Origin of the sequence: Butyrivibrio sp. MC2013 (assembly GCF_000424585.1) — a bacterium.
GTDB lineage: Bacteria > Bacillota > Clostridia > Lachnospirales > Lachnospiraceae > Butyrivibrio.
On the sequence record NZ_AUKE01000010.1, the window covers coordinates 1 to 57,671 of the forward strand.

Annotated in this window: 61 protein-coding genes and 3 tRNA genes (1 of these 64 running past the window's edge); 9 read left to right on the forward strand and 55 right to left on the reverse strand. The window is 45.1% G+C overall.

What is annotated here, in order from left to right; translation table 11 throughout:
• Window positions 1-282 precede the first annotated feature (282 nt).
• The 11 genes from G636_RS17705 to G636_RS20830 form a co-directional block, all read right to left on the reverse strand.
• Window positions 283-1,728: a radical SAM/SPASM domain-containing protein gene (locus tag G636_RS17705; RefSeq protein ID WP_051226679.1), complete on the reverse strand. Its 1,446-nt coding sequence runs from the start codon at window positions 1,726-1,728 to the stop codon at window positions 283-285.
• A gap of 88 nt (window positions 1,729-1,816) precedes the next feature.
• On the reverse strand, window positions 1,817-2,089 hold the full coding sequence (locus G636_RS0107135; RefSeq protein WP_026507482.1) for a Nif11-like leader peptide family RiPP precursor: 273 nt from the start codon (window positions 2,087-2,089) through the stop codon (window positions 1,817-1,819).
• A gap of 99 nt (window positions 2,090-2,188) precedes the next feature.
• Window positions 2,189-2,455, reverse strand: a complete 267-nt coding sequence (locus G636_RS17710; protein WP_035779153.1) for a Nif11-like leader peptide family RiPP precursor — start codon at window positions 2,453-2,455, stop codon at window positions 2,189-2,191.
• 82 nt (window positions 2,456-2,537) lie between these two features.
• A complete protein-coding gene (locus tag G636_RS0107145; protein ID WP_026507483.1) occupies window positions 2,538-2,726 on the reverse strand; it encodes a hypothetical protein in 189 nt (62 codons plus the stop codon).
• Window positions 2,727-2,738: 12 nt separating this feature from the next.
• On the reverse strand, window positions 2,739-3,605 hold the full coding sequence (locus G636_RS0107150; protein ID WP_026507484.1) for a DUF7005 family protein: 867 nt from the start codon (window positions 3,603-3,605) through the stop codon (window positions 2,739-2,741).
• A 29-nt stretch (window positions 3,606-3,634) separates the two neighbouring features.
• Entirely contained in the window at window positions 3,635-4,144 is a 510-nt protein-coding gene (locus tag G636_RS19460; protein WP_051226681.1) for an RNA polymerase sigma factor, read from the reverse strand.
• Window positions 4,137-6,332 carry an ATP-binding cassette domain-containing protein gene (locus tag G636_RS0107160; RefSeq protein WP_026507485.1) on the reverse strand — a complete coding sequence of 732 codons (2,196 nt, stop codon included), beginning with the start codon at window positions 6,330-6,332 and terminating at the stop codon, window positions 4,137-4,139. Before G636_RS0107160 ends, G636_RS19460 begins: the two co-directional genes overlap by 8 nt.
• An 18-nt stretch (window positions 6,333-6,350) precedes the next feature.
• Window positions 6,351-8,549 carry an NHLP family bacteriocin export ABC transporter peptidase/permease/ATPase subunit gene (locus G636_RS0107165; protein ID WP_051226683.1) on the reverse strand — a complete coding sequence of 733 codons (2,199 nt, stop codon included), beginning with the start codon at window positions 8,547-8,549 and terminating at the stop codon, window positions 6,351-6,353.
• Window positions 8,536-8,760 carry a hypothetical protein gene (locus tag G636_RS0107170; protein WP_026507487.1) on the reverse strand — a complete coding sequence of 75 codons (225 nt, stop codon included), beginning with the start codon at window positions 8,758-8,760 and terminating at the stop codon, window positions 8,536-8,538. The genes G636_RS0107165 and G636_RS0107170 overlap by 14 nt, the downstream gene beginning before the upstream one ends.
• A gap of 139 nt (window positions 8,761-8,899) precedes the next feature.
• Entirely contained in the window at window positions 8,900-9,088 is a 189-nt protein-coding gene (locus G636_RS17720) for a hypothetical protein (RefSeq protein WP_155832338.1), read from the reverse strand.
• An 8-nt stretch (window positions 9,089-9,096) separates the two neighbouring features.
• The gene (locus G636_RS20830) at window positions 9,097-9,672 is read right to left on the reverse strand and encodes a GNAT family N-acetyltransferase (protein ID WP_051226685.1); all 576 of its coding nucleotides are present in this window, start codon (window positions 9,670-9,672) and stop codon (window positions 9,097-9,099) included.
• 287 nt (window positions 9,673-9,959) lie between these two features.
• On the opposite strand from G636_RS20830, the gene G636_RS0107185 reads away from it, so the two are divergent.
• The 3 genes from G636_RS0107185 to G636_RS0107195 are packed head-to-tail and all read left to right on the forward strand — an operon-like array spanning window position 9,960 to window position 11,342.
• Window positions 9,960-10,181, forward strand: coding sequence for a hypothetical protein (locus tag G636_RS0107185; protein WP_026507488.1), 222 nt, complete (start codon window positions 9,960-9,962; stop codon window positions 10,179-10,181).
• A gap of 22 nt (window positions 10,182-10,203) precedes the next feature.
• Window positions 10,204-10,347: a hypothetical protein gene (locus tag G636_RS20265; protein WP_155832339.1), complete on the forward strand. Its 144-nt coding sequence runs from the start codon at window positions 10,204-10,206 to the stop codon at window positions 10,345-10,347.
• Window positions 10,344-11,342, forward strand: coding sequence for a PstS family phosphate ABC transporter substrate-binding protein (locus tag G636_RS0107195; RefSeq protein ID WP_026507489.1), 999 nt, complete (start codon window positions 10,344-10,346; stop codon window positions 11,340-11,342). The genes G636_RS20265 and G636_RS0107195 overlap by 4 nt, the downstream gene beginning before the upstream one ends.
• Window positions 11,343-11,486: 144 nt before the next feature.
• On the opposite strand, the gene G636_RS19465 is transcribed toward G636_RS0107195, so the two are convergent.
• The 9 genes from G636_RS19465 to G636_RS0107240 all read right to left on the reverse strand — a co-directional run bounded on the left by G636_RS19465 (window position 11,487) and on the right by G636_RS0107240 (window position 18,777).
• Complete coding sequence (locus G636_RS19465; RefSeq protein WP_081668312.1) at window positions 11,487-13,907, reverse strand: starch-binding protein; 2,421 nt, start codon at window positions 13,905-13,907, stop codon at window positions 11,487-11,489.
• A gap of 448 nt (window positions 13,908-14,355) precedes the next feature.
• Window positions 14,356-14,676 carry a putative quinol monooxygenase gene (locus G636_RS0107205; RefSeq protein WP_026507490.1) on the reverse strand — a complete coding sequence of 107 codons (321 nt, stop codon included), beginning with the start codon at window positions 14,674-14,676 and terminating at the stop codon, window positions 14,356-14,358.
• A 138-nt stretch (window positions 14,677-14,814) separates the two neighbouring features.
• Window positions 14,815-15,012: a hypothetical protein gene (locus G636_RS0107210; RefSeq protein ID WP_026507491.1), complete on the reverse strand. Its 198-nt coding sequence runs from the start codon at window positions 15,010-15,012 to the stop codon at window positions 14,815-14,817.
• A gap of 13 nt (window positions 15,013-15,025) precedes the next feature.
• A complete protein-coding gene (locus G636_RS0107215) occupies window positions 15,026-15,247 on the reverse strand; it encodes a hypothetical protein (protein ID WP_026488945.1) in 222 nt (73 codons plus the stop codon).
• A gap of 117 nt (window positions 15,248-15,364) precedes the next feature.
• Window positions 15,365-16,132: a nucleoside phosphorylase gene (locus G636_RS0107220; RefSeq protein ID WP_026507492.1), complete on the reverse strand. Its 768-nt coding sequence runs from the start codon at window positions 16,130-16,132 to the stop codon at window positions 15,365-15,367.
• 331 nt (window positions 16,133-16,463) lie between these two features.
• Window positions 16,464-16,646: a hypothetical protein gene (locus G636_RS0107225; protein WP_026507493.1), complete on the reverse strand. Its 183-nt coding sequence runs from the start codon at window positions 16,644-16,646 to the stop codon at window positions 16,464-16,466.
• A 7-nt stretch (window positions 16,647-16,653) separates the two neighbouring features.
• Window positions 16,654-17,061: a flavodoxin family protein gene (locus tag G636_RS0107230; RefSeq protein ID WP_026507494.1), complete on the reverse strand. Its 408-nt coding sequence runs from the start codon at window positions 17,059-17,061 to the stop codon at window positions 16,654-16,656.
• A 29-nt stretch (window positions 17,062-17,090) separates the two neighbouring features.
• Window positions 17,091-18,329: an immunoglobulin-like domain-containing protein gene (locus G636_RS19470; protein ID WP_051226691.1), complete on the reverse strand. Its 1,239-nt coding sequence runs from the start codon at window positions 18,327-18,329 to the stop codon at window positions 17,091-17,093.
• Window positions 18,330-18,459: 130 nt separating this feature from the next.
• Window positions 18,460-18,777, reverse strand: a complete 318-nt coding sequence (locus tag G636_RS0107240) for an SCP2 sterol-binding domain-containing protein (RefSeq protein ID WP_026507495.1) — start codon at window positions 18,775-18,777, stop codon at window positions 18,460-18,462.
• A 178-nt stretch (window positions 18,778-18,955) separates the two neighbouring features.
• Between G636_RS0107240 and G636_RS0107245 the strand changes: the two genes are divergently transcribed.
• From G636_RS0107245 to G636_RS0107255, 3 genes are all read left to right on the forward strand, one after another.
• Window positions 18,956-19,213 (forward strand): hypothetical protein, encoded by a 258-nt coding sequence (locus tag G636_RS0107245; RefSeq protein ID WP_026507496.1) that lies wholly within the window; start codon window positions 18,956-18,958, stop codon window positions 19,211-19,213.
• 264 nt (window positions 19,214-19,477) lie between these two features.
• Window positions 19,478-19,939, forward strand: coding sequence for a hypothetical protein (locus tag G636_RS0107250; protein ID WP_026507497.1), 462 nt, complete (start codon window positions 19,478-19,480; stop codon window positions 19,937-19,939).
• A gap of 36 nt (window positions 19,940-19,975) precedes the next feature.
• Window positions 19,976-20,383, forward strand: a complete 408-nt coding sequence (locus G636_RS0107255; protein WP_155832340.1) for a hypothetical protein — start codon at window positions 19,976-19,978, stop codon at window positions 20,381-20,383.
• Here the strand turns inward: G636_RS0107255 and G636_RS21045 are convergent.
• Both G636_RS21045 and G636_RS0107260 read right to left on the reverse strand, forming a co-directional pair.
• The gene (locus G636_RS21045; protein WP_330363927.1) at window positions 20,364-20,591 is read right to left on the reverse strand and encodes a BrnT family toxin; all 228 of its coding nucleotides are present in this window, start codon (window positions 20,589-20,591) and stop codon (window positions 20,364-20,366) included. The two genes, G636_RS0107255 and G636_RS21045, sit on opposite strands and share 20 nt — an antisense overlap.
• Before the next feature lie 114 nt (window positions 20,592-20,705).
• Complete coding sequence (locus G636_RS0107260) at window positions 20,706-21,611, reverse strand: DUF4261 domain-containing protein (protein WP_026507499.1); 906 nt, start codon at window positions 21,609-21,611, stop codon at window positions 20,706-20,708.
• A gap of 300 nt (window positions 21,612-21,911) precedes the next feature.
• On the opposite strand from G636_RS0107260, the gene G636_RS19475 reads away from it, so the two are divergent.
• A complete protein-coding gene (locus tag G636_RS19475) occupies window positions 21,912-22,949 on the forward strand; it encodes a hypothetical protein (protein WP_051226693.1) in 1,038 nt (345 codons plus the stop codon).
• Between the two features lie 253 nt (window positions 22,950-23,202).
• On the opposite strand, the gene G636_RS20490 is transcribed toward G636_RS19475, so the two are convergent.
• The 16 genes from G636_RS20490 to G636_RS0107345 all read right to left on the reverse strand — a co-directional run bounded on the left by G636_RS20490 (window position 23,203) and on the right by G636_RS0107345 (window position 39,202).
• Entirely contained in the window at window positions 23,203-23,343 is a 141-nt protein-coding gene (locus G636_RS20490) for a hypothetical protein (protein WP_196803054.1), read from the reverse strand.
• A 94-nt stretch (window positions 23,344-23,437) separates the two neighbouring features.
• A complete protein-coding gene (locus tag G636_RS17745; RefSeq protein WP_035779160.1) occupies window positions 23,438-23,740 on the reverse strand; it encodes a hypothetical protein in 303 nt (100 codons plus the stop codon).
• 129 nt (window positions 23,741-23,869) lie between these two features.
• Window positions 23,870-24,364 (reverse strand): type II secretion system protein, encoded by a 495-nt coding sequence (locus tag G636_RS17750; protein ID WP_051226695.1) that lies wholly within the window; start codon window positions 24,362-24,364, stop codon window positions 23,870-23,872.
• 308 nt (window positions 24,365-24,672) lie between these two features.
• Window positions 24,673-25,884 (reverse strand): type II secretion system F family protein, encoded by a 1,212-nt coding sequence (locus G636_RS0107285; RefSeq protein ID WP_026507500.1) that lies wholly within the window; start codon window positions 25,882-25,884, stop codon window positions 24,673-24,675.
• 90 nt (window positions 25,885-25,974) lie between these two features.
• Window positions 25,975-27,666, reverse strand: coding sequence for a GspE/PulE family protein (locus tag G636_RS0107290; RefSeq protein ID WP_026507501.1), 1,692 nt, complete (start codon window positions 27,664-27,666; stop codon window positions 25,975-25,977).
• Between the two features lie 121 nt (window positions 27,667-27,787).
• Window positions 27,788-28,582, reverse strand: a complete 795-nt coding sequence (locus G636_RS0107295) for a hypothetical protein (protein ID WP_026507502.1) — start codon at window positions 28,580-28,582, stop codon at window positions 27,788-27,790.
• 1,115 nt (window positions 28,583-29,697) lie between these two features.
• Window positions 29,698-30,942 (reverse strand): RNA polymerase sigma factor RpoD, encoded by a 1,245-nt coding sequence (rpoD, locus tag G636_RS0107300; RefSeq protein ID WP_026507503.1) that lies wholly within the window; start codon window positions 30,940-30,942, stop codon window positions 29,698-29,700.
• Between the two features lie 469 nt (window positions 30,943-31,411).
• A complete protein-coding gene (dnaG, locus tag G636_RS0107305) occupies window positions 31,412-33,199 on the reverse strand; it encodes a DNA primase (RefSeq protein WP_026507504.1) in 1,788 nt (595 codons plus the stop codon).
• Window positions 33,200-33,221: 22 nt separating this feature from the next.
• Complete coding sequence (locus tag G636_RS0107310) at window positions 33,222-34,229, reverse strand: deoxyguanosinetriphosphate triphosphohydrolase (protein WP_026507505.1); 1,008 nt, start codon at window positions 34,227-34,229, stop codon at window positions 33,222-33,224.
• Window positions 34,230-34,253: 24 nt separating this feature from the next.
• Complete coding sequence (locus G636_RS0107315; RefSeq protein WP_026507506.1) at window positions 34,254-34,613, reverse strand: hypothetical protein; 360 nt, start codon at window positions 34,611-34,613, stop codon at window positions 34,254-34,256.
• 17 nt (window positions 34,614-34,630) lie between these two features.
• Window positions 34,631-35,218 (reverse strand): DUF6465 family protein, encoded by a 588-nt coding sequence (locus G636_RS19480; RefSeq protein ID WP_051226697.1) that lies wholly within the window; start codon window positions 35,216-35,218, stop codon window positions 34,631-34,633.
• Window positions 35,219-35,413: 195 nt separating this feature from the next.
• Window positions 35,414-37,123: a zinc ribbon domain-containing protein gene (locus G636_RS0107325; RefSeq protein WP_026507507.1), complete on the reverse strand. Its 1,710-nt coding sequence runs from the start codon at window positions 37,121-37,123 to the stop codon at window positions 35,414-35,416.
• Between the two features lie 108 nt (window positions 37,124-37,231).
• Window positions 37,232-37,315: transfer RNA gene (locus G636_RS0107330), tRNA-Leu, on the reverse strand.
• A gap of 35 nt (window positions 37,316-37,350) precedes the next feature.
• Window positions 37,351-37,433: transfer RNA gene (locus G636_RS0107335), tRNA-Leu, on the reverse strand.
• A 105-nt stretch (window positions 37,434-37,538) separates the two neighbouring features.
• Window positions 37,539-38,327: an arginase family protein gene (locus G636_RS0107340; RefSeq protein ID WP_026507508.1), complete on the reverse strand. Its 789-nt coding sequence runs from the start codon at window positions 38,325-38,327 to the stop codon at window positions 37,539-37,541.
• Entirely contained in the window at window positions 38,324-39,202 is an 879-nt protein-coding gene (locus G636_RS0107345) for an adaptor protein MecA (RefSeq protein WP_026507509.1), read from the reverse strand. The genes G636_RS0107340 and G636_RS0107345 overlap by 4 nt, the downstream gene beginning before the upstream one ends.
• A gap of 383 nt (window positions 39,203-39,585) precedes the next feature.
• Between G636_RS0107345 and G636_RS0107355 the strand changes: the two genes are divergently transcribed.
• Together G636_RS0107355 and G636_RS0107360 are read left to right on the forward strand one after the other, a co-directional pair.
• Window positions 39,586-39,659: transfer RNA gene (locus G636_RS0107355), tRNA-Pro, on the forward strand.
• A 75-nt stretch (window positions 39,660-39,734) separates the two neighbouring features.
• Window positions 39,735-40,436 (forward strand): 2-phosphosulfolactate phosphatase, encoded by a 702-nt coding sequence (locus G636_RS0107360; protein WP_026507510.1) that lies wholly within the window; start codon window positions 39,735-39,737, stop codon window positions 40,434-40,436.
• Window positions 40,437-40,452: 16 nt separating this feature from the next.
• Here G636_RS0107360 and nadE read toward each other — a convergent pair whose 3' ends face one another.
• The 17 genes from nadE to G636_RS0107445 form a co-directional block, all read right to left on the reverse strand.
• Window positions 40,453-41,208, reverse strand: coding sequence for an NAD(+) synthase (gene nadE, locus G636_RS0107365; protein ID WP_026507511.1), 756 nt, complete (start codon window positions 41,206-41,208; stop codon window positions 40,453-40,455).
• 73 nt (window positions 41,209-41,281) lie between these two features.
• A complete protein-coding gene (locus G636_RS17760; protein WP_035779163.1) occupies window positions 41,282-44,059 on the reverse strand; it encodes a translation factor GTPase family protein in 2,778 nt (925 codons plus the stop codon).
• A 74-nt stretch (window positions 44,060-44,133) separates the two neighbouring features.
• Window positions 44,134-45,504: a DNA repair protein RadA gene (gene radA, locus G636_RS0107375; RefSeq protein ID WP_026507512.1), complete on the reverse strand. Its 1,371-nt coding sequence runs from the start codon at window positions 45,502-45,504 to the stop codon at window positions 44,134-44,136.
• Window positions 45,505-45,612: 108 nt separating this feature from the next.
• Window positions 45,613-46,023 carry a hypothetical protein gene (locus G636_RS0107380; protein ID WP_026507513.1) on the reverse strand — a complete coding sequence of 137 codons (411 nt, stop codon included), beginning with the start codon at window positions 46,021-46,023 and terminating at the stop codon, window positions 45,613-45,615.
• A gap of 103 nt (window positions 46,024-46,126) precedes the next feature.
• Window positions 46,127-48,706 (reverse strand): ATP-dependent Clp protease ATP-binding subunit, encoded by a 2,580-nt coding sequence (locus G636_RS0107385; RefSeq protein WP_026507514.1) that lies wholly within the window; start codon window positions 48,704-48,706, stop codon window positions 46,127-46,129.
• Between the two features lie 3 nt (window positions 48,707-48,709).
• Window positions 48,710-49,102: a GntR family transcriptional regulator gene (locus tag G636_RS0107390; protein WP_026507515.1), complete on the reverse strand. Its 393-nt coding sequence runs from the start codon at window positions 49,100-49,102 to the stop codon at window positions 48,710-48,712.
• A 394-nt stretch (window positions 49,103-49,496) separates the two neighbouring features.
• Complete coding sequence (locus G636_RS0107395; protein ID WP_026507516.1) at window positions 49,497-50,768, reverse strand: SH3 domain-containing protein; 1,272 nt, start codon at window positions 50,766-50,768, stop codon at window positions 49,497-49,499.
• Between the two features lie 13 nt (window positions 50,769-50,781).
• Window positions 50,782-52,062, reverse strand: coding sequence for a phosphoribosylamine--glycine ligase (gene purD, locus G636_RS0107400; RefSeq protein ID WP_026507517.1), 1,281 nt, complete (start codon window positions 52,060-52,062; stop codon window positions 50,782-50,784).
• A gap of 33 nt (window positions 52,063-52,095) precedes the next feature.
• Window positions 52,096-52,740, reverse strand: coding sequence for a phosphoribosylglycinamide formyltransferase (gene purN / locus G636_RS0107405; protein WP_026507518.1), 645 nt, complete (start codon window positions 52,738-52,740; stop codon window positions 52,096-52,098).
• Complete coding sequence (purM, locus tag G636_RS0107410; protein WP_026507519.1) at window positions 52,734-53,759, reverse strand: phosphoribosylformylglycinamidine cyclo-ligase; 1,026 nt, start codon at window positions 53,757-53,759, stop codon at window positions 52,734-52,736. The genes purN and purM overlap by 7 nt, the downstream gene beginning before the upstream one ends.
• Window positions 53,760-53,857: 98 nt before the next feature.
• On the reverse strand, window positions 53,858-54,358 hold the full coding sequence (purE, locus tag G636_RS0107415) for a 5-(carboxyamino)imidazole ribonucleotide mutase (protein ID WP_026507520.1): 501 nt from the start codon (window positions 54,356-54,358) through the stop codon (window positions 53,858-53,860).
• Window positions 54,359-54,447: 89 nt separating this feature from the next.
• Entirely contained in the window at window positions 54,448-54,846 is a 399-nt protein-coding gene (locus tag G636_RS0107420) for a DUF6142 family protein (protein ID WP_026507521.1), read from the reverse strand.
• Entirely contained in the window at window positions 54,846-54,998 is a 153-nt protein-coding gene (locus G636_RS20495; protein WP_026507522.1) for a hypothetical protein, read from the reverse strand. The genes G636_RS0107420 and G636_RS20495 overlap by 1 nt, the downstream gene beginning before the upstream one ends.
• A 26-nt stretch (window positions 54,999-55,024) precedes the next feature.
• The gene (pyrE, locus tag G636_RS0107430) at window positions 55,025-55,711 is read right to left on the reverse strand and encodes an orotate phosphoribosyltransferase (protein ID WP_026507523.1); all 687 of its coding nucleotides are present in this window, start codon (window positions 55,709-55,711) and stop codon (window positions 55,025-55,027) included.
• A gap of 68 nt (window positions 55,712-55,779) precedes the next feature.
• Window positions 55,780-56,700, reverse strand: a complete 921-nt coding sequence (gene pyrF, locus G636_RS0107435; RefSeq protein ID WP_026507524.1) for an orotidine-5'-phosphate decarboxylase — start codon at window positions 56,698-56,700, stop codon at window positions 55,780-55,782.
• Window positions 56,701-56,805: 105 nt separating this feature from the next.
• Entirely contained in the window at window positions 56,806-57,567 is a 762-nt protein-coding gene (locus tag G636_RS0107440) for a response regulator (protein WP_026507525.1), read from the reverse strand.
• Window positions 57,560-57,671 carry the end of an Hpt domain-containing protein gene (locus G636_RS0107445; RefSeq protein ID WP_026507526.1) on the reverse strand. It continues 488 nt past the right edge of the window, so only the last 112 of its 600 coding nucleotides appear in the window; its start codon lies off the right edge, out of view; the stop codon is at window positions 57,560-57,562. Before G636_RS0107445 ends, G636_RS0107440 begins: the two co-directional genes overlap by 8 nt.

Below are 57,671 nucleotides of genomic sequence, written 5' to 3' on the forward strand. Positions count from 1 at the left end.
CTCCTAAAATAAACTCCACCAAGCTGATAGTACTCCTATAGGATTCTATCAATTTGGTGGGGCTTTTTCTATACGCCTTTTGTTTACCGCTTACCTTTCATATACTTCATCTACATCTTTTCTTCATTTCCCACCGCCAGCAATCAGCCCTCTGACAAAAAATCTTCGTAAGCGTCAAATTTACCGCTTACAAAAAAGACCCCTGCATCATTTTCGATGCAGAGATCTTTTAAAGTCCCTCTTAACTTATCGTCACACTGGACTGCTTGTCGTTCCTCTGATTTATGATTCTAATGGTTGCAGCTCGGACAAGTGTTTGAGCTCCCAACATTCGGCGGTAGGGCGAAGCTCTGCGATCTTCGCTTCTATCTTCTGCAGCCAGCCATTGCGAAACAGCCTGCAGGTAAATTCGTCGGGCGCCAGAATGTCACCGGGATGACACAAAAGACCGATTGCGCGGCAGCCGCCAAGACAAAACTTACGATATTCACAGTTTCTACACTTCTCATTATGCTCAAGTACTGTGCCGGAACGGGTATTGATAAGCTCCATGTACTTTGATTCTGTCAGGCAATTCTTAAGGCCCAGCTCCTGGATCAGCGGATAATCCGCCTGAAACTCATCATCATTGGAAATCGGCATGCAGGTCAAAGCCCTGCCTTCTGCGGAAATGTACATGGAAGTGCGTGCGTGTGCACACATACATGTATTTTCAGGATTTTTCGATACATGAACGACGGGGATACTATATACATCCGGTTCCCGTCCATCCGCAGCAAAAAAGCCGCCCAGCAGCAGATGCATATTCGGCAGATCGTTGTAATAATCCTCAAGATAGTTTAAATAGATTTCAAATGTCTCGTCATCACTCAGACCATGCTTCCCCGCATAACCACCTTCGTGCCAGGCTCCCGTATCACTTACCGGATTAGTCTTAAGTCTGCGGCAGCCCACAGAAGCCAGGTAGTTTATACTGTCACGCAGAGTATGAGCATTCTCCTTCCATAAGCACATCTCAGCACCGGTTGGGAAACCATTGTCTCTGCATAGCTCAAATGCATGGCGTACTGCCTTTTCAGCACCGTTAATACCCCGGAGCCAGTCGTGATAGCCCACGCCGTCGAAACTCATATTAAATTCGGGATACAGACCTCGCTGCTTGAATCTCTCCAGAAGACCTTCGTTCACAAGCAAACCATTGGAATAGATCTGGCTGATGTATACGCCCCGCTCGCTCAGAGCATCTACGATTTCCCAGAAATCGGATCGCACCAAGGGCTCTCCGCCGGTGATCGAACACGATAACACCCCCGCATTGCCAAGCTCTTCTGTGATCTTCATCACATCGTCGTGGCTTAATTCTCCATATCTGCCATCTGCGGCGGACAGATAGCAATGCTTACATTTACAGTTGCATCTGCCGGTAACAGACCAATGGGCAGACTCCATAAAACGGTTTTCGTATCGATGATAGCGCTGGCGTTCTGACAGACCCTTACCTGCGGTACAGGTCTCTATGTAGCCCTTTTCTTCCAGGTCTTTGATGCTGTCATGCACTTCTTGCGAGATCAGCGGAAGATCAAGATCCACAGAGCCGTCACAGAGAGTGAGAGCATCAAACTTCGTCTTATCAAGCCAGTGAACCCGATGCGTCTTGCTGTCAACAACCGCATACGGCAGCAGCTCCCAGCCTCTCAGACAGTAGTCATCCTTTAATCGGTAGTACATATTTTTTCCTTCAACAATACAGATTGCAGCCGTCTATAAAAGGACTTATCACCCATTCCCCCCTGACCGCAGGGGAAGTGAGGAGGATCTAGCCTCCTATTCCAGAGAACATACATCCACAGGGATTAGAACCCCCCAAAAAGCCACATGCTCCACCTGCAACCTGATCAAGTTCATCATCAGATAACACCGCTCCATGTGTCTCCTTAAAATCCTCAGTAGTAAGGGTAAAGCCATACTCTTTTGCGATCTCAATTGCCTTCTCCGTGGCAGTATCTTTGTCGGTCAGGGCCTCAAGCTTTGTTTTCAGTTCCTCATTTTTGCTTGCTTCCTCAAGGAATTTCTTCAGATTCTCGTTCATGTGTTTTCCTCCTTTTTACCATAATACAGATTGCAGCCGTCTATAAAAGGACTTATCACCCATTCCACCCTGACCGCAGGGGAAGTGAGGAGGATCTATCTATCCTCTTCCATAGAAAAGACATCCCATAGGATCAGTACCCATAATGGCACATCCTCCACCTGCAACCTGATCAAGTTCATCATCGGATAACACCGCTCCTTGTGTTTCCTTAAAATCCTCAGCGGTAAGGGTAAAACCATACTCTTTTGCGATCTCAATTGCCTTCTCCGTGGCAGTATCTTTGTCGGTCAGGGCCTCAAGCTTTGTTTTCAGTTCCTCATTTTTGCTTGCTTCCTCAAGGAATTTCTTCAGATTCTCGTTCATGTGTTTTCCTCCTTTTTTACCATTTACAAGATGCTGAGAGTTTTTGTTTCAAGCAATTGATGCCTACATAATTTTATACGCATCAATCTACATAAATGCGACTTGTATTTTCATTTTTTCCCCCGGCTGCCATATCAAGTTCTTCATCGCGGAGCCTTTCTGCGGAATCTTCGCCTTTATCGTTCTTTATATCAGAAAACAGCACCTTTCGAAGTCTTTCCTTATGGTCTGATCCCGCGGTAAAATCGGCCTTTTCAAAAATGTTCTCCATATCAGCCCCTCGTTATTTTTTATCCCAGAGTTCTTCTTTTGTATCCTCAAGCTTTATTGCAAGTTCATATGGTAACCATGATGTATCTTTACCTGCGATCTCTGAAAAACGATCAAGTACACAGCAGATCCTTTCGGTAAGAGGCGCATCAACGACTGTATAGTTCTCAAGACGTCCGCCGGTATATATATTTCCGTCTATCCCAAGGAACAGCTTTTCCATATCGGCGTTATACTTTCCAAACGCTGCCACGATCCCTACCGCATCAGCCACGAGCTCATCCCATATGGCATCCTTTTTATCGGGATACAGGTTTCTGCATATAAAATGCGTACACTCGTGGTATTTCCTGATCTTATGCGAAAGAATGATCCATTCCTCATCGGAAACGCCCATCATTTTCGCCGGTATTGCACTATACGGGCCTACAGAAAGCACTATCAGTACATCCTTAAAGTTGCGCCTTTCCGATGTAAATTTCCTGAACTCTTCATCATATTCGGATCCCGAAAATCCCTCCATATGCTGCTCGATCTTCCGCCGGTTGATGACCCCGTTAATAATGGATGCGCCCTGCGTATCGGGGATATCCGTTTCCTCGCAGCGGTTAGCCATGATACGAAGGAAAGTCACAAAATCCTCGCGTTTTGAAAGCGTTATGACCGTTACGACTCCTGCCGGTGTCTCTTCCGTAGTCATACTGTCTTCATTACTTGTGATAAAGTGGGAAAGATCTCTTGCTTCCGGCTCATTTCCTCTTTCAACGATATCAAGGTACTTTTCCTTCCCGCCGGGTCCGGGGGATACAAATAACTGCCTGTATGTATCGGCAAGATTTTCTATAACCGCTCTGCCGTGAAATTCCTGTTCTTTTCCCATATATTTCCTGCTATACCTCTATATACGTATCATCCGGCAATATTGCGACATTTTTTTAAGAGTCGCTCCATCTTCTTTCCAACGGCCTTCTCGTTTGAAGATAAAACTTCCGCCATTTCCTTATACGACATCTCAAGTCCGAATCTCATAGACAGCAGGTTTCTCTCACTATCATTAAGCCTGCTTAAGATCACATAAGCGCTCCGCGCATACCCGTCCGTGAGCTTTTCAAGCTCAGGATCGGCGGATCCGGGCTCAAAACCGGCTTCCATATAGTCTTCCAAAGATACGATCTTATCGGAATCAATCTTTCGGAAACGGTCATACAGTGTATTTGTCGCAATCGTGCACAGCCATGTATAAACGGATGAAACCTTCGGATCATACCGGTCGTATGCTTTCATAGCCTTAACAAATGTATCCTGTACTATATCCTCGGTATTCTCCATGTGGAGGAGCCTCACATATACGCTCTTGAACACCTTCTCATAGTACTCGTCATATACTTCCTCAAATGGTCTTTTCTCCGGCTTATCCATTCTTGCGCTCCACCTGCTGGCGCGACACGAGTTCGGCAAAGAAACCGTTAGCTGCGATCAGCTCGTCATAGGTTCCGTCTTCCACGATCTTTCCTTTATCAAGAACTATGATCCTGTCACAGTTCTTTATTGTGGACAGTCTGTGTGCTATCACGATCCTTGTACACTTGAGGCCATCGAGTGAATCAGATACCTGCTTCTGCGTTATATTGTCAAGTGCACTTGTTGCCTCATCAAACATTAAGATCTTCGGCTTCGGGGCGATGGCACGTGCTATCATAATGCGCTGTTTCTGTCCACCCGATATGCCGCCACTGCCTTCTCCTATGATAGTGAACATATTCATCGGCATCTGCCTGATATCTTCGGCTACACCTGCCATTTCAGCCGCTTCCCAGGCATCATCAAGTGTCAGCTGCGGGGCGGAGATGACAATGTTCGAATATATATCTCCCATAAAAAGCGACATGTTCTGCATGACGGTTCCGATCTTGGACCTTAAGGACTTCAGATCGATCCTGTTAAGGTCCCGCCCGTCATAATAGACCGCACCCTTCTGTGGCTTCTCAAACCCGAGCATAACGCGCATAAGCGTACTCTTGCCGCATCCGCTCTTACCCGTTATCGCCACATACTGTCCCGGCGTTATCCTAAGGCTAAGATCATCGAGCACCGGAGGCATGTCCTCACTGTAGCGGAATGTAACATTATTAAGTTCAATACCGCCGGAGAGCTTTTCTATCACCGGTTTGTCCTCGGCTATCTCGGGGGCCGTCTCGATCACCGGTCGAAGCAGTTCAAATGTCGGTACTATCCTTGCCGCAGGCTCTATCATCGGAACGAGCGTCTTAATTGCCCCGCATACGATTGCAAAAGCAGCGTTGAACGCATAGTACTGGGCAACATCCACATGAATTTTTATCGCTTGATAATATATGATGATCGTCCCTGTAAGGGATATCGCCGTTATGATCGCCGGGAATACCTTCACGAACATCGGCGGATCATACATATACTTTGACTGCGTGGCATATGCATTAGCCCACTTGGAAAATGCGCGACGCTCGGCACCGGAGAGCTTGATTTTCTCGATACCGGCGATAAGCGAATGGGACAGCCCACTCTCTTTTGCGCCAAGCTCCATCTGCGTCATGTTTAACCTTGATCTTATGACAAGGGCAGCGACCAGCGTTATCATCTGAAGCGCTGCCACGAGAAAAGCAGGGGCCGCAAGTGCAGGTGCGAACGATCTTATCTGGAAGATATAGAGGAACGAGAACAGCGCAGTCGTAAAACATGTCATGACCATGTTAAGTATCTCGTATATGAGGATACTCATGTTGCTGACGCGTTGTGCAAGATCACCCGAAGTGTATTTCGTAAAGAATGAACTCGGAAGCGTCAGGATCCTCATCATCGTTGCTGACTCGATGCTTAGGTTTAACTTCTGCGTCAGCCTGTGAAGGAACAGTCCCTGTATCGTTCCGAACAGAAGGCTTGAAAGCGATGCACATATGAGAAATACCGCTATCGCAATAAATGCGGATACACTCCTCATCGCCACGATATCCGTGAACAGCAGCCTGTTTATCCATGGGATCAGCATTCCGACACAGGTCGCGATAAGCGCAAAACCGAAGTAGCCACATACACCGCCCCTGTCAAGGTTAGAGAAGATGTATCCGTACAGATCCTTCATAGTCATCGCTCTTGTAGGGAATGCTTTATAAAAAGCAAATGCCTCGCCGCTGAAGAGCTTTTCCGAAGCTGCTGTGACCTTTGTCATCATACCCGTTTCCGGATCTGCATATTTATAGACGTTTGCCCCTGCAGGGATAAGTGCTACAGGCTTGCCGTCATCAGCAAAGGTTGTCAGCATAGCACCCGTAGCGTCTTTTCTCCAACCCTCGCGAAGTACTACCTGCCTTGTCATGACGCCATAAGGACGAAGAAGATACTCAAGAACTTCCTCGATCGACTGCAGTCTTTCGGGAACTTCCCTGACCTTTATGTGATAGTATTTAAGGATCGATCCTATTGCATCCGTTGCCTGTTCTCGTTCATTCTGCAGTGCGGCAGACAATTTCAGCCCCATGACTGAACCCGCGATCTTAAGGCACGAATCCTCAAATGCTTCTATATCGTTTTGTTTACGAAGCTCTATCTGCTCCTCGAACCAGCTTGCCATCTTATCTCCCAAATGTCTCTATTCGCTTGTCACAAGCTTCGCGTAAAGGCCATCCATAGCTATGAGTTCGTCATGTGTCCCGCGCTCACTGATCTTACCTTTATCAAGCACTATTATCTCGTCACAGTCTCTTATCGTTGAGAGCCTGTGTGCCACGACTATCGTTGTGATACCTCTTTCTTTTATTGATGAGACGACATCATACTCCGTCTGAGCATCAAGTGCGCTTGTGGCCTCATCCATTATCATGATCGTCGGATCCTGCGCAAGGACACGTGCTATCTCGATCCTCTGACGTTGTCCTCCCGAAAAATCAAGTCCGCCATCACGAATCTTATACGAGTAGCCTCCGTCCCTCTTCATGATATCCTCATGAACATGTGCGTCCCTTGCCGCAAGTATCATCTCGAAATCCTCGATGGAGTTGTCCCACATTTTGATATTGTTCGCTATAGTATCCTCGAACAGTATGATGTCCTGATTTACAACCGCCACAGAGCTTGTAAACAGGTCCCTGTCTATCTCGCCCACCGGTTTGCCGTCAAACAGGATCTCTCCCTCCCACGGACGGTACAGACCTGATATAAGGCGCGAAAGTGTACTCTTCCCGCATCCGCTCCCGCCTACGAAAGCAACACTCTTTCCTATCTCGAGTGTAAGGTTAAAGTTCTCGATAAGCGGCGGTGAAAGCTTCGAATAACCGAATGTCACATTCTTAAGCTCGAGCTTACCTGACAATTTGTTCGAAAAAGTTTTTTCCTCACCGTCCGAAGAATCGGCATGCTCAAGTATCGCATCTTTCGGATATTCCATGACATCATCGATACGTTCCATCTGCGTACGCATTTCCTGAAGACCCTGACCCGCTTCTATGAGTGACTGCGCCGGCAGCAGGAACTGAACAAGAAATCCCTGAAACGCGAGTACCATACCGGATGTGAACTCGCCCTTTATCATAAGGTAAACTCCCATAAGGAGCACGATATCGTTAACAAGTCCCATGACGATCACTGGTACATTTCCGAGTCTTGCATCTATCCCGGCAAACTTAACGCGCTGGCTGTTAACGCTCGCCTCATATCCGGACCATTTGGTAAAGAATCCGTTCTCGGCACCGCTTGATTTGATAGTCTCTATCATCTCTATGCCTGATACCGTCTGTGAATACAGCTTACTTTCGTCGCGCATCATGACACGGGTGATATTGTTCCTTTTTGCGCTGACAAAATATGCCACAAAAACATTCACCACTATGGCAACGATGCCTATCGCCGTCATCGCAACCGAATACGACAGCATCACACCGAGGTAAAAGATCAACATCGCTGTATTTATAACAAGAGGAGCAAATGTATTGACAAGAATATTTGCTATGTTTGCGTTGGCCTGACGTCTTTGTTCTATATCACCTGCCATACGCTGTGAAAAAAAACTCATGGGAAGTTGCAGGACATGCCAGAAATATTCAGCATTTCCGACAGCGGCAAACTTACCTCTTATCCGGAATGAATAAAGCGCAGTGATCCATGCCGCAACGATCTGTACAATGGTAAGTATTATAAGCGCGGCCATAAAGCAGCCGACAAGTGAAGGATTTCTTCCGGGAAGCAGTTCATCCATGAAGAACCTGGAAAAACCTGCCAAAGCAATGGCACATATTGATGTGACTGACGTTGTTATCGCAACAAATACGGTTGCCGATCCGGCTCCGATCATGCGCTTTTTAGCAAATGCGATCATGCTCTTGGGTTTTCCGGAGGGCTCATATCCTTCGCCCGGAGTGATGACTACGGTAACGCCGGTAAAGGCTTCGTCAAACTCCTTCTCGGTTATGATGACATCACCCCTTGCGGGGTCGTTGATGTACACCTTCCCTTTTTTGAAGCCGCATAAAACGACAAAATGATTAAATTCCCAGTGTATGATGCACGGAAATTTGGCCTGTTTTTTAAGTTGCTCCGGTTCGAACCTATATCCTGTGGCATTAAAACCATATGTCCTTGCAGCCCTTGCGATGTTTCCGGCCTTGGATCCGTCGCGTGAAACACCACAGTCCTCCCGGACCTGCTCAAGGGGGACCCATTTTCCATAATAAGCCATGACCATGGTAAGGCTCGCCGCACCGCACTCAAGCGCCTCCATCTGCATAACGACGGGAACCTTTGCTACGCCATTTGTCACCGGCTGTTTAATCCTGTTCTTCTTATTTGATAACATAACTTATCGGTGCCACTTCCTTTACTCCGTTTTCAGTATTGACCTGTATCTTTCCGAACACGGCCCAGAAAAAAGTCCCAGCGATAAGAACCAGCGTTGCAAACAGTATCATCCACACAGAAGGTGTGGTCACTTTGATATAGTCGTCAAGCTGCTCGGGGGATGTAACTCTTTCAAGGCTTTTTTTACGAAATATCGATTTTTCTGCCATATATTAAGGATCCTTCCGTATGATGAAAAACAAAAAAGCACATCCATCGGATCAGTCTCCCCGTGGATATGCTTTATGATTGCTGATACGTAATGCATTTACGCTGTCTGTCTGATTATAGTGTACGCAAATCAAGACATCAACCCCCATTAAGTAGATACAATTCATATATTTTATAATACAGTAATCCCCCACTAATGTCAATGTTTTTCAGCATTTCAATGACATCGCCAACGTTTATGACAGATCTTTTCTCATCATTCAAACGCATCTCGACTGTTTTCCAACCTTCATTAATTGCCCGAAAAGAATCATCCCATAAATTCATATAATGTGTCATTCTGAATCTCTACGATCTATCCTATAATACTTAAAGTCAGCATCTTCATTCACATATTTAAAGCCAACCTTTTCCAAAACATGTTGGCTTCTTGTATTAGGCTGTATTGAATCAGCATACAGCACTGGTATATCCAACTCTTTAAAAACATATCGAACCGCAAGTCGTTCTGCCTGTGTCCCTATGCCTTGGTCTTTATACTTAGCATTCTTCAAGCATATACCCAAGGTGGCACATTTGTGATCTTCAATATTCTTTATAATTACTTCACCAACAATCTCTCCACCGCACATTATAGCAAGTGTTCTTCGATTAAGATTCTTTTGGCGCTGAATATACTTATTTACCTTTTCTTCAGAGTATTCATAAGGCATATATTTCATTTTATCTAGCCAAAGATCCGGATCATTCTCATATTCTTTAAAATAGCTATGATACATTTCCGGGGTCATAGCTATAAGCTGTATAAAATTTGTATTCTTCAAAAGCTTCTTTATAGCATCTTTAAAGGTTGCTTCCTTCGTCAGCAATTTCTGTATTTCTTTATTGTTTTCTGACCATGATTTGTCCATAATCTATCTTCTCTCATCGGTTAATCCAATATTATTCCATGGTGCTTTCTTACATTTTAATAAAGTCATATTAAAATAGGCAAGCCTTACCCTTAATCTTTAAGCCCAAAAGTAGTCCACTAACCCCGTCCCAAAGGTACCATTACTAGGTATTTATCAGTTATATAGTTCTTATTACGTAGTATTTATCAGTTATATAGTTCCTATTACTTAGTATTAATTACTTGGACAAAGATAACAGTTATGATAATTTATATGTATTGTAAAAACGCAGGGGGGAGATATCCATGTATAATTCCATGTTACTGATCATACGTCTGCTTGTGCTGGGCTTTGTAGCCTCGCTCATAGCTTTTATATCTGATTCTGTATCAGCCAAGAAAAATGGCCGAAAGAGGAAAGTCGCCATTATCGTTATATTCATAATAATGTCTGTGATAGTGGGTCTCATCGCTCTTGCGTACATTTTGCTCCTTCTTCTCACACTGGCGATCGTAGCTAGTATGTAAGGCAGTGGGAGATATTATCAATATGAGTGACAAGAAATTTATAAGAGCCCTTATCATCATAGCAGCTGTGGGGATGCTAATAACTGCAGCACATGCCATCTATGTCTATAAGGCGTATCAGAAATCTTCAATAATATACTTTATATCACAGGAGCTATGGCCATGAAGAGGAAACTAATACCAGCCCTGCTGATAGCTATCTTTATCATCACCAACCTGGCAATCTATATGACTCTGACCAGGAGGCTGGGCAACAACTACAGCGGAACTGATCAGTTAAAGATGGTGGATGTGGGCAAATTCCTGCCCTTTGAAGAAGAATCCGCCCTGGCAAGAACGCCGTCATCACTTCATTTCAGCTCAGAAGATGACCTGCCTGTTTTGGACGGAGCAGCTGCTCTGGTCCCTGTCTACGCATCAGTAATAGATGCCTGCTATCCTGAGGGCTGTGTCACCTATGAGGGCGGCGTATTTTCAGATGACAACTACTACGGCGAAAACTTTGCAGCTGACAGCGTCATGCAGTATCAGAATACCATTCGCGGTTTTGATGCCCTTGTGGACGGCTCTGTTGATCTGTTCTTTACAGCACATCCTTCCAAAGAGCAGCTGGATTCGGCAGTTGCTGCAAATGTAGAGCTTGAGATCCTGCCTGTGGGGCTTGAAGCCTTTGTCTTTTTTGTAAACTATCAAAACCCTGTAGATGATGTGACCATAGATGAGCTCCGTGGCATCTATAGAGGCCAGATACGAAACTGGAAGGAGCTGGGAGGCCCGGACAAGCTCATTAATCCGCTGACCAGGATAAAGGGCTCGGGCAGTCAGACCATGATGGACAAGTTCATGGAAGATGACATAGATACCAGGCGCAGTCCCCTGGCAATACTGGGCGGCTCCATCGGCTATTCCTTCAGATACTATCTCTCCGGAATGGTAAGAAATGACAAGGTCAAGATGCTGTCTATAGGCGGCGTATATCCTGATGCTGATAATATCAGAAACGGAGCTTATCCTTTGACAGCCTCCTTTTACGTAGTCTATAGAAAAGATAACCCAAACGAGAATGTAAAAAAGCTGGCTGACTGGCTATTAACAAGCGAGGGCCAAAAGCTCATAGAAGCCTGCGGATATGTACCCCTTAGTTCAAGTGAAAACAACTAAGATCACAGGGGCTGATCAATAAAAAAATACCGCTTTAGATGCCTGTTATTTCGCCTCCTACCGGTTATTCGGTAAGGAAGCTAAGATCACAGGATCTAAAGCGGTATCTTTTTAATTATTATCCAGCTTATCAGCTAACTGTTATTACCATACAGCTCTAAAGCTGCTGCCATCATAGATCATAGAGCTGCCCTTGGTATAGGACAGGCCTGCCTGTCCGCTGCCGGGGTACTGATTGCTGCCATCATTAAAGAGGACATTGGCGCTGGTCCAGCCTGAAGGAAGATTATAACCATAATAATCGCCTCCAAGATCAGTCATCCTGTCTCCCGGCCATGATGTGCCGCTGGCAGATGAACTATAGATATAGCAGTTCAGGTTGCTGCCCCAGCCCGCAGGCTTTTTGATATATATGTCATAATTGCCCAGCAGGTAGCGGTTAATATAGTTTACCAGATTGCCATTCACATAGAGCTTGGAACCGCCCTTGGAATATGCCAGGCCGGGCTGTCCGCTGGCAGGAGTCTGATTGGAGCCATCTGTGAAGATCACATTTGCTGATGACCAACCTGCAGGCAGATCATATCCAAAGAGGCCATTTCCCTGATCTGTCATCTTTACTCCGGGCCAGCCTGCGTTCTGACTTCCGTCTGAAGTATACGCATAGCAATAGATATTGCCGCCCCAATCTCCGGGTTTATTAAAGTACAGGTCATAGGTTGTCTTGGCCTGAACAAGCGCACCATTTTGATATACCATAGGAGTACCCTTGGTATATGACAACCCTGGCTGTCCACTGGCAGGATCCTGATTGTTGCCATCATTGAATATCAGGTTTGCCGAGTTCCAACCGCTGGGAAGATTGTATCCATAGAGGCCATTTCCCAAATCTGTCATCTTCACGCCGGGCCAGCCTGCATTCTGAGAGCCGTCTGAAGTATAGGCATAGCAATAGATGGTACTGCCCCAAGCTGAGGGCTTGCTGCAATAAATATCATAATCTCCGCTTACAGTAACTGAGCCGCCGGCAGCTGATCCGCCACTTCCTGATCCTGAATTGCCACCTGACGCAGGCTGTTCCTGAGCGTTGTAGAGGACTGCAACCTTTCTGCCATCAAGGCTTCCTGAGAGCTTACCTCCTGAAACTGTAAAGGTCCTGCCTGATACATGATCTACATAAGAGCCATCCTTCAGGGATGTGGTCACGTTATTGAGAGTAACTGCGCTATCCAGGTTGATGATGCAGCTTCCCTTATTTCCTCTGTCAATCTGCAGTATCTTGCTGTTGCCGGCAGGATTTCTCAGGGTCTCATTCTGGCCCACCATAGCATTACGGAAGAAGTTGACCTCTTTTACTTCTGTGGCTTTAAACTGGTTATTGCCCTTGGCACCCAGCACATTATCGCCCCAGTAATTGCCTGCTGAGCCGTTGGAGCCAGCGGGTCTGCTGTAAAAGAGGGGTGTGCCGCCTGCTCTTGCTGCAATAACTGCCCATGCCAGACGGATCTGCTCATTGGTCAGTCCTGCTGATTCATGCTCATTGCAATAAGTGTCATGAGACTCAACCCATGTAACGAGATAACCGGGTGTCTCGTGATTCCAGCTGCTGATCTTATTTACTGAGAAATCATTGTTCTTGACCTGCTTTCTCAGATTATTGCCATAGCTGCTGGCTGTCATCTTCATATACTGGCTGTATTCTGCATAAGGTATTCCGTCATCCTGCAGAACCTCACCATATATAAAGAGGTTTCCTGCATTTGACAATGATACTCCGCTTACTGATTTCTTTCCTGTTACTACCTGCCAGAAATCATTAACCCCTCTTGTATTCTTGGAATCCTTGGGATCGGAAGGCACACCGATATGCTTTGCAGTGTCATAACGGAAGCCATCACATCCGCAAGCTACCAGGTCATTAAGGTATTGAAGGAAATATTTCTGGAAGCCCTGGTTCTCGGTATTAACATCCGGAAGTCCGCCCATCTGGCCTGTTGTGCACTGATAGCGGTCCTTGTAATTACTGATGGCTGTAAAGCCATTTGCATGATAGAGATCTCCGCCTGCAGCATTTATAAGGGCTGAAGAAACCTTGGAGGTAGTAGGTGTTGTATGATTGGGCACTACATCTACAATGATCTTGATACCATACTTGTCAGCTTCCTGGCACATAGCAGCGAACTGGTCCCTGCTTCCCAGCTGGTAATTACCAATCTTCCAGTCTGTGGGCTGATATTGATAATACCAGTGGCCATTGCCATCCAACTGCATAGTCTTATTGGTATCCAGGATACTATTGGCAGGCGATGTCTGTACTGCAGTAAAGCCTGCTTCTGCAATATCCTTCATATTACTTCTGATGGTATCAAAAGACCAGCACCATGCGTGAAGTATCGCTCCGTCATCAACCCTGTCTGTAAGACCATTGGATACTGCTACAGACGCAGCAGTTGCAGTAATAGGACTCTGCATTATCTGCTGTGACAGACTGCCTGGTAAGCTACTAATTGACAAGATAGCAGCAAGAACTACCGGCATTAGACGTTTCATTAATTTAGATCTCATACCTTCTCCTCTTCTTTGAATAAACGATCAATAGCTACGAGTATTCTTGATGCAGATTCCAAATTCGTTTTTGATCCTTTATCCTCTTTAAGATTTTGCTGGCTAAAACAACATCGATCTTCTTATCATCTTAAAGATATAGCTTTCAAAAACAGATCAGGATCTGCAATCTTTTCATATAAGAAATAAAGTACCGACTACCCTTAAGCTGTTTTATCCACCTCCTTTGATTTTTTGGTAATTATTACTTATATGATCCCCTATTTGCATTAATCGCTACACCCCTTTTGGTTAACACATTATTACATGTTTTTATCATTATATTACTTAACCGCTTAACTTTCCATCCAATAATTTTTCAATGATTTTGTTCATTTTTAACAATGCCCTGCGCACAAAAAAGATGCTGCCGGCAAGGACCATCAATCCAGCGCGGCAGCACCTATTATTATCTTCTTAAGTATTTCTCATCCGATTCATATTCGTCGCTAACAAATCGTTCCACGTTCATGTGAAGATCATACTTATCGCGAAGTCGAGCAAGTTGCTTCATCATTGGAGAAGCATGATGTGCATCTATAGCCTCCTGATCTGACCACGAATCAATGAGCAACACGGTTTCGGGATCATTGAGAGGTTGAAAATATTCATACCGCAGATTCCCTTCTTCTGCTCGAATAGCCTCCGCGATACCTGATGATTCCATTTCGTCCGCAAACGCACGTGCATTTCCGTTTATTCCTTTATAGTACAGATTTATTGTTATCATGAAATCTCCTTAGTAAGTTATGCTGGAATAACCTCGTTTAAAGAAATAGAATTTGCTTCTATCTTTAGTGATGAGTGAAATTTGTTCTAAAATATTATTTTAGCAAACTCTCTCATCAGTTACTATTTTTAACAATATTTATTTGTAATACGCAGAGACTTCAAGAAAACTCTTGTTGCCATCTATGTAATCTTTATATGCTGTTTCTGCATCCTTTCCGTGAAACACCTTGCAAAGTCCGCACATGTCACAATCAGAGATGCATGGATATCTTTCTTTTATATATGCTCTGCGCTCTTCTAAAGTGGAATTTCCTAACTCAGGTGCACCTGCCATAACAACAATCTCCTCAGTGTATCTGCCTGTCCTGGCGGTACTTTTCCATGTACTCCATGTTTATCTCACGAATTTCCTTTTTACCATCAATGTAATCCTGATATATATCCCAGGGACTTCCACCGCCAAGCCAGCATGAAGAACAGTTCTCACAACCGCCACCGCAATCAAGAGAATTCTTTATTATCTGCTCCCGTTCTTCTTTAGTTGTATCTTTGATCAGGATAGACTTCATGCCTATTCCTCCCATCCTTTACAAACTAAGGCTCTGTGCAGCGCCTTTCCATTATTAAGTGTAGCATTCATACTTCCAAGTCGATAGCCCTTTATATCAAAAATAACAAACTTGAACTTAGTTATAATCTCTCAAAACATCAAGTCCAAGCAACAATGCTTTCTCATGGGACCCTGTACCAAATGACCTGGCATCATACTCATGCACATTAGCCAATGAATCAGCAGTGAACAGGAACTGTCCAAACTTCGCTCCACGTTTCCTGCAGCATGCTGCAAGGGCTGCACATTCCATTTCCACCACAGAACAGCCTTCCTCAAGGCGGTATCTCACCATATCCTTGGTCTCTCTGAAAAAGCCATCTGTTGTCCAGGTTGTACAGGTTACAAACGGAAGATCATGTTTATTAAATGAGCTTTCGATAGCTGCTATCGGTTCCTGATCAAGTTCAATATATCTGGATGCTGGAAGATAGTGATACGAAGTACCTTCAGCTCTCAACGCCTTTACCGGAACAATAAAAGCATCCTCCGGAAGATCCGCAAGAACTCCGCAAGAACCAACTGCAATTATCTTCGTACATCCGCAGTTAACAAGTGTATCAAGAACCTGCGTTGCTGATGCCGAGCCTATAGGTGACTGCACCAGACATATATCTTCTTTTTCCTCATGTAGCACATATATCTTTATATTGTGAGAGACTGTAATAAGCTCTTCTACCATAGCTGCATTATTCTCTTTGGCGTATTTATGGACTACATCTCCAAGGAATGCAAATAAACACTTCTCCGGCAATCTCTCAGCTGTCCAGTCATGATCAGGAGCTATAACTTCCGATGAACTGTCATCATATTCCAATAATGGTATTTCATTTTGTATTATCATATAAACCTCCGATCTTCGTGTTTAAATCACAGAAACAAAATCATATTAACTGTAAAAAATAGACCTTATCAAAACTATTTTAGCTTGATAAGGTCTTAATACACTTGTTTAATGAATCAAAAAGTTTACAGATTCATCATATAGCACGGCCTCATCTCGCATGGTAATCTAAGCCCCTGAATATTTTCCATGGACATATAATTGACCACCATTCTATTGACGAGACGTGTATTTGTCATATAACTGGCATTCCTCCAAGATTATTAGTTGTAAGTATAGACATAGTCCTGTTAGCTGTCAATAACTTTTTGCCCCTCTATAAATCTCTTTATCACTTCAGCTTTGCGCCATCCTTAAAAGCATTGCCCACCTTTTCTCCAACTCCGTAATATCCATTACCAAATGGATCAAAGCTTATAGGCTTAACCTTTGTGATATCAACTGCCCCATCTGTCACTACGCTCTCATCTGCAGAGACATTTACGATTTCTCCAATCAGAATGCCATCTTCCACATAAGTATTATTTGTATTGCTTCACAAATTCCACCGCAGCTCTTATATCATCATCATTTGGTCTTCCTTTATGTATGCCCTTGAATTCTCCTTTGCAATGAAATTCCTTTGAATCCATAGCAACGCCGACTTTATCAGCCTCAGCCTTTACTTTATTGTAAGTCGAATTGAGCATTGCTGCAGATCCGAAGTTTACTATCTTCCCTACCTTTGTCTTATCCAGGGAACCGACAAACTTCTTTACCTCAGGATCTATATTAAAAGCATAAAATGAATTGCCCAGGAATAATATATCTACTGCTTCTGTTACAGGTTCACTGATAGGAAGTGCTTCCACGCCAAGTTCCCTTGCCATTGCTTCAGCAAGTCTCTTTGTATTTCCGGTCTTCGTATAGTATCTTACTGCGTATGTCATGCTAATTCTCCTTTATATTTTATTCTCCCTCATCCTGCAATCAAAAACTGTGCGCTCATAGTATACCGATTTAAACTATCCCCTTCGCTGCTGGATCCTGAATCCAAAACTGTCTTGGTTATCTTATATGTTCCAGGTTCAAGCTTTCCGTAAAGCCATTCCCAGTTAGTTTCAATCTCAGCTTCCCCATTCTTTGGAATACTGTAGCCGATATCAGTAAAAACTCCGTTATCAATTATCATTGGAACCGCTTCCCACTTCTCACCTTCAAGCATCTCAAGCGTGTAGTCTTCTCCATATATCAGCTCGCCGGTATTGTTGTCTTCGTACTGCTTGAAATGAACAGTTAGCCCTGAGGCCGTCACATTACTAACACTCATCATGAGCCCAAGAGCCTCAACTTCAGAATCTGAAATATACTGTCCTATTCCGCCTTCAGTCCTGCTGGTATTAAACTTAAGCGTATCCAAAATGATATCTGCCTCTTCCCACATATGGCTTATCCAGGAATCGCAGTCTATACTCTGGGCAACTATCTGCGGACGTTCATCGCCAAAAGTAATGAAATCCCAATGCTCATGATCATCATATGTACCAACATGCGCGGTATATCCCGCTAATGTAATCTCTTCCTGGGAAAGTCCTGTTCCGCAAACACCAAAACTGTCTGAGCAAAAAAGCTCTATCTGCCCTGCATCTGCAGATTTTGGTTTTAGTATCAATCCATATAGACCATAAGTAAGCTTCCCGTCATCCACTGCAGAAATCTCCGCTGTCCATCCTTCCGGAACAACTACAGACATCTCTCCATAGGGTCCGCCCACTGAAACTGTCTGCTTTTCATAAGCACTTCCTTTTGCAAAAGAGCTCCATTCGCCATAAACTCTCTCGGCTCCGTTGCCTTTAAATGCCCTTACTTTTATTCTGAAATCGAAATAATCCTGCGCACCGGTAACGTAAGAATTATCGGTAATCTCAATTGTTTCAGGTTCTCTGTACTCTTTTTCTGAATAATACTTATTCTCCTCAGAGACTTCGTATCCTTTAGCACCCTCAACCGGATCCCACTCGAAAACAACCTCGGCACAGTCTTCTCCCGGTCTCAAAATACCGTCTTTAACCGCAGGCACGCCAAGAGTATCAGCTTCAACCGCTTCCGGTTCACTCAATGTGCCGGAATCAGCTCCGCCATCTGATACTTTGTTGTTTCCACAACCTACAGCGGCAATCGTCATAAGCATTACCATAGCAACACATAATCTTTTCATACTGCTCCTCTTGGTGGAATGTGGGGAATACAAGGATGTATAACGACATGCTCAGAAGTGCACGGATGCACTTCTATGTCGTGAATACATGGATGTATCTCGACATGTATAAAAGGCTGTATAGACAGGATCAGCCAAGGAGCTTTGAAAATTCCAAAGCCTTGCCCAAATCTCCATCCACCTTAAGCTTCCCTATGGTAAATGCAGCCACGGGATCAAGCTTACCGGTGATAAGCTTATTAAAATCATCAGACTTCATGCTGATAGCACAGTTTCTGTCATGATAGTCATAGGGTTCCACAGAGATCTTGTGGTCCTTAACTTCAACATAGAACACTCCGGGATCACAGTCTGTGAGATTGATCTGCACGGCCAGGAAATCCACTGCGGATACATCTGCATTCTCAGACAGCTTTCTTACTTTAGATAGTACGGTCTCAAACTTCATATGATATCCTCCTAGGTCCATGGTATGATTGTGGTTATAGCATACTCGCGTTATGTGCAGAAATGCAGTTAATAGTTCTTACCTTAATTTACTTGCAGCAAACCTTGATACTATTGTATATAATAATGTGGGTACGGAAAACATAAAAATTTTAATGAAAAGTGAGCAAAGTAATACAATGGTCAAAAAAATCTTAGACGGCTTCATTATTGCAGGACTGGTGATTCTGATGATCGGGATCTACTACTGGATGATAAAAGCCGGCATACCATATCAGGATCCCACAACTGAATTACAGATCCGATATGCCATCAACATAGGCATAGGTGAAGAGCTGATGAAGGACGGCGCAGTGATACTGGCAGTAGCTATTGTAGGTAAGCTTATGGGTATGATAGTTCAAAAAGTAACTCGCTCCCAAAAACACAATTTTTAATGAAAGGTCCAGCAAGATATCAGCTTGTTATACAAAGGACCATCAATCCTGACTCTTTATCATAGAACAGACATATAACAGCTATCGAGATGCAATATTAAGACCGGGACAGTGAAAGTGTTAAAGTTAACCGAAAAGCAGTATGACGGCATATATCTTCTTTCAGAAGAAGTAGACTATCAGGAATAAACAGTCGGCAGAAACTGCCATATAATGTTATAATTGCGACATGAGAATCATACGTTCAACTGAATGGGAATATTAATGTTCAAAGTTGAGACAAATAAGCTTACCAGAATTGTAAATTACATAGAAGTAACTGCATGTATAGCTATTATGGCTATCATGGTGTTTTTCTTTAGAGACCTGAATGCATACTTCGATACGCTTGCAATGAAAATTGTTGCAAATGCTGTATACATTGGATGCATGATACTTATGTTGTATTTGGCATATGAACTCATTGATCATGCACACATGTATATGATAGTTGAACGTAGTGGATTCAGGATTAAGCATCTGTTCAGAAAAGAAGATGTGTTTACTCGGGACCAGCTTATCAAATGGGAATGTTATACTCAGTATATACGTACAGGTCTTACCAGTGAAAATATAGTTATTTATTTTGATAATAAAACCAGGGTAGAGTTTGCAATAAATGAAAATACAAACTTTGAGAGGCTTTTGAGTCATTTGCGATCAGATTTCAATAAAAAAGAGGCTTAATGTAATACTATTTTTGAAATAACAGAGATGTTTTAGATGGATAGAAAGATTTTTAAAGTACGGCAGAGAGGTTTTTTTATAATAACATGTGTGCTTTGTGCTTTGATGGCCGCATTAGGTGTTTATATAATAACACTGTGTTATCCGGACAATATTGCAGCAGCAGGGCTAATCATAGCGCTTTTTGGAATCAGTTTTATCATTATATTTTCTTCTTTACGAATGACGATAGAGATAACCTATTCCGAGATGACCCAGAAGGTGCTGGTTTTCAGTAGCAGGATCAAGTTTGCTGATGTTAAAGAGTGCTACGTTGTAAATGGCAGAATCATAAGTTTCTATATGTATGATGGTAGAGAACTTAAGTATGCGCTTTATTCGTATGAGGATCCTGAAGGTATATGCAAGGAGCTTAGAAAGCATATTAAAGTTGTTTCATTATAGAACTCAAACTTCCCACTTGGGAATTGACATTTGAACCTTGATAACTGAATAAAAATGCCATAAAAAATTCATCATAAAACACCGTCTTGGCTTCTTCAAAAGAAACTCCATGTTTTTCCTGATTAATTATGTTTTTGTTTTCATCCCACTCAAATCGTATTGTATCCATACATATTTTATACATATCACAGCCATACTTATCAACCATTTCCACGGACGGCGTAAATTTACTGTAGGATATATAATTATCCGGGCAGGTAGTGACACCTGCCCGATTGTGTTATTCTGAAAATCTCTCAAAGGATCATAATACCAGATCCTGTCACTTTGTTTGTTTTCTTACCCCTGAGGCATATTCGCCCATATTAATATCAATAACTTCGCGGGATGGTTGAATCAGCGCACTCTCATACTGTACCTCCCACTGCACCTCGGTACTCATCTCTCCATCCTTAACGCCATCAATAAGATCACCGGGTTTTATAGGATTATCACTATCGTACATATACGATACCATGTTATAAGCATGGTTAACGACTTCATTAGGATCCATATCATGAAAATGGTACTGTAAATCCGGCATACAGATAGTGCTCATTCCCAGTGTATCTACAAGCATATCAGAAGTACCCTCAACATTAAAAAATCTTACATTCACTGCATAGTAAATAAACCTTATTTCTTCAGGCATATCACAGTTTATTATCTCATCACGAGTTATCATCTTATTGGAATTACCAAAAACAAAAGCTTTACATGATGGATAAAGCTCTGCAAGTGCTTCAACAAAAGCCACAAGCATTTTTGATCTATCTTTATAATCAAGTAATGCTGAAAGCATATCTGTTGCTACAACATGATATTTACACTTATCCAGGATTTCATCTGCATCGGGGCAATTCCATAATTGTGAAAGTGATATATCATCCATTAATGGTCTATCAATTTCTGATGATTTCAGCACAACAAGTTGTGCTGGCAAATCAACATCGTTTTTGTCTATGTGACTCTTATATTTCTTTGGAGAAAAACCTGCCATTTCATTACTATAAGAAAAACACTCTGTATCCCCTAAGTGTTCTGCCATCACTCTAGACATAGTATCTTTGTCCGGCATCTCACATGCCTCCTCCATCAGGAGTTGTATAATAAAGACGTGACCGCCATTGTCATTAATGCCAAGATCCTGCTGTAATACTTTTTCTTTTTTCTTTTTGAATAAAATCATTTTTCCCACCTTAAATTTGGATATTATGAGCTTGTTACTGCTATTGTCAGCAGTTACCAATTCACGAACAATTTCTATAATACCACTTTACATGCATATTATTTCATGTTATTTTATCTCGGTAGTCTTTCGCATGTATCATGCAAGTGGAAGTTCATCCACAGTTCTCATGATTTACTGATAGATTAACATTGTGAGTTATTCGTAGTTACACTATTGCGCCCTTTTTATAACCAAGGGCTCATACTGCATGTTCATGCGAAGTAAATATAATACATTATTCCAAGGAGGAAAATCAGCATGGAAGCGAGATTTTCAAATGTACCCCCAACCAAAAACAGTAGCCCAAAGAGCCCACTATATTCTGAAACGGCCTATGATGATGCCTTCAGGACCATGGAAGGCAGATGTGATGACATCCTTATCCCTTTTGTCAGTCACATGTTCGGCGAGCATTATAGCAAGGGTGCAACAGTAAGAAGGCTCAGGAACGAGCATTTCGTAGAACACGAAAATGGCGCAAACGAGAAAAGAGTCACTGATTCTAGCTTTGAGATCATAGACAGGGACGTAACCAGGCTCTATCACCTGGAATGCGAAAGCAAGAGATATGACGGGTCTATTCTGATACGTATCTTTGAATATGGCAGTCAGATAGCCAAAGATTTCAGTGAAACAGAGCCTTCCAGGCTTAAGTTATCTTTCCCCAACACAGGTATCCTGCTTCTACGAGCTTCAAAAACTGTCCCTGATAAAGTTGTGATAGAGCTCTTACTGCCCAACAATACAGAGGCTTCATACGATGTACCTTTACTAAAGGTATCTGACTATACCATTGATGATATCTTTAACAGGCAGCTCTATATGCTCATCCCCTACTATATCTTCAACTACGAAAACAGTCTATCGGAGATAAACGAGATGCCAGAAAAGCTGGAAATCTTATCCAAAGAGTATCACAGCATCTTTGACAGATTGGACGGAGAATTGGAGAAAGGCAACTTGTCTGCCGCTTCTTACAGTGCTATCATTAAATTGACAGCAAGTGTAGCATACAAGCTTACTTCAAAGCAAAAAAACGTTCAGGAGAAGGTTGGTGATATCATGGGTGGAAAGATATTGGATCTTCCGGAATTTCGCATATATGATCAAGGCAAGGAAGAAGGGTTTAAAGAAGGGGTTGAAGAAGGTATTGAGAAAGGACTCATTAAAGGTCGCAAGGAAGGAAAGATCATCGCCAGATACGAGGATGGTATGTCTATTGAAGCAATTGCAAAAAAGTATGACATATCCGTAGACAAGATCAAAGAGATACTTCAATCAGAGAATCTTATATAATTATTCGGGCAGGTAGCGATACCTGCCCGATTGCATTAGGGAAGCTTTTTATTTACCTTCCCCAAGTCCTATATTGTTTTGATTGTTTTTATACTATTTTTTCTGCCCTCACCGCTAACAATAAGGTATTCATTTACCACGGGATTATTTGAGATCTCAATAGCCCCCTTCAACAACACTTCAATTATTACTTCAATACAACTTCAATAGAATCGAAAGAAACGGCATCATTGAAAAACAACAGTGAAAGCCTCTATTTTTTGGCAATCACGGTAATCCAAGGCTTAGTCTTATGGTGATCTGTCTTGACCTTTGAGAATCCTGCTGCTTTCAAGGCCTGTTCGATTTCTTCAACTGTATGACATGTCATACCCTCTATGATCTTTTCGTACATAAGCTGATCACAGAACAAATCCCCGCAGCAATAGCTGATGCTGCGGGAAAGATTATTAACAGTTTAAGAAGCAGAAGAAAAGAATTTCACATTCTTAATAAATGCCATCGCTGAAATCATCCAGGTCGAAGCGGTCTGAGTAATCATCCGGGTCCAGGCCTGCATCTTCAAGAGCCTCTCTGCGTTCATCTGCAGCCATGCTATCCAGAATATAGCTCTTCAAGCCTGCTGCCGAAAGCTCATCATTATCATCATCGTCATCATATTTTCCATAGGAAATACAGGGATGTATTTCGACATGCTCAGAAGTGCAGGGATGCACTTCTATGTCGTAAATACCATGACGATCCTCAAAGTATGTATCTCCAAGATAATCATCATCAAATGGTCCATGCATAAGCGGCACCTCCACTTTTCCCTGAATCAAAATATAGGGTGCAAAAAAGCCCCGCCGAAGCGGAGCAATTTTGCATATCTCTTTTTTATTTATCCGTGGTCGATTATGAATGAATCAGTCACTATTAGATCAATCAACAGTTCCGGTTGCCATGTAAGCAGCAAACTTCTTTCCACCATCTGTCTCATCACCATATGTTACGTTAATTCCGCCACTTCCATTGTCAGTAAATGTAATTTTATATTCTGTCCAGTTGGAACGGCTCTGACATTTGATACTTGTAGTTGTATATCCAGCTTTCTCAAGAGCATCTTTCACGCCAGCATCACCAGGATCATAACCATCAGCACCAACAGTAATGGACTCACCTGAAATAGTACTAATGCTTCCCTGATCAGCAGCATAAGCCTGGACAACGTTTACAATAGCTGTTGCATTCTGTGAATCGGTTGAATTTCTGGATCTCTCTACGTACTGAAGGAACTGGGGAGCAAGTACAGCTACCAGTACTGCCATAATAGCGATAACGATGATCAGCTCAACAAGAGAGAAGCCTCTGTTATCCTTACCCTCTTCCTTTCTCTTCTGCTGCATCTTCCAGATTTCCTGCATCATTTTTCTCATAACGTTCCATCTCCTTATTTGTCGTTATTAAAAAGTTTTTGGTTACAGCTAATACCTTTATCGGTATCAGACCGTCTTTTGATAAGTATCTTTATTTTTGCCTCGGTGTTTTTATCATATTTCCGACTGCATTTTGCAGTATAGCAGATTATTATGATAGTTTCAACACCTTTTTGCAAATATTTTTATTTGTTATTTCGTATATGTTGAATTCACTATATATAAGGCTTAGTAGAACTATCCTTCACTGAAATTTCAATTCTATCTTCTTTAATATGGCAAAAAGACAGATAATGTCCAGCTATAGATCAAAGGTTATCCAGTGCCTGGTACATGGACAGCATGGGACTCATAACTGCGGCGATGAGGAAGCCTACAACCCCTGCCAGTACGATGATGATCATAGGCTCCATGGCAGCCATCATCTGAGCTGTAGCAGCTTCTACCTCTTCGTCATAATAGTCAGCCAGCTTCTCCAGCATCTCATCTGTAGAACCGGACTCCTCACCAATCCTGATCATGTGATACATCATAGGAGGAAATCTGCCGGTATTCTCCAGGGCAGAGCTCATAGGCTGGCCTGCCACTACTGCGTCCCTGGTCTCCAGCATGGCATTTTTGTAGAGGATATTGTCCATGGTCCTGGAAGTGATCTCCAGAGCTTCCACTATGGTCACACCGGAGGCAAAAAGGGTGGACATGGTACGAGCCATGTTGGAACAGGCTTTCTTCTGGATCAGTTCGCCAAATACAGGCAGTTTGAGTGCCAACCTGCCCAGGGTCAGCTGTCCCACAGGAGTCCCCGAGAACCAGCGAAATAGCAGGAAGCCGCCTACTAGCACTGCCAGGATGATATAGTATTTCTTCATAATGAAGTCGCTCATGGCTATTACCAGCTTGGTAATACCGGGCAGCTCCGTGCCCAGCTGAGCAAACATATCGGTATAGGAAGGTATGACGAATACCAGCATGACTACCACTACCACAATGGCCACTATGAGTACCACTATAGGGTAGATCAGGGCTTTCTTTACCATATCCTTGACCTTGGCTGATTTTTCAAACTGCACAGCCATACGCTCAAAGGCCAGGTCCAGGTTACCGGAGGCTTCACCTGAACCTACTGTGGTGATAAGAAGGCTGGGGAAGACCTTGGGGAATTTCTGCATGGCACTGGTCAGGGATTCACCCTTTTCAATATCCAAAGAGACCCTCTTGATAGCATCAGCCAGGATCTTGTTCTCAGTCTGCTCCGCCAGGAGCTTCATATTCTGGATAATGGGCACACCTGCCTTGGATATGGATACGAACTGACGGCAGAAGATAGCCAGCTCCTTATCCTTGATACCTCCAAAGCTGATATTGATATCCTTGGTCAGGAGGTTCTGCTCTTCAACCTTTACTATGGTCAGTCCTTTGCCCTTTAGCTCGGAGATGGCCAGATCCTTGGTCTCTGAATCTATACTGCCTTTTACATGTTTACCACTGGAATCAAAAGCCTGATAACCGTATGATGGCATAAGTTATTCCTTCCTAAATCGATTATTGAGATGCATTACATGGATGTAACCCGACATGCTCAGAAGTGCATGGATGCACTTCTATGTCGTTTATACGTCAAATGACACTTTCTTCATCTCTTCTACTGTAGATACACCCTCAAGCACATATCTGGTGGCGCTCATGCGCAGGGTGTTCATGCCGTCCTTAAGGGCCTGTGACTTGATCTCATCGGCAGTACCGCCCTTTTCTATGATGAGCTTGAGTTCATGGGATATTTCCATGATCTCGTATACACCTGTTCGTCCTGCAAAGCCTGTATTGCCGCACTTAGGGCAGCCTCTTCTTCTAAATAGCTTTAAAGGTCTGTCAAGGGGCTGGCCCAGGACCTCCTTTTCCTCATCGGAGGCATCATACTGCTGCTTGCACTCAGGACATAAGCGCCTGATCAGTCTCTGGGCTATGATACCGATCAGGGAATCGGCTATGAGATAGGGCTGCAGGCCCATATCTTCCAGTCTGGTAACGGTACTGGCCGCAGAATTTGTATGAAGGGTAGATACCACCAAATGGCCTGTGATGGAAGCCTGTACTGCGATACCGGCAGTCTCCTCATCACGGATCTCACCGATCATGATGATATCAGGGTCCTGTCTCAATATGGACCTGAGAGCTGATGCAAAGGTCAGATCCGCCTTATTATTGACCTGTACCTGATTGATACCATTTATATTGGCTTCCACAGGATCCTCTACGGTGATAATATTAACCTCTTCTCTGTTCAGCTCTGACAGAGCTGTATAGAGGGTCGTAGACTTACCGGAACCTGTAGGACCTGTTACCAGGAGGATCCCATGGGGATTGGATATGATACGGTCAAAGACCTGCATCTCATCAGGTCTAAGGCCCAGCTGGTCCTTACTCCTGTTCAAAGCTGACTTGGATGCCAGTCTCATAACTATCTTCTCACCGTATACAGTAGGAAGGGCAGATACACGGATATCATATTCCAGACGGTCTACTATCTGAGTCATACGGCCATCCTGGGGCTTTCTCTTCTCAGATATATCCATGCCGCTGACGATCTTGATACGGGTAACTATGGCAGCCAGGAGTGATGCATTATATACTGCTCTCTCATAGAGTGCGCCGTCTATCCTGAACCTGATGCGCAGGCTCCTGGCCAGAGGCTCGATATGGATATCGGATGCCCTCTGACGCACCGCGGATTCTATCATAGTAGTAACCAGCTGTACAATGGGGGAACTGGCTACATCTGCTGCCTCGGCTTCATTTTGCTCTGTCTGAGCAGTCTTTTCCCTGGCATATTCCTCTGCAGCATGCTTGATATCAGAGTTGCCATAGTATTTGTCCAGGGCCAGCATAATGGACTGGCTGGTAGCCAGCACAGGCTCTATGGACAGATTGGTCACTATGCTGATATCATCCATGGCTGTGGTATCCATGGGATCAAACATAGCTACATGGAGAGTATTTGGTGCTCCCGCCTTGTATTCAAAGGGCAGGACCTTGTGTTTTCGCAGTATCTGAGGGGGTACCAGATTCAGGATATCCTCAGGGATATCTATATTCTGCAGATTGATCATAGCCAGGCCCAGCTGACGGGACAGAGCCGAAGCCAGCTGTTCACCTGTTACATATCCGTTCTCTACCAGGAGCTCTCCCAGTCTCTTGCCCGAGCCCTTCTGCTGAGCCAGAGCCTCTTCCAGCTTCTCCTGTGTGAGATAATGTTCATTTATCAGGCATTCGCCCAGTCTTATACGCTTTCGCTGGAAAGCCATAACAGTCCTCCGTGCGTCACTTTTGGCCGATCACAATATATATCGATAGCATATAAACAAGAACTCTTATTATATATCGGAAGAATTATCTGATGAGTGAACATAGAGATTTTCCATTTATCTACGCAAACAAGTCCTCCAACATCAGTCTCACACCTTTGATATCCAAAGGATTATTCTCAGTTTCATATGTAAATATCAAATTTTTGCCGGGATATATTCCATTTTTCCTGTAAGTATCCATTTTATTCATAGTATTAGCTCTATATTCTTCATCATCCATGCATCCAAAATGTTCAAAAAATATCACTTCCTTCGTTTTAATATTAAGTAAAGTAAAATCCGGATACTTTATTTGTCCATTCTTCATCTTTAACGGACACTCGTACTTATACGGTATTCCTAACTCAAAAAGAATGTCAGCAATAATAGATTCTGATTTTGATCTTACCTTCTCTCCTCTTTTGGTATCAAATATTCTGTTTTCTGATTTGTATGGATTTGATTTGAAGCTTTTAGACATCCATTTTGCAGCAACCAGCTCGTCTGTCAAAATATAGGGTTCAACAAGCTTTTTTCTCTCCATTCTTAAATCATCATATATTCTGTCTGCTTGTACCTTTTGATATAGTGTCAGAAATGACTGCAATTTATATAGTTCTAACCTTGCACATTTCAGAAACCGCTTATTATAGTCTTTTTGAGAAAGAAGTCTGATAAGCTCCTTTTGCTTTGTATTTAGATACTCACCAGTCTCATCACCTGTATCCATCATTCTATAATAACGAGTCTGGTTAGTTGTTTTGCTAACGCGCAATCTTCCTTCCGGAAACGAGTCTTCTTCCCTTTCAGCTATACTTATTGCTCGCTTCAATACAGCGATACGTTTTTTCATTATTACTGTTAACTCATTCATACAATTACTCTCTTTACTTATATTATTTTTTGTTCACGATGACTTTTTTCATTCCTTTATACCTAAGAATCCTCTTTTGGAGCGCCTTAGGCATACTCTGCTCTTGTTGAGTTCTGTGCATCAAGAGATTCTATACCTAAGAAGCTTCATTCTGATCATCTTAGGTATACTCTGCTCTTGTTGAGTTCTATGCATTAAGAGTTTTTATACCTAAGAAGCTTCATTTGGATCATCTTAGGTATACTCTGCACTTGTAGAGCTCTGTGCAGCAGGATATTTTATACCTAAGAAGCTTCAAATTCTTCAATTTAGGTGTTAAACTCGCAAACGCTTCGCTTTTTGCTCGTTATAAAATCACTGCTGACGCAGTTCTACGGGTACGGGGCTTATAGCCCCGCACCCGTAATCAAGATATTCCCACCACCTAAAGGTGGTGGGTTATCTTGATTATTTTATATATCGCAAAAAAGCGTTCCTACACCAATCAATAACCATACATTCTTGGATAAAACATCCAAGAATGTATGCAAATAGGCCATTTGAGAGCGGCTAGGGCCGCTGGGCCTATTTGCCAGATTCATGTTCTCACGAAACACGCAGTAAATGCGTGTTTCTGAAGCTTCATCTAATAACATATACCTAAAAAACTATTATCTATATAATTTAGGCATAAATTGGAAAATCCACATATCAGAATGACATGTGAGCCTGTAATCTGAATCAAATACAGGTTCGAAATCCACAATCACCAAAAAAAATCCAAAAAACCAGTCAAATCCTGTCATACACAATAATCTATGAAGAATTATCAATGCATGGGCTCATCATTTGAACCGTATTTAATCTATCAAAATGGCTAACAAAAATCAATCCTTTAATCACTATTAATCCAGCAAAAACTATCTTCATCCAAATATTAATCCAGCAAAAACTATCTTCATCCAAATATTAATCAATAATCACAGGCTTAATGATTCTATGATTCTGAAATGCAAAAAGTCAGAAGGCGGTCATGCCTTCTGACTTTTTGCATTTTAGGATGTAGTGTCAAAAGTAGTTTTTGACACCATATTACGACCGGAATGTTACGTTTCCGCGAAGCTCTATTAGTCTCATCAATCCAGATAATCCTTGAGCTTGCGGCTGCGGCTGGGATGACGGAGCTTTCTCAGAGCCTTGGCCTCGATCTGTCTGATACGCTCACGGGTAACATTAAACTCTTTGCCCACTTCCTCAAGAGTCCTTGCTCTGCCATCATCCAGACCAAATCTCAATCTGAGTACCTTCTGCTCACGATCTGTGAGAGTCTCCAGCACCTCTACCAGCTGCTCCTTGAGAAGGGTAAATGCTGCAGCATCTGCAGGTACAGGAACGTTGTCATCCTGGATGAAATCGCCCAGATGTGAATCTTCCTCTTCACCAATGGGAGTCTCAAGAGATACAGGCTCCTGGGAGATCTTGAGGATCTCTCTGACTCTCTCAACGGGCATACCCATCTCAGCTGCGATCTCTTCCGGAACAGGCTCTCTGCCCAGCTCCTGAAGGAGCTGACGGCTGACACGGATGAGCTTGTTGATAGTCTCAACCATATGTACAGGGATACGAATGGTACGAGCCTGGTCTGCGATAGCTCTGGTAATAGCCTGACGGATCCACCATGTAGCATATGTAGAGAACTTAAAGCCCTTACGGAAATCAAACTTCTCTACAGCCTTGATCAGACCCAGGTTACCTTCCTGTATCAGATCAAGGAAGAGCATGCCTCTTCCAACATATCTCTTGGCAATACTTACTACCAGTCTCAGGTTAGCTTCAGCCAGCTTGTTCTTGGCCATATTGCCATAGAATACCAGATTCTCCAGTTCTTCATCGGACTTGCCTTCTACAGCCTCAGCCTCTTCAGGTCTGAGCTTGACTGTGGACCTGTCCTCAGCGGCCAGGAGCTTCTCAGCTACCATGCCAACTTCCATGCGCTGAGCCAGATTGATCTCTTCATCAGCTGTCAGAAGAGGTACCTTACCGATCTCCTTGAGGTACATACGTACCGGATCTTCAATAGATACACCATCGGGTACGGAGAGATCGATGTTCTCCATATCCACTTCTTCTTCATCATCCAGATCGATATCATCGTCATCAGCAGGGATATCATCTGTATCATCAGACATCCTCAGGACGTCTATACCGGACTGCTCCAGTACTTCTAGGACCTTGTCCAGCTTTTCATCATTAAGTCCCAGGTCTGCCAGAATATCACTGATCTCGTCATATTCCAGGACGTTCTTTTTCTTCTTGGCAAGGTCCAGGAGCTCCCTGAGCTTCTCATTGAACTTTTCTCTGATCTCATCATCAAGGATCATGTCTGAGGAATCATCATCAGTATTATCTACTCCTGCTTCCACAGCCTTTGCTGCTTTTACTGACTTCTTGCCAGCTGCCTTGTCAGCTTTAGCAGGCTTTGCTGCCTCTGACTTTGTAGTCTTTGATGTCTTTGCTGCCTTTGCGGCTGTCTTTGTTTCAGTTTCTTTATTATCCTTGTCCTTTGCAGCTTTTTCCTTGCTATCTACTTCCTTTGCAGCCTTTGCTGCCGGTTTTGTTGCCTTAGTGCTTTTTTCTGCCTTATCCGTAGCTGCTGTTTTCTTCTTTTCCACTTTTTTACCTTCTGCCTCTGTTTTAGTTTTAGTGTCCTTAGTCAGTTCTTTTTCACTTTCAGCTTCAGCTTTTGTCTTCTTCGTACTCATCTCTCCTCCTGTGCTTTGGATCCTTACTGCTAATCTGCTGACATTTGTCAGCTCTGACTTTTGTCATCTCTGCTTTTGTCAGCACTGCTCAGTCGTCAAGTGAAATGCGAGTGTGCGCCAGTTCCTGAAGCTTCTTTTTGCCTTCTACTATTATTTTAAGCGCGTTAGCATCACTCAAAGACAGTTCTTTAGTCTTTTTATCATAAGCCGCCCTGCAGACATCATATATGATGTCATGGAAGGCCTTCTCCTTTTCACCCTTGGTCTCGATATGGACCAGATTGGTGTTGAAGATAGCGGCAACCTTCTCCTGATCTTCAAGCTCCGGGAAGAGGCTCATCACCTGGGCAGGAGAGAATCTCCCTGCTTCTATTCCCCGAAACATCCTGTCTGCCACCTGTCTGTAGAGATCATCTGTAAAGTCATCGGCAGATATATATCGTCTGATAGTCTGGTATAGCTGAGGTTCATCAGCCAGCCATGTGAGTAAGAGCCTCTGGGACTTTAATACCAGCTCCGCAGGATCCAGGTTCTTTTGAGGCTTCTCCCTGACGGGATCAGTCTTCTTCCTCTCGGGAAGACCGGCTGCTGCAACTGATATGACCATGCTCCGCAGGTCTGCTACAGGTATACCCAGTCTGGAAGCAATGGCTGCTGTGTAATTATCCCTTTCAAGGGGCTCTGTAAATCTGCAGAGCTTCCTGGCTACTTCCCTGTAAAATTCAGTCTTGCGCTCAGGGTTATTCATATCATAGACGCCGTCTCTCATCATGATCCTGACTTCATAAAAGAAGGGGATCTCGGCTTCTCTGATGCGCCTTCCAAAAGCTTCGCTGCCTTCGGCCTTGATGAATTCATCCGGATCCTTGTAAGGCTCCAGATTCAGGATCCTGGCCCTGATCCCGGCTTCCTCCAGGATCTCCATATTCCTGAGAGCCGCCTTGGTGCCTGCCTGGTCACTGTCATAAGAGAGTATCACCTCAGAGGTAAATCTCTTAAGGAGCGCTGCCTGCTCTGAAGTAAAAGCCGTACCAAGGGATGCAACAGCCTGAGTAAAGCCGGCCTGATGCATAGCTATCACATCCATATAGCCCTCGCAGAGGATAATGTTACCCGCCTTGGAATTCTTGGCAAATGCAAGACCATAGAGGTTGCGTCTCTTGTTAAAGACGGGATTCTCGGGAGAATTAAGATACTTGGGTTTGGCATCACCCAGGACTCTTCCTCCGAATCCTATAACCTTCTGGTTGATATCTAATATGGGAAACATGACTCTGTTCCAAAAACTGTCATGTATACCTCTCTTCTCATCATAGGCAGCAAGTCCAGACTCAATGATCATATCATCCTTAAAGCCCTTGCTCCTAAGGTGCTGCACCAGCTCTGTACCACCAATGCCAGCATATCCCAGTCCGAAATGGATGATGGTCTCCTTGGACAGCTTCCTGCCTGCAAAATAGGAAAGGCCCTGCTTACCATGCTCGCCCTTGAGATTGTGGAAATAAAATCTGGCTGCCTCCTTGTTGATCTCAAGGAGGGTCTGACGCTTGGAACGTCTCTCCCTGGCTTCCGGAGAATCATCCTCATCGGGAAGCTTGACGCCGCCCCTATCCGCAAGTTCTTTTAAGGCTTCTCCAAAGGTCTGGGAATTGTACCTCTGAAGGAAGGCAAAGACATTGCCTCCGGCCCCGCAGCCAAAGCAGTAGAATATCTGCTTGGTGGGTGATACCGAAAAAGAGCCGGTCTTCTCAGTATGAAAGGGACAAAGGCCAAAATAGTTATTGCCCTTCTTCTCCAGATGAACATACTGGCCGACCACATCAACTATATCATTTCTACTTCGGACTTCATCAATAATATCCGGTGAATAGTACATTACAATCCTTCCCAAATATAGGTCAATAAACACTCCATGACTTGGGGATAAATAATTCTTCATACCTGGCAATGGCAAAGCGGTCTGTCATGGAGCTGACATAATCGCAGGTGACAATCTCTTTGGCGTCACCCATTTCCAGGCGTTTTTGCATATATTCAGGAAAAAGCTCTGTATGCTTAAGATAATAATCATACAAAGTCTTCACCAGATCTTCAGCCCTGCCCTCTTCCCCTTTGGCTACAGGGTTGGTATAAACATGCTCAAACATAAATCTGCGAAGGGCCATCATAGCTTCGTAGATAGGAGCTGACATTGTGATGTCATCCTTGCCGCTGCTGTTCTCCACAATGTCGTGGATAAAGGTATCCAGCCACTCTCCATTGGTCCTGCCTACTACCACTGCGATCTCATCAGGGATCTCATCTGCAGTCAGGATACCACCTCTGATAGCATCGTCCATATCGTGATGGATATAGGCGATCTTATCAGACAGTCTGACTATACGCCCTTCAAGTGTAGAAGGCATCAGATGCATCTCATGATTGATGATGCCGTCCCTGACTTCAAAAGTCAGATTAAGGCCCTGACAGTCCTTCTCCAGCTTGTCTACCAGTCTCAGGCTCTGCTCATTATGGCGAAAGCCGTAGGGGCAGACGGTGTTCAGAGCTCTCTCTCCGGCATGACCGAAGGGAGTATGCCCCAGATCATGACCAAGAGCTATAGCCTCAGCCAGATCCTCATTAAGCCTCAGTGCCCTGGCAATAGTCCTGGCATTCTGGGCCACTTCAAGTGTATGGGTCATCCTGGTCCTGTAATGATCTCCGTCAGGAGTCAGGAAGACCTGAGTCTTATCCTTCAGTCGCCTGAAGGATTTGGAATACAGTATTCGATCCCTGTCCCTTTGGAAGCAGGGTCTGATATCACACAGCTCTTCCTCCTTCTGCCTGCCCTTTGAGTTCATGCTAAGGGTGGCATAAGGGCTGAAGATCTCTGTTTCCCTTTGTTCAAGAGCCTCTCTAATCTTCAATGCACGGGCCTCTCTCTAGTTTAATCACGTATCCAGGATACTCCGGCGCTCACACCAGTAATCCTTCCTCGTTACATATTGCTCATTAAACCAGTCGATAGCTTCTTCAAAGCCTTCCTCGGTAAAGGGAAAGCTCCTGGTCTCTATAGCCTCAGCAGGAGTCTCAGCATAGCTTCTGGGCTCCGGCCATATGGAAGCATCAAAAGTAGCCTCTCCCCTGTCAGCCACGGGAATGAATATCACGTTCTTAAGGGGATTCCTGGCCAATCTGTATCTCATGCCTTTATAGCTTCCAAAGAAAGCTTCGCCGTAGTTGTAATGATTGAAATTAAAAAATACCTCTTTCTTGATAAGTCTTGGCTTAACTTCCTCATCCACTTCCATAAATTAAAGCATGTCTCCTATAATTCTATCCTGCCTGTGTCCTTGTGGTTGACCACATAGTACACCCTCTTGTCTTCAGGCTTGATATACAGCTGCATCTGATGTATGTCAGAGGGCTTATGGCCTTCTGCTATATAATGCTCTCTGCACTTGTCCAACATGTCAGCTGTGCGGACTTCCAGATCACCATACTGGATAAAAACTTCGTCCTTCTCACCGTTTTTTGCAGCCATGGCTGCAAGGTCATCGCCTACTATCTTTGCCTTCTCCGCAGCCTTTTTGGAACTCTTCTTTACTGCGCTAACAGCAGGAGCTGCAACTGTCTTTGCCTTTTGCAAATAGGGATCAGCCTTCTTCATAGTCTCATCTATGACGGGCCTTGTCTTATCAAGGATGTCTCTGGCTATAGGCTCAGCCTTCATCCTCATATCCCTGGCAGCGGGTCCTGCCTTGCTGAGTACGTCGCCGATGGCGGGCTCAGCCTTGGTCTTCATATCCTTGGCCGCCTCTACCAGCGGAACAGCCTTATCCTGTACCGCTTCAATGGCCGTATCTACTATCTTCTTCACATTATCTGCTGCTCTTTTGCTGTCTCTGTCTGCCATGTAGGTGTCTCCCCTTATAAATGAAAAAGAACATAATGCGACTTATTAAGTATACCACATAATGTCAATAATTCGTGAAAAAACACAGAGAAAAGCAGTAATAAATCGTATTCGTCCATAAACAGAAAGCATGCAGGCATTAAAAACGGGCACGCCCGAAGTGGATCGTACCCGCCTTGAAATCTGTATGGTCAATTATTCACCAAAAGTCTTAAGTCCGTCAGACATCTCATAATCGTAAGTATTTCTCTGTGCTGTCACAAGGTCTGAGAACATCTTCTCACCTTCTATATAGCCCTTGGTATAGTACCAGGTACCTGTGAAGTAAGCTGTTCCCTGGATGTCGCCCATACCACATGATATATATTCATTTCCAAGCTTGGTAACACCATCGATAGTAACAGGGAAATATACTGTGGTCTTCTCGAAATCATCATCCTCATGTGTAACTACTGCAGAATATACCATGATCAGCTTGTTGTTATTCTTAAGGTCAGTTCCCTGATTCTTGGCTATCAGGAGATACTCGCCTGCCAGAGAAAGACTCTCAGCCTTGCACTCATCAGAATAATCCTTGGCGATATAGCTCTCCACCTTGCCCTTGACTGTCTCAGAGAAAGCATCCATCTGCTCGGCAGTGATATCTTTAAGTGATGTTACGGATTCATAATCTGCAAACTTCTCAAAACCGCCGCCCACTTCAGAAGTATATGTATCTCTGTTGGCTTCAACAAAATCCACATAGGCAGATACAGGATTGGTATAGCCTTTTGTAGAGTACCACCAGGATCCCAGATCGGAATAGCCCTGGATGCCTGACTCGTCACCTACCTTCTGCTCATCACCTTCTCTTGTGATATTGGAGTACTTCACAGGGAAGTATACGTCTGTAGTATCAAAGTCACCCTCTGCATGGGACAAGGTTCCCTTGTATATGATGTAGAGAATGTTGCGATCCGTGCTGTAGCCATCATCTTTACGCTTTAAGAAGATGTAGCCTGCATACTCAATTTCGCTAAGTGATGAATCATCTGAGTAATCACTGGCAACATATGCATATACAGCATCTTCGGAATCTTCCTTGAGCTTATCCACAGTAGCATCTGACAGATCTGCATAGCTGCCCAGATACTCAGACAGTCCGCTTACTGTAAACTCTTTCTTTTGCTCAGCGGGTACTCCGTCATAATTGTTGATATAATACTCAGGATCATCGCTGTAGAGAGATACTGTGACTGTATCGCCGTTGCTAAGTCCTGTGGTCTTATCCAGAGAGAACTCATAGCTTGCTACAGCGGAGCCTGTGTATTCAATTGACGCTGTTCCATCAGGAGCAAAACCGCTGAAGGTCACATCCAGTCCCTCAAAGGCATCGATCTTGTCCACCTTCTTAAGACCTGTTACAGCATAGGTCCCTTCATCTGCCTTGATCTTTACCTTGATCATATCCTCAAGGTTCTCACCGATCTCCCAGCTATAGCTTACCTCATCACCATTGGAGAGTCCGTCATAGCTTGAAAGACTTGTAAAGGTATTGTCACAGATCACATCCACGGGATCCAGCTCCCCAAGGAGCTCCTTTGAAAAATAATCCTTGGCCTTTGAAGTAAACTTAAGCTTGCCTTCATAATCCTTCTCGATCTTGTCCCAGTCCACGCTATAGGATATCTTGCCGTATCCATCATAGCCGCTTGTGCTAAAATCGATATATTTGTTCAGGTTGATAGTGGGCCTGTGAGTCAGAACAAGAGCTGCTGTAACAGCTGCGACTGCAGCAAGTCCGCAAAGGATAGCTATAAGCTTTACCGGAGGCTTTTTAGCAGGGGAAGCTTCAAGGGGCGAGCCGCAGTTCTTGCAGAACTTTGCGCCTTCATTATTTTCGGTTCCACATTTTGTACAAATCATTTTCTTTAACCTTTCTACATAAGATGCTGTCTAAACGCGCGCAGTTAGGCGCACAGCAAAGAAATAGCTCAGAAAGCCATTAAGCTTTCTGAGCCTTCCTATAAGAGATGCGGAAGAAGGGACTTGAACCCTCACGATGTAACCATCACAAGATCCTTAGTCTTGCTCGTCTGCCAATTCCGACACTTCCGCATTTTTCAATTGTGATGCACTCATCTATAAAGCAATGCAGGAAAAGGGACTTGAACCCTCATGATATTGCTATCACACGGACCTGAACCGTGCGCGTCTGCCATTCCGCCATTCCTGCATCTATTGTGCATCTCATCGCTGTGTTGCGCTCGCGACATGTATTATAATAACTCGGAGGGGGCCCTATGTCAACAAAAATTTATAAACTATTTTTCGTATATTTTCAGCAGGCGTTTAACAACTCACGATTGATCAAAGCACTGATTTTACGAGCTTTTTCAAAATCAGGATCAGAGAGAGAAGCTTCACCGCAGAGATCAATTGCCAAAATTCTTCGATTTTTCTTTATGAATTCCAATGTTATTTTTAGCTCAGAAAGAGTCATTTGCCCCTGATCCCAGTTACAGGTCATCTCATCAGCATTAAGGACATCCTTATCAACAGAGATATACACAGGAAGATCCCTTATGCCCTCATCTTCCATGAGAAGGCTCAGCTCTTCAAGATACGGATATCCGCAGGTCATATCCTCCCGGGTACTTGTATATACCCTCTCATCAATGCAGCTGATACGCTCTCTGTCTTCATCATCCAGCTCAGACATAAGTCCGGGATCTATACCGATACCTATGACCTTTTTAAGATGCCGGGACTCCATATGGAGATTTCTCACCCAGCTTCCACAGGACAGCACATCCCCAAATACCGAGGGTTTGAGGTCAGGATGATGATCCAGGTATATCAGGACAAAGGGCTCCTCTATCATAGCTGCCAAAATGGCAGACATATAATGATAATTGCCATTGTCTATGATATGTACTCCATAGGGGCTTACATCTCGCTCTCTTATCAGCTTCTCTATATCTGCCCTGGCATGATCATCACATATGCAGTCAGTCCCTGTGATATGACTGCAGTCAATATAAGAACAGGGACCATATTCATGATCCCTGCCTGTGTATATACCACTAAAATTAAAGACAGCTGTCCTGTCATTCTCCATCATACTCATGACATATCCGCCAGATGCATGACAGCATCTCTTGCTATGACGCAATCACCGGTCTCGGTCAGATGCAGTTCCTCAGGAGAGTTGACCGTGAGGGATGCCGCATACTCTATTCCTGTCCTTCTGAGCTCATAAACAACAGCATCACTGGCAGTACGCAGTCCCATCATGAGATAATACTGATCGCCCTCTTTGTACAGAGATGAATCCACTATAGGCATAGATGATACCACTCTGCTGAATCTGATAGCATCATCCAGACTGGGAAAGGTACCCATATATCTCTGGTAGTCTGTGACAGGTTTGGTTGTGACAACAGGCTGCTCATAATATCCGGAGGAGGTGCCTCTGCTCTTGTCAGGAGAAGCAGATGCAGTACTGCCGTCAGCGCCGCTACTTAGATCACTCTCAGCAGTGTCATCAGATGCCTCAAGGAGTCCGGGATTCTGAATACCATCCTGCAGATAGATCTTGCCCATCATATTGTTCATGCCCTCTATCAGTTCATTTAAGGCTTCACCCTTCTCCTTGCCCTTGGCCTCCAGAACTCTTCCCACCCTCTCCTCAGAGAGATATTCCAGGATACCCCTGGCAGCAGATCTGAGCCTGTCTGCAGAGCTCTGTATATCATTATTATCCATCTTGACTGCAATGACTCTCATGCCGCCATCCGGAAGCATATTTCTGGACATCACCATCACTTCATTCTCGGGATCATAATCCAGTTGCTGGCCCATCTCCTGATTAAGACGAGCCATAAATGCTGCCACCTTGTCATCTCCCTCCAGGAGATCACGAGGAGTGAGCCCCAGCTCCTGAAGCTCCTGAGCTGCTATGCTGCAGCTGAGCGTCTTGTCACTTAATCTTATTATTACCATATATCCAATCCCCTCTATGATACCTCTGCAAAATGCAGGGGACACTCTTAATTCTGATTATAGTATAAATTATAGTCAAATAATTAGCACTGTCGAGAGGAGAGTGCTAAAAGATTTATTAAATTTCAGATCAGGAAATAAATTTACACAGTTTTTTCGCAATGTCCACAAAAGCACCTGTTATTTGGCTATTTTCATGAATCTTTTTTTGTGTTTTTTTCCACCCGGTCATACAATAATCCAATCCCTTATATTCACTGGAATCTCCCCCCTTTACAAAGGGCAAAATATTTACGTTTTATTGTAGTCTCAGAAACGAATATACGATTTTTGAAAAAAAGGCTTGCATAGCCCCCTGTATTATGATAGTATTGTTCTTGCGCCGGGGTGTAGCGCAGTTGGCTAGCGCGCTATCTTAGGGAGGTAGAGGCCGCAAGTTCGAATCTTGTCACTCCGACTCATACAAAAAGGTTGACTTCACAGTCAACCTTTTTTGTTATCCAAATGTCATCAGTCGTTATGGAGGGATGATATGAAATTCCAGGGAACCATCAATACCTACAGCCTGATCGAAGGGGCCCAAAAAGCAACAGGCCTGACAGTGATCATAGACGTATTCAGAGCCTTCTCCCTTGAAGCCTATCTCTATAGCATGGGAGCCCGGCAGATACGTCCCACAGGGAGCCTTGAAGAGACCTACGCCTGGAGAGACAGGGATCCTGACTGCCTCCTCATAGGCGAGAGACAGGGCAAGATGTGCGAGGGTTTTGACTATGGCAATTCCCCATCCACTGTGGACCCGGAGCGCATCAGAGGCAGTCTTATCATACATACCAGCAGCGCTGGGGTACAGGGCGTAAACAGTGCAGTCCGCGCAGAGCGCATCATCACAGGGAGCCTTGTTAATGCCGCTGCGGTCGCCGCATATATCAAGAGAGAGGCACCGGATGAAGTATCCCTGGTATGCATGGGAAATGGCGGCGTAGCGCCTGCCAGAGAGGATGAGCTATGTGCATCCTATATAAGGTCAATGCTGTTAGATGAGGATATGCCGGATCTTGATGATAAGATCAGGGACCTTAGATACAATGGCGGGGAGCATTTCTTTGATCCCGCCCTTCAGGAGATCTTCCCAAAGGAAGATTTCTATATGTGTACGAAAAGGGACCTTTTTAACTTCATCATTAGAATAGAAAAGGACGATAAAGGTCTGATATCAGTAATGGAGCAGTGATTCTGACTCTCTTATATCAAAGCTTAGGTATAAAGGTAGGAAGAGATATACTCTGCCTCTTAAATTCCGAGCCTGCAGTCAAAGCTGCAATACGGTCCAGGTCAGCCTGGGGCACATCCTCTGCGCAGCCTCTGATCACAGCATCTATATAGGCATATCTGGTACCTAGATTGTCCTCGTCAGTGCGTCCTGTGAGGCCGTCTGAAGGGGCCTTGACAACCAGTCTCTCAGGGATATCGTCGCATAAGCGTCCTATAGCTATGACTTCAGTCACAGTCAGGCCTCCAAGAGGTGAGAAATCACCTACCTGGTCTCCCCATCTGGTCTCCCAGCCCACATAAGTCTCAGAGAGATTGCAGGTATTGGCCACCCTGCCACCTATAGACTGGGATACTGCATAAAGTGATGACATGCGAAGCCTGGGAGGAAGGTTGGTCTGGGCCTGCTTTGTCATGGTTATTCCAGCTTTCCCCAGCTGCTTTTCTATTCCCAGATAGGAATCACTTATATTGATCTCTGCATAAGGGATGCCCAGAGACTCTACCAGTTCATAGGAATCCTCTATATCAGGCTGAACACCATTGGGCATCAGCACACCAAATACTCTGTCAGCTCCAAGAGCTGCCTTGCAAAGGGATGCTGCGATGGTAGAATCCTTGCCTCCGCTGAGTCCCAGAACTGCTTTGGCATCCTTACCATTTATCTCAAACCACTCTCTGATCCATTTGATCAGATCTTCTCTAACCGCTGCTGCATCAAAAATATAACTCATATCTACCTCCCGGTCATCAATAATAGCTGTATCGATCAATTAACACTAATGATAATAGCATCCACGCCAGTAATCAAGATTCCAGGTCCCCTTCCTTGATCACATAGTTGTGGAGCCTGGTCTCATTCTTTATAAGATGCTCATCACGAATAGTCTGCTCCGTATCTGATACCAGCTTCCAAAAGTCAGCTGCCGGAAGGCGGACTGCGCCCTTGCCCATGATGATGACCTGCTCTATGGAATCAGAGCTGGCCACGGTCACATTATATTCATGCTGCAACCTCCCGCTGGCCTTCTCTATATATTGATCCGCAGTCTCAGCCTCTTTGGTATAGATGACGCACAGATTGTGATAGTGATAGACGTGCTCCTGCCCGCCCTTTACCTTGTAGGCATCAAATACCAGTATCAGAGTCTCTCTGCAATAGCCCTGATAATTGGACAGTATATCCATGAGCTTGTCCCTGGCTCCGTTTATATCACGCTCAGCCAGAGCCTTAAGCTCAGGAGATGCAAAGAGCACATTGTAGCCATCGATCAGCAGGTAGGAATCAGCCTTTCGCCCTTGCCTTCGGCGCCTGGCTTCCTCGGCTTTGGCAGCGTACTTGGGGTCAGAGATCCCAGGCTCTTTTCTTTCAGCTACATTGACTACCCTGTCCTCCTGCCTGCTCCTTTCCTTAATAGGGCCATAGGTCCTCTCAAATATAGCCTTAAGCTCATCATTGGCAGCATCTATGCGCTTTCTTCTCTCGGAGAAGGTCAGCTCTTCCTCTATCCTCTCTCCTGCAGAGCCGGTAAAGCTCCTGATATCAGAGCCTGTATATTCTGATAGTATGGCATTGTCTCCGCCGTGGGCGTCATCGCCAGTTCCTTCTCCATCTCTTATTTCCCCTGCAGGTCTCCAGCCGGTATCCACATGCATCATGGACCTGACCATATTCCAGGGTATGGGCGTGCCTGCCCCATGAGAGCAAAATACCGAATAACATGGATTAGCTTCGTCCAGCTCAGGATCATAGCCCTTGTCCCTGATGATCTCTTCTGCATTGTGACAGGGCTCATAGCCGGAGAGCTGACACTCCATACGGCCTTCGCCTGAGGTATAGCCCCTTAAGGTCTCCGCATAGTCTCCAAGGCACGCAGCTGGAAGGCTGCCTGTGATAGACGCCCTGTCGCCCTCTATGACAGGAGAGCTGATAGTGGCATACATCTGCTGCAGGTCACTCATGGCCCTGCCAAGATTATTCCTGGGCAGATCTATCTCGTATCTGTAATAGGGCTCCAGGAGGATAGAGCCTGCCATCATCAGCCCCTGCCTCACAGCTCTGTAGGTTGCCTGCCTGAAGTCTCCACCTTCTGTATGCTTGAGATGAGCCTTGCCCCCTATTACAGTGATGCGCATATCTGTGATCTCAGCGCCTGTGAGCACTCCTCTGTGCTTCTTTTCCGCAAGGTGGGTCATGATCAGTCTCTGCCAGTTCAGTGCCAGGAGGTCTCTTGGACAGTCCATGGCAAAAGACAGGCCGCTCCCGGGCCCTGTAGGTTCCAGCATAAGATGCACCTCTGCGTAGTGCCGCAGGGGCTCAAAATGCCCAACTCCCTCTACAGGCGCATCTATGGTCTCCTTGTAGACTATCTGGCCTTCTCCAAAGTCTATGGCCACGCCGTAGCGCTCATTCATAAGATTCTTTATGATCTCTTTTTGTACAGTGCCCATGACACGTACGTATATATCTCCGCTATCTTCCATCCTGCTGACAGACAGTCCCGGCTCCTCTTCCTGGAGAAGAGTCAGATACTGCCATACCTTGTATGGATCGGCATCATCTGTCAGTATGATACGGCAGTTTAGTATAGGCTCTATGAGCTCTGTTACCTTGCCAAGGTCACCTCCCAGGCCTTCTCCTGCCCTGACATAAGGAAGGCCCAGCACGGCACATACAGTTCCTGCAGGAGCCGTAGTCACCAGCTTGTATTTGCCGCCAGAATAGAGCCTGATCTCAGCAATCTTGCTCTCAAAGGGATTACCTTCATTATCCGCAGTAGTTATGCTGTCCCTGACATTAAGGCTTCCTCCTGTCACCTTGAGAAGGGCCAGTCTCTCGCCTTCCTCGCCGCGCATGATCTTGTATACCCTGGCACCAAATTCATCAGGATAACGCCCGGCAGGAATATATCTGCAGACCATGGATAGGAGCTCTTCTACCCCCTCCATCTTAAGGGCACTGCCAAAGAGCATTGGAAAAAGGCGTCTTGCAGCTACAAGGCGCGATATATCTTCATCTGTCAGCTCTTCCGTTTCCAGATATCGCTCCATGAGCTCATCATCGCATACTGCTATATTCTCAGCCACTTCAGGATCATCAGTTCCCTTTTGGACATTGACAAGGTTGCTGCCAAATTCGTCTCTGAGCTCAGCTTCCAGCCGCTCCATATCAGCGCCGGGCTGGTCCATCTTGTTCACAAATATAAAGGCAGGCACACCATAGTGCTCCAGGAGCTTCCAGAGCGTCCTGACCTGGGCTCCGACGCCGTCTGCTGCGCTGATCACCAGGATAGCTGCGTCCAGCACACCCAGTGTCCTCTCCATCTCAGGAGAAAAATCCACGTGTCCCGGAGTATCCAGCAAAGTGATCTCCCTGCCAAATGCCTCCATCCTGGCCTGCTTGGAAAAGATGGTGATACCCCTCTTCTTCTCAATATCAAAGGTATCAAGGAAAGCATCTCCATGGTCTACACGGCCCGCTTTCCTGATGGTACCTGTGGTATACAGGAGTGATTCAGAGAGGGTTGTCTTGCCGGCATCCACATGAGCCAGGATTCCCAAATTTAAAATATTTGAATCAATCATATATATCCCCGGTCAATCTATCAGCTTGATCTGCTTTGCTTAGCTGATATTTTTATCATCTAATAAAACACAGTTCAAAAGAGGTCCATGGCATCTCTGATGCTGGATACACCTATGATCTCCACGCCCTTAACCTTGCCTATCCTCTTCCTGGCACTCTCAGGCAGAATGATGGTCTTAAAGCCCAGCTTGGCAGCCTCAGCCACCCTGGTCTCAGCCATACCAACGCTCCTGACTTCTCCCGAGAGACCCACTTCGCCAAAGGCCACAAGGTCAGGGGATATTGGCCTGTTCTTAAAGCTGGATATCACAGCAAGGCATATACCCAGATCCAGCGCAGGCTCCTGCATCTTGAGTCCACCTGCCAGATTGATATAGGCATCACAATCTGACATCATAAGGCCTACCCTCTTCTCAAGGACTGCCATCAGGAGATTCACGCGGTTAAAATCTGTTCCGTTGGCCTGTCTCCTGGGAAAGCCAAAGTTGGTCCTGCAGACCAGTGCCTGCACTTCAAGGAGTATAGGCCTTGTGCCTGTCACAGCGCAGGTCACTATGCAGCCACTGGCATCCCCTGGGCGTCCGTCCAACATGAATTCTGAAGGATTCTCCACTTCTGCCAGACCGTCCTCCCTCATCTCGAATACGCCTATCTCATTGGTGGAGCCAAAGCGATTCTTGACTCCTCTGAGTATCCTGTAAGAGGCATTCCTGTCTCCTTCAAAATAGAGCACAGTATCCACCATATGCTCCAGGACCCTGGGCCCTGCAACAGTGCCTTCCTTGGTCACATGTCCCACTATCAGTATGGATATGCCGCGACTCTTGGCAATCCTAAGGAGTACTGCAGTGGCCTCCCTGACCTGGGATACACTGCCCGGAGCGGATGTCACATCCTCGCTGTACATGGTCTGTATGGAATCGATGATCACTATCTCAGGAGATGTCCTCTCTATGACCGTCTCTATATCAGACAGGGATGTCTCGCACAAAAAGGTCAGATCATCGGTAAACTCGCCTATCCTGGAAGCTCTAAGCTTGATCTGCCTTAGGGATTCCTCGCCTGATATATAGAGGATCTTACGGCCATCTGCTGCCATATTCCTGCATACCTGAAGCAGAAGGGTCGACTTGCCTATACCGGGATCTCCGCCTACCAGAGTAAGAGAGCCCCTGACCAGGCCGCCGCCCAGCACTCTGTTGAGTTCTCCAATATGGGTATCGCTCCTGTCCTCCCGGCCCAGTTCTATCTGGCTAAGGCTCTTGGGACTTAAGCTGCTCCCTGCCCCTTCCGGAGCAAAGCCTGTCCTTTTCTTCTTATCAGCTTTGACAGTCTCCTCCACCATAGTGTTCCATTCCCGGCATCCGGGACACTGGCCCATCCATTTGGATGACTCAAAGCCGCAGCTCTGGCAGTAAAATACTGTCTTTATCTTGGTAGCCACATTCTCCTCCCCGCATTCATATCTTCTATGCTATGTAAGTACTGTAACAAACACGGCCATACACCAGATGTATGACCGTGCCAATATAATCATATTTATTTAGTTGGATCAGGCAGTGTGAACACTTACTGCTACAGGCTGGCCTGACAGCTCCACGCTGATGGAAAGCTTGCCTCCAAGCCCCGTCTTCATCTTGCCTTCACTGACGCCTCCCACCGTTACCATATACTCGGTGTTATCAGCAAGTCCCAGTGTGATCTGAGCATCTTCGGGACCTTCTACTTCAAAATCGAATCCCTTCTCACTCTCCTTAAAATGGCTTACTGTCGTTCCGGGAACTGACTCGTATACGAACATGTCGTTCGCCTCAAGCCTTGTGATGTCCTTAAATGTTTTGACCTTGAGCAGGTCTCCTTCGTGCTTAAAATCCTCAAGCTTTTGCTTGCTGGCAAGCTCATAATTGCCAAAGCTGATACTGCCATCAGACTCTGCTCGCAGCAACTGTTCTACAACAGCCATATGGAACCTCCTATAAAGTACAATATGAAAATTAGGATAAGGTAATTATACCATAAACTATTTCGTCAAATTGGGTTTTTGTATTAATCCTTCTTAATTGTTTTTATGAAGATGCTTTTTTAGAAGCAGTTTTCCTTGCCGCTGTTTTCTTTGCAGGTGCCTTGCGGCCTGTCTTCGCAGCAGTCTTACGGGCTGCAGTCTTGCGGCTTGCAGTCTTTTTGCTGCGGGTGGCAGTGCTCTCAGGACCGGTAGAGCTGAAGGTCACCTTATCCTTCTTGTAATCTATAAGGACAGAGCTGTCTCTCTTAATATTGCCCCTAAGGAGCTCCTCAGCCATGGCATCCTCAATAACAGTCTGCATCGCTCTCTTAAGAGGTCTGGCGCCCATCTTCACATCGGCATATTTATCCACCAGATGCTTCTTGACAGCGTTAGACAGCCTAAGCTTAATATCTAGCTGGCTCTTACATCTCTTGACAAGAGAGTCTGTGAGCAGAGTCACGATCTGCATCATCTCTTCATTTGTGAGCTGATGGAATACCATGATCTCATCTATCCTGTTGATAAATTCAGGCTTGAAGAGGCGCTTTACTTCTTCCATAACAGCACTCTTCATGGCCTCATAATCCTTCTTGGCATCATCATGGGTATCAAAGCCCAGCTTCTTGGGGCTGACGATACGCTGAGCGCCTACATTGGAGGTCATGATGATGATGGTATTCTTAAAGGATACCTTGCGGCCCTTGGCATCTGTGATATGTCCGTCGTCCAGCACCTGGAGCAGGATGTTGAATACGTCAGGATGAGCCTTCTCAATCTCGTCAAAGAGGATAACGGAATATGGATTCCTCCTGACTTTCTCAGAGAGCTGGCCGCCATCGTCATAGCCTACATATCCCGGAGGTGATCCGATCATCTTGGACACACTATGGGATTCCATATATTCTGACATATCAACCCTGATCAGGGATGACTCACTGCCAAACATAGCTTCTGCCAGAGCCTTGGACAGCTCTGTCTTACCTACACCGGTAGGTCCAAGGAAAAGGAATGAACCAATGGGACGGTTAGGATCCTGCAGACCTACTCTGCCTCTTCTGATAGCCTTGGACACAGCTTCTACAGCCTCTGACTGTCCGATGACCCTCTTATGGAGAGTATCCTCCAGCTTCAACAGTCTCTCAGATTCCTTTTCGGCAATCTTCTTTACAGGGATCTTGGTCCAAAGAGCTACTACCTCGGCAATATCATTTTCACTGACTGTGATAGAGCCTTCAGCTTCCCTCTTCTCGCCCTGGGCTTTCATCCTGTTATATTTCTTGATCAGGAGAGACTGCTTTCTGTTAAGCTCTCCTGCCTTACGATAATCCTCACTTCTAAGAGCCTCTTCTACCTGATCATCCATCTCTTTGATCAGGCTATCCAGCTCTCTCATCTTGGAATTATCTCCCATGGAGCGCAGGCGCACTGCGGAAGCTGCTTCGTCGATAAGATCGATCGCCTTATCAGGGAGATTCCTGTCATTGATATATCTGTTAGAGAGCTCTGCAGCAGCCTTCACAGCTTCAGGCAGGACTCTCACATGATGGTGCTCTTCGTATTTGTAGAGGATACCGTTTAAGATATCCAGAGTCTCTTCAAGTGTGGGCTCATCCACTGTAACAGGCTGGAAGCGCCTCTCCAGCGCTGCGTCCTTTTCAACATACTTGCGATACTCGGTGATGGTGGTAGCGCCGATTATCTGTATCTCACCTCTTGCCAGTGAAGGCTTTAAGATATTGGAAGCATCAATGGCTCCCTCTGCTCCGCCTGCACCTATAAGAGTATGCATCTCATCTACGAAGAGGATGATATTGCCATCCTCCGCAACTTCATGGATGACCTTCTTGATCCTCTCCTCAAATTCACCTCTGTACTTGGAGCCTGCTATCATACCGGAGAGATCCAGAGTGAGCAGTCTCTTGTTCTGTACAGTAAAAGGCACATTGCCTGATACGATCCTCTGAGCAAGGCCTTCTACAACAGCAGTCTTACCTACGCCGGGTTCGCCGATGAGGCAGGGATTATTCTTGGTCCTTCTGGAGAGTATCTGGATCAGTCTCTTGATCTCAGCTTCTCTTCCGATCACAGGATCAAGCTTGCCTGATGCAGCCAGAGCTGTGAGGTCTCTGCTGTATTGAGACAGCGTTGTAGGCTTCTTTTTGCCGTTCTGACGTCTGCCAAGGTCTTCCTTTACAAGGTTGGGATCCTCACCCATAGCAGCAAGGGTCTCGGCATAGAGCTTCTGTACCGGGACATTGAGCGTACCTATGAGTCTGACAGCCACATTGTCACCATCCTTGATCAGGGCCAGAAGTATATGCTCTGTTCCTGTCTTGGATGCATGGAATCTGTCTGCCTGACGATGAGCCTCCTGCAATACCTGCTGAGCCCTGGGGCTAAAGCCGTCTCTGTCCATGGTGGTAATGGAACCATCCTGGACGATCAGGTCCTTGACCATATCCATAAGCTTCTTTTCATCAATACCGTTGTCAGCCAGGATCCTGGAAGCAACAGATCCCTCTTCCCTGATAAGTCCCAGCAGTATATGCTCGGTACCGATGTAATTCAGTTTCAGACTCCTGGAAGCCTTACCCGCCGCTTTGAGCGCACTCTCAGCCTTATCTGTAAACTGTGAATTCATCTATTATTCTTCCTCCTGATGTTTTGTCTGAAAATATATGTCGTAGATTTCGTCAACCATATCGTGGATCTCATTTCTGGATACATCCTTGCAGATAGCCCTGGCAAGTACCTGTACCAGTTCACTCCTGGCTTCCTCCATAGCCTTGAGCCTGTTGATGTCCACAGCGATCACAGCGCCCCTTCGCCTGTCGATCTTCACAAAACCCTCCCTTTGCAGGATGGCATATGCTTTGTTGACAGTGTGCATATTGATACCTATGTTATCGGCCAGATTCCTTACACTCGGTAGCTGTTCACCCTCTCTAATTTGAGAAGTTGCGATACCCAGTATGATCTGGTTGCACAGCTGCAGGTATATAGCATCTTCACTGTTAAAATCAATCTCGATAATCATATGACCACACTTTCATGATAAGGGAATGTCCCCATTCCCAAAGCCGTCCCGGGAGCAGCAAACGCTCCTCCCTGTGATATAAATACTATAACAGACATAGCAGACTGTCAATGACACATACATTCTTGGATAGAACATCCAAGAATGTATGCAAATAGGCCATTTGAGAGCGGCTAGGGCCGCTGGGCCTATTTGCTAGCTTCATGTTCTCACGAAACACGCAGTATATGCGTGTTTCTGAAGGTTCGTCTAATATCATATGCCATATTTCAAAAAAGTCCTCCTAAAGCAAAACTTATAGGGTCTGCTTCAGGAGGAATTTTCTTTTTTAATGATATTGTCATCCTTTATGCAGAGTCAAATAGAGCATCCTCTGCACCGGATAGGTCAGATCTTATCTTCTACGATCTTCATCCTTGTCCAGATCCAGGAATTCAAATTCCATATCGTCGTCATCTGCGAAGTTTCTGGCTCTGCGACTCCTGGGAGCGCTGCCTGCATCAGGATGTACCTGCTTGTCACGCTGAGGCTTCTCTTCAGCAATGGGCTGAGGCTCGTGATCGTAATCTTCCTCAGGATAGTCTGCGCCATCCTCAGGATATGCGCCCTCATCATAGCCTTCTACATCATAGTAGAGCATCTCGCGCAATCTCAAAAAGAGGATCACTGCGATGATGGTCAGTACTACTACCAGGATGAGAAGTACAATGGACAGACCGTTAAAGAGTGAACCTGAACCTGTACCATGCTCCTGCACATACTGGTTAGCCAGAAGCACGCCGTTTACCTCATACTGTACAGCCTGCTCGCCGCTGTTATCAACCAGCTGATATACGCCGTTTCCATCTACATATACAAAATAGGAATCAGATGAATTTGTAGCTACGATACCGTTTGAAGACTGTGAACTCTCCTGGTTCTCAGCTGAGCCTTCGCCTTCAGCATTTTCACCCTCACCTTCAGTGTTCTCACCTTCGCCTGCATCAGCATTTTCTACAGGTCCGTTTACAGTTACCAGATCGGATCTGATAAAGCCTGTAGTGCCGTCAGCCATGGATACATAGTACCATTCCTTGCCATCCGCATCCTTGGATGTACCTGTGATAGTAAGAGCATCGCCCTGAACTACTGTACCTGCTACGCTGTAGCCTGTACCTGCGCCGCTTCTTACATTGGCATTCTTGGTAGATACTGTAGCTGACTGAGGATCCATAGCTGTAACCTCGGTCTCGCCTGTAGTCTGAGCCGAAGCATCAGCTGTATTATCTGTTGCAGACGCTGCTGCATCTGCATTATTTGTATCTGTAGTATTGTTATCTGTAGTATTGTTATCTGTAGTAGAAGGAGCCTTCTTGGTAGGGACCTTGCCATCCACACTGATCAGATCTCCCCTGATCCAACCTGTGCCGCCCTGTACATTAACCTCGTACCAGGTATAGCCGTCTGCTCCTGTAGTCTGTGACAGGACCTGAATCTGCTGACCGGAAGAGAAGCTTCCCACTGCTTCACTCTGTGTGCTTGCCTCTGCACGTGCTCTGACACTGTTACTGGTGGTACCGTAAGTGTCTGCCAGAGCTACTGTTGATAAGAGTCCCAGACTCAGTATCATTGCAGCAGCCAGAAGGGCTATAACCCTTTTTATTCTCCCAAAACTCTTCTTTTTCATACTGCACCTCTTTTCAAACTCTTTCTTCAATTGCTTTGCCGATATCATGACGCATGTATTTACCGTCAAAGTCTACCCACTCAGTAGCCTCGTAAGCTCTCTTTCTCGCTGCACTCAGATCGTCACCCTTGGCTGTGATGCCAAGTACACGTCCCCCGCTTGTAACGACCCTTCCCTGAGCGTCGAAAGCTGTTCCTGCGTGGAAGCAGTAACAGTCATCAGCCTCAGCGAACTTATCAAGGCCACTTATGATCTTACCTTTTTCGTAATGTTCAGGATAGCCCCCCGATGCTAAAACCACGCATACTGCAGCCTTATCTTCGAATTCCAGATCGATCTCATCCAGTCTTTCATCGATGACCGCATTCATGACATCTATTATATCAGTTTTCATGCGAACAAGCACAACCTGTGTTTCAGGATCTCCAAAACGGGTATTGTACTCTACCACCTTGGGTCCCTCAGCAGTCATCATAAGGCCAAAATACAGTACGCCCTTAAAAGGTCTGCCTTCTGCTGCCATAGCATCAACAGTCTTTCTGTATATGGTCTCATTGGCCACCCGGTCAATCTCTTCTGTATAGAAGGGACTGGGAGAGAAGGTACCCATACCGCCTGTGTTAAGGCCTGTATCTCCGTCCCCTGCTCTCTTATGATCCTGAGAGGAAGCCATGAGCTTGTAATTGTGGCCATCCACAAAAGCCAGGACAGATACCTCCCTGCCTGTCATAAACTCTTCGATGACCATCTCATTGCCTGCTGTTCCGAATTTCTTGTCCAGCATGATCTCATCTACACCTGCCAGAGCTTCCTCAAGGCTGTTGCAGATCAGTACGCCCTTACCAAGAGCCAGGCCGTCAGCCTTAAGGACTACAGGGAATTTATTATAAGACTTCAGATACTCCTTGGCCTTGTCAGCTTCTGTGAATACTTCATAGGCCGCTGTGGGAATACCATACTTTTTCATCAGATTCTTGGAGAAGGACTTGCTGCCTTCGATGATAGCAGCGTTCTGCCTGGTACCAAATACTCTAAGGCCTTCCTCTTCCAGCCTGTCCACTATACCTGCGCACAGCGGATCATCCTGTGAGCAGATCACAAGATCTACTTCCTTTTCCTTGGCAAAAGCTGCGATCCTGTCAAATTCCATAACACCTATAGGTGCACATTCTGCAAGCTCTGCAATGCCCGCATTACCGGGGACACAATATATCTTATCGGCATGTTTGCTTCGTGAAACGGCTTCAACTATTGCATGTTCACGACCGCCTCCGCCTACTACCAGAATCTTCAATTCTTAGCTCCTCCCATATTCTTTAGCGATAAATTACAGATCAATATCTTCATATCTGTCTATAACGACATGACCGTCATTTATAGAAACACGGCCTGCTGCTATGAGATCCACAGCCATAGGCAGAATCTTCCACTCAGCTTCCTCCATAACTCTCCTCTGAAGAGACTCAGGAGTATCATCCTGTCTGATCATAACGGCTTTCTGCAGGATGATAGGACCTGTGTCAGTACCCTCATCTACAAAGTGTACTGTTGCTCCTGTCACTCTGACGCCTCTCTCCAGCACCTTCTCATGAACATGAAGTCCATAAAAGCCCTTGCCGCAAAATGAAGGGATCAGTGAAGGATGGATATTGATGATCCTGCCAGGAAAGGCTTCTACAACAGCAGGGGGTATATTAAGAAGACACCCTGCCAGTACGATCAGATCCGGCTCTGCACTCTTTAGTACTGAGAGGAACTCCCTGTTAAAGTCATCTCTTGTGGGATAATCCTTGGGAGATCTGCATACAGCCTCTATCCCGGCATTCCTGGCCCTTTCAAGGGCATAAGCCCCGGGGTTATTGGAAAAGACCATCACTATCTCAGCGTTCTTTATGGTCTTATTATTGATACCGTCGATCAGCGCCTGAAGGTTGGTGCCTCCTCCGCTGACGCACACTGCAAGCCTTAGCATAATTCAACACCCTTCTCGCCATTTTCGATATGGCCTACTACAAAGCCCTTCTCGCCTGAAGCTTCAATGGCTGCAAGAGTCTTGTCCACATCCTCTTTTCTCACGCAGAGTACCATGCCAAGGCCCATGTTGTAGGTGTTGTACATCATATGATCATCAACGCCGCCCTTTGCCTGCATGAGCTTAAAGATAGCAGGTACTTCGTAGCTGTCCTTACGAATCACAGCCTTCTTGTCATCAGGAAGCATCCTGGGTACATTCTCATAGAAACCACCGCCTGTGATATGACTGCAGCCTCTCACTCTCACGCCTGCTTCCTTGATAGCCTTCATCATATGTACATAGATCCTTGTGGGCTCAAGAAGTGCTTCACCAAGGGTCCTGCCCAGTTCATCATAATAAGTATCCAGACTCTCCCTCGTCATATCAAATATCTTTCTAACAAGAGAGAAGCCATTGGAATGAACACCGCTTGATGCTGCACCGATAAGTACGTCGCCGTCCTCAATCTCGCTTCCATCGATCAGGTCCTTCTTCTCACATACGCCTACGCTAAAGCCGGCCAGATCATAATCATCCTCAGGCATAAGTCCGGGATGCTCGGCTGTCTCGCCGCCTACCAGAGCGCAATCACTCATCTTGCAGCCTTCAGCTACTCCCTTGACGATAGCAGCTATCTTCTCAGGATAGTTCTTGCCGCATGCTATATAATCCAGGAAAAAGAGAGGCTCACCGCCTGCACATGCCACATCGTTGACACACATAGCTACGCAGTCGATACCGATGGTATCGTGCTTGTCCAAAAGAAATGCGATCTTAAGCTTGGTACCTACTCCGTCTGTTCCGGATAAAAGTACCGGGTGCTCCATATCCTTTATAGCTCCCAGATCAAATGCTCCTGAGAATCCTCCGATACCGCCCATAACCTCGGGCCTCATTGTAGTCTTTACATACTGCTTCATGAGTTCAACAGACTTGTAACCTGCCTCGATATCTACGCCTGCCTTCTTGTAATCCAGTGACACCTTATTTCCCTCCGATCATAATAAAACAATTGATACTGCCTATATATCGATAAATCTCTGTTTCAGAGACCATCTGTCTTTTCATTAAAGAATCAATAATTCTTCCAGCCTGTCTCCTGAAGTCTCTCGTCCTTGGCTACAACGCTCTCTTTCATGGATGCGCTGTAATCCTTGAGCTTCAAAAGAAGGTCCTTATCAGCTACAGCCAGGATCTTGGCTGCCAGGATACCTGCATTGGCTCCGCCATTAATAGCTACTGTTGCTACAGGTATACCGCTGGGCATCTGTACTATGGAATAAAGTGAATCACGTCCGCCCAGTGATGTGGTATGCATGGGAACGCCTATTACGGGAAGAGGGAATATTGCTGCGCACATTCCGGGAAGATGAGCTGCCATTCCTGCACCGGCGATGATCACCTTCAGTCCTCTCTCCTCTGCTCCTTTGGCATACGTAAAGAATTCGTCTACTTCTCTGTGAGCTGAGATGATATGCATCTCATAAGATACTCCAAGCTGATCCAGTATATCAGCTGCTTTGGACATGACACTCATATCTGAGTCAGATCCCATGATAATTCCTACCTGCGGCATTTTGATCCTCCCTTTATAAATCAGAAACAGATGCATGGCAGCAAAAGCGCCATTATCTCTGCCTCTTTGTAAGCTGTTACATCCTGTGGTCACATATAGAAGCCTGCAACCACCATTCCTATCATGATAAGTATATCAACAGTACATATAACTATACCTGATGTAGGGAATAATCTGAAGATATTTCTTTGTCTCTCCCCCATAATACCAAGTACAAGGCCTGCGACACTGTATAAAAAAGCCCACACCAAAGCCATGCCAAGCTTCTCGGAAGCAATCCCACCTGCAAAATACGCCATCCTCACACATACAAACAGCGTAGCTGCAGCTACTACTCCCAGGATGAATGACATGACTCCCTTAACAGGATGTACGTTATCTGTAAAAATATATCTTCTTTTAAAGCGCAGATAACTGAGCCTTAGATGCTTTTTCTTTTTTCTCTTAGGGGGCAGGCTCTCATAATCCCCTTCAAATTCTTCAGCCATCAAAACAGTATCTTCTTGCGGCTGGTTAAGAGTCTGGCGCCGCTTACTATCAGCATGACACCGGCAGTAACGCCTGATACTATAGCCAGAACACCAAAGACGATGTTCATAGCGCCGCAGCTGCCCATGAGTTTAAATGTCTTCTCTTCCATTTTCCGCTCCCTTCATAAGGTCTAAATCAGTTCTTCTTTGCGCCGTATTCTTTGTAATACTCGTCAATACTCTTCTTGATCTCACTGGTCAGGATCACCTCACCGTCAACGGGACGGTTGTAGAGATATTCCACTACATCGGACATGCTCACAATAGCATGTGCACCGATACCATACTTCTCGTGGATCTCATCAAGAGCGCTCAGGTCTGAGTCCAGGCCCTTCTCCTCACGATTGAGAGATACCATCAGTCCTACCACATCAACATCATCAGCCTGAGCCTGAAGGATAGGCCAGGTCTCTTCGATGGACTTACCGGAAGTAGTAACATCCTCGATGATCAGTACTCTGTCTCCGTTCTTGATCTTGCTGCCCAGCAGAATGCCTTTATCACCGTGGTCCTTGACCTCTTTTCTGTTGGCACAATACTTGATATCCCTGCCATAGAGCTCGCTGATAGCAACACAGGTGGCTACTGCAAGAGGGATACCCTTATATGCAGGTCCGAAGAGGATATCAAACTCAAGTCCGAAAGTATCGTGGATGGCTCTTGCATAGAACTCACCCAGCTTCTTGAGCTGTGATCCTGTGACATAAGCTCCCGCATTCATGAAAAAAGGAGACTTTCTTCCGCTCTTAAGAGTGAAGTCACCGAATTTCAGAACGTTACTGTCTACCATGAAACTAATAAACTCTTCCTTATACTTCTCCATCTTATGCTTACCTTCTTTTGTTATTTTTGAACAGCCAAAGCTGTTTAGTTAATAGGTCTGGATATGACTTATTTAATGCAGCACTGAAGATCGCTGATCATATCAAGAACTGCTGCTCTTGCGGCATCGCCTACGTTGCCGTCAGCAAACTGAGAATACTCAGGCTTCTGCCATGCAGCAATGATACCTCTTGAAGAATTGACAATAGCGCCCAGACCGTCTTCGTTAAAGAAATCCTTGAGGTCTTCGCCCTTGCCGCCCTGCGCACCATAACCGGGTACCAGGATATATGCATGAGGCATGATCTTTCTGAGGGCTCTGCCCATCTCAGGGTAAGTAGCTCCCACAACAGCGCCTACATTGGAGTAGTCTCCGTCCATAGAATCAAGTCCCCACTCTTCCACCATGCGGCCTACATGCTCATAAAGAGGTGCACCGTCAACAATCCTGTCCTGAAGCTCACCGCTAGAGGGATTGGAGGTCTTGACCAGAACGAATATGCCCTTGTCATTCTTGTTGCAAACATCAATAAAGGGCTTTACTCCGTCGCTTCCAAGATAAGGATTGACTGTTGCAAAGTCCTCATTAAAACCGGCAAATGTCTCGCCGTCAAAATCAGTAGTGCCAAGGTGACCTACTGCATATGATTCTGATGTGGATCCGATATCGCCTCTCTTGATATCTCCTATAACGATCAGACCCTTTTCGTGACAGTAGTCCACTGTCTTCTTAAAGGCTATAAGGCCCGGAATGCCAAACTGCTCATACATGGCAATCTGAGGCTTAACAGCAGGGATCAGGTCAGCTACGCCGTCCACGACTTCCTTATTGAATGCAAAAAGAGCTTCGGCAACGCCGTCGGCTGATCTTCCAAAATCCTTAAAAGCCCGGGCGGTGATACGCTCGGGAATCATGGACAGCTTGGGATCAAGTCCTACAACGATGGGAGCTCCTGTTTTCTGAATAGCCAAAATCAGTTTCTGGATCATGGAATTCTTCCTCTCAAAATTTTTCTTTTCCTATATTACCATAGAATTCCAAAATGCAACACTAAATATAAGAAAAAATAAACCTTGCCCCATTGGGCAAGGTTTTTAATGGGAATCATATAATTTACTGTGGAAATAGGACTCTATCTGCTCCCTGAGAGCCTCAGGAGGCATGGTCTTTAAGAGATATTTTTCAGGCTTAAGGGCTACCAGCTTCATGACAGTGTCCTTGTCCTGCTTGGAAGTAAGGAACATTACAGGTATCTTGGCCATTGTAGGCTCACTCCTTAGCATCTCAAATACCTGAGCTCCGCTGGTAACAGGCATCTCATAATCCATAAGGATCAGGTCCACTTCATTACGGGCCAGGAAGGCTATGGCATTTACGCCGGAATTGGCCACATATACCTTGTACTGCTTTGCCAGGCAGCTCTTGATGGCATTTAAGGATACCTGGTCATCGTCTACAAGGAGGATCCTCTTCTTGCTCTCGCCCTCTTCCTTAATCATAAGAGCTATAGCCAGCTTATTGGCTACATTATCCACAGAGAAGGGTCTCTCAAAAACATCCTCGATCTTGGCTCTGGGGATAATGGGAAAGAGCCTTGAAAAATCTTCGGGAAGTCCAATGGCAAAGAGCTTGATGTCCCTGTCATCTATTATATCTCTTATACAAGCCATGGATGCAGCATCAACAGAGTTGTCGCAGTAGAGAAGGCACACTTCTCCTCCTTTGACAGCCTTTTTGATATCATCGGGAAGAGAGCCCACGGGATTAACAGCAAAACCGTTGCTCTCAAGACCGGATATGACAGCTTTGACCATAAAGCTTTTTTTATCGCCTATAAGCAGTATGCTCTTATCCATTAATATAGTCCTTTATCAGTCTTCTGGCTGATACCTGATCTCCTGATCTTATCATACCGGCAAGATCGGATGTGAAACGCTTCCTGTCTCCATCAAGTCTGTAA

Bases quoted from the DNA above. Each gene is read 5' to 3' on its own strand.
- G636_RS17705 (WP_051226679.1), bottom strand. From the start codon at position 1,728: ATGTACTACCGATTAAAGGATGACTACTGTCTGAGAGGCTGGGAGCTG.
- G636_RS0107135 (WP_026507482.1), bottom strand. From the start codon at position 2,089: ATGAACGAGAATCTGAAGAAATTCCTTGAGGAAGCAAGCAAAAATGAG.
- G636_RS17710 (WP_035779153.1), bottom strand. From the start codon at position 2,455: ATGAACGAGAATCTGAAGAAATTCCTTGAGGAAGCAAGCAAAAATGAG.
- G636_RS0107145 (WP_026507483.1), bottom strand. From the start codon at position 2,726: ATGGAGAACATTTTTGAAAAGGCCGATTTTACCGCGGGATCAGACCAT.
- G636_RS0107150 (WP_026507484.1), bottom strand. From the start codon at position 3,605: ATGGGAAAAGAACAGGAATTTCACGGCAGAGCGGTTATAGAAAATCTT.
- G636_RS19460 (WP_051226681.1), bottom strand. From the start codon at position 4,144: ATGGATAAGCCGGAGAAAAGACCATTTGAGGAAGTATATGACGAGTAC.
- G636_RS0107160 (WP_026507485.1), bottom strand. From the start codon at position 6,332: ATGGCAAGCTGGTTCGAGGAGCAGATAGAGCTTCGTAAACAAAACGAT.
- G636_RS0107165 (WP_051226683.1), bottom strand. From the start codon at position 8,549: ATGTTATCAAATAAGAAGAACAGGATTAAACAGCCGGTGACAAATGGC.
- G636_RS0107170 (WP_026507487.1), bottom strand. From the start codon at position 8,760: ATGGCAGAAAAATCGATATTTCGTAAAAAAAGCCTTGAAAGAGTTACA.
- G636_RS17720 (WP_155832338.1), bottom strand. From the start codon at position 9,088: ATGAATTTATGGGATGATTCTTTTCGGGCAATTAATGAAGGTTGGAAA.
- G636_RS20830 (WP_051226685.1), bottom strand. From the start codon at position 9,672: ATGGACAAATCATGGTCAGAAAACAATAAAGAAATACAGAAATTGCTG.
- G636_RS0107185 (WP_026507488.1), top strand. From the start codon at position 9,960: ATGTATAATTCCATGTTACTGATCATACGTCTGCTTGTGCTGGGCTTT.
- G636_RS20265 (WP_155832339.1), top strand. From the start codon at position 10,204: ATGAGTGACAAGAAATTTATAAGAGCCCTTATCATCATAGCAGCTGTG.
- G636_RS0107195 (WP_026507489.1), top strand. From the start codon at position 10,344: ATGAAGAGGAAACTAATACCAGCCCTGCTGATAGCTATCTTTATCATC.
- G636_RS19465 (WP_081668312.1), bottom strand. From the start codon at position 13,907: ATGAGATCTAAATTAATGAAACGTCTAATGCCGGTAGTTCTTGCTGCT.
- G636_RS0107205 (WP_026507490.1), bottom strand. From the start codon at position 14,676: ATGATAACAATAAATCTGTACTATAAAGGAATAAACGGAAATGCACGT.
- G636_RS0107210 (WP_026507491.1), bottom strand. From the start codon at position 15,012: ATGGCAGGTGCACCTGAGTTAGGAAATTCCACTTTAGAAGAGCGCAGA.
- G636_RS0107215 (WP_026488945.1), bottom strand. From the start codon at position 15,247: ATGAAGTCTATCCTGATCAAAGATACAACTAAAGAAGAACGGGAGCAG.
- G636_RS0107220 (WP_026507492.1), bottom strand. From the start codon at position 16,132: ATGATAATACAAAATGAAATACCATTATTGGAATATGATGACAGTTCA.
- G636_RS0107230 (WP_026507494.1), bottom strand. From the start codon at position 17,061: ATGACATACGCAGTAAGATACTATACGAAGACCGGAAATACAAAGAGA.
- G636_RS19470 (WP_051226691.1), bottom strand. From the start codon at position 18,329: ATGAAAAGATTATGTGTTGCTATGGTAATGCTTATGACGATTGCCGCT.
- G636_RS0107240 (WP_026507495.1), bottom strand. From the start codon at position 18,777: ATGAAGTTTGAGACCGTACTATCTAAAGTAAGAAAGCTGTCTGAGAAT.
- G636_RS0107245 (WP_026507496.1), top strand. From the start codon at position 18,956: ATGGTCAAAAAAATCTTAGACGGCTTCATTATTGCAGGACTGGTGATT.
- G636_RS0107250 (WP_026507497.1), top strand. From the start codon at position 19,478: ATGTTCAAAGTTGAGACAAATAAGCTTACCAGAATTGTAAATTACATA.
- G636_RS0107255 (WP_155832340.1), top strand. From the start codon at position 19,976: ATGGATAGAAAGATTTTTAAAGTACGGCAGAGAGGTTTTTTTATAATA.
- G636_RS21045 (WP_330363927.1), bottom strand. From the start codon at position 20,591: ATGGTTGATAAGTATGGCTGTGATATGTATAAAATATGTATGGATACA.
- G636_RS0107260 (WP_026507499.1), bottom strand. From the start codon at position 21,611: ATGATTTTATTCAAAAAGAAAAAAGAAAAAGTATTACAGCAGGATCTT.
- G636_RS19475 (WP_051226693.1), top strand. From the start codon at position 21,912: ATGGAAGCGAGATTTTCAAATGTACCCCCAACCAAAAACAGTAGCCCA.
- G636_RS20490 (WP_196803054.1), bottom strand. From the start codon at position 23,343: ATGTACGAAAAGATCATAGAGGGTATGACATGTCATACAGTTGAAGAA.
- G636_RS17745 (WP_035779160.1), bottom strand. From the start codon at position 23,740: ATGCATGGACCATTTGATGATGATTATCTTGGAGATACATACTTTGAG.
- G636_RS17750 (WP_051226695.1), bottom strand. From the start codon at position 24,364: ATGAGAAAAATGATGCAGGAAATCTGGAAGATGCAGCAGAAGAGAAAG.
- G636_RS0107285 (WP_026507500.1), bottom strand. From the start codon at position 25,884: ATGCCATCATACGGTTATCAGGCTTTTGATTCCAGTGGTAAACATGTA.
- G636_RS0107290 (WP_026507501.1), bottom strand. From the start codon at position 27,666: ATGGCTTTCCAGCGAAAGCGTATAAGACTGGGCGAATGCCTGATAAAT.
- G636_RS0107295 (WP_026507502.1), bottom strand. From the start codon at position 28,582: ATGAATGAGTTAACAGTAATAATGAAAAAACGTATCGCTGTATTGAAG.
- rpoD (WP_026507503.1), bottom strand. From the start codon at position 30,942: ATGATCCTTGATGATGAGATCAGAGAAAAGTTCAATGAGAAGCTCAGG.
- dnaG (WP_026507504.1), bottom strand. From the start codon at position 33,199: ATGTACTATTCACCGGATATTATTGATGAAGTCCGAAGTAGAAATGAT.
- G636_RS0107315 (WP_026507506.1), bottom strand. From the start codon at position 34,613: ATGGAAGTGGATGAGGAAGTTAAGCCAAGACTTATCAAGAAAGAGGTA.
- G636_RS19480 (WP_051226697.1), bottom strand. From the start codon at position 35,218: ATGGCAGACAGAGACAGCAAAAGAGCAGCAGATAATGTGAAGAAGATA.
- G636_RS0107325 (WP_026507507.1), bottom strand. From the start codon at position 37,123: ATGATTTGTACAAAATGTGGAACCGAAAATAATGAAGGCGCAAAGTTC.
- G636_RS0107340 (WP_026507508.1), bottom strand. From the start codon at position 38,327: ATGAGTATGATGGAGAATGACAGGACAGCTGTCTTTAATTTTAGTGGT.
- G636_RS0107345 (WP_026507509.1), bottom strand. From the start codon at position 39,202: ATGGTAATAATAAGATTAAGTGACAAGACGCTCAGCTGCAGCATAGCA.
- G636_RS0107360 (WP_026507510.1), top strand. From the start codon at position 39,735: ATGAAATTCCAGGGAACCATCAATACCTACAGCCTGATCGAAGGGGCC.
- nadE (WP_026507511.1), bottom strand. From the start codon at position 41,208: ATGAGTTATATTTTTGATGCAGCAGCGGTTAGAGAAGATCTGATCAAA.
- G636_RS17760 (WP_035779163.1), bottom strand. From the start codon at position 44,059: ATGATTGATTCAAATATTTTAAATTTGGGAATCCTGGCTCATGTGGAT.
- G636_RS0107380 (WP_026507513.1), bottom strand. From the start codon at position 46,023: ATGGCTGTTGTAGAACAGTTGCTGCGAGCAGAGTCTGATGGCAGTATC.
- G636_RS0107385 (WP_026507514.1), bottom strand. From the start codon at position 48,706: ATGAATTCACAGTTTACAGATAAGGCTGAGAGTGCGCTCAAAGCGGCG.
- G636_RS0107390 (WP_026507515.1), bottom strand. From the start codon at position 49,102: ATGATTATCGAGATTGATTTTAACAGTGAAGATGCTATATACCTGCAG.
- G636_RS0107395 (WP_026507516.1), bottom strand. From the start codon at position 50,768: ATGAAAAAGAAGAGTTTTGGGAGAATAAAAAGGGTTATAGCCCTTCTG.
- purN (WP_026507518.1), bottom strand. From the start codon at position 52,740: ATGCTAAGGCTTGCAGTGTGCGTCAGCGGAGGAGGCACCAACCTTCAG.
- purE (WP_026507520.1), bottom strand. From the start codon at position 54,358: ATGCCGCAGGTAGGAATTATCATGGGATCTGACTCAGATATGAGTGTC.
- G636_RS0107420 (WP_026507521.1), bottom strand. From the start codon at position 54,846: ATGGCTGAAGAATTTGAAGGGGATTATGAGAGCCTGCCCCCTAAGAGA.
- G636_RS20495 (WP_026507522.1), bottom strand. From the start codon at position 54,998: ATGGAAGAGAAGACATTTAAACTCATGGGCAGCTGCGGCGCTATGAAC.
- pyrE (WP_026507523.1), bottom strand. From the start codon at position 55,711: ATGGAGAAGTATAAGGAAGAGTTTATTAGTTTCATGGTAGACAGTAAC.
- pyrF (WP_026507524.1), bottom strand. From the start codon at position 56,700: ATGATCCAGAAACTGATTTTGGCTATTCAGAAAACAGGAGCTCCCATC.
- G636_RS0107440 (WP_026507525.1), bottom strand. From the start codon at position 57,567: ATGGATAAGAGCATACTGCTTATAGGCGATAAAAAAAGCTTTATGGTC.